Source organism: Janthinobacterium sp. KBS0711, from assembly GCF_000988085.1.
Taxonomy (GTDB): domain Bacteria; phylum Pseudomonadota; class Gammaproteobacteria; order Burkholderiales; family Burkholderiaceae_D; genus Janthinobacterium; species Janthinobacterium lividum_E.
Genome location: NZ_LBCO01000035.1, coordinates 18,316 through 64,232 on the forward strand (window position 1 = coordinate 18,316; position 45,917 = coordinate 64,232).

General features: G+C 62.9%; 43 protein-coding genes. 10 read left to right on the forward strand and 33 right to left on the reverse strand.

From position 1 onward, the window contains the following. Nucleotides 1-123 precede the first annotated feature (123 nt). Nucleotides 124-1,338, reverse strand: coding sequence for an amino acid aminotransferase (locus tag VM94_RS23385; RefSeq protein ID WP_185982127.1), 1,215 nt, complete (start codon nt 1,336-1,338; stop codon nt 124-126). Nucleotides 1,339-1,450: 112 nt separating this feature from the next. Here VM94_RS23385 and uvrB point away from each other — a divergent pair, with 112 nt between their 5' ends. After that, entirely contained in the window at nt 1,451-3,544 is a 2,094-nt protein-coding gene (uvrB, locus tag VM94_RS23390; RefSeq protein WP_046685690.1) for an excinuclease ABC subunit UvrB, read from the forward strand. Nucleotides 3,545-3,685: 141 nt separating this feature from the next. Here the strand turns inward: uvrB and VM94_RS23395 are convergent, their stop codons facing one another. Next, nucleotides 3,686-4,180, reverse strand: coding sequence for a DUF3224 domain-containing protein (locus VM94_RS23395; RefSeq protein ID WP_235433001.1), 495 nt, complete (start codon nt 4,178-4,180; stop codon nt 3,686-3,688). 56 nt (nt 4,181-4,236) lie between these two features. Between VM94_RS23395 and VM94_RS23400 the strand changes: the two genes are divergently transcribed. Further along, on the forward strand, nt 4,237-5,079 hold the full coding sequence (locus tag VM94_RS23400; protein WP_052755912.1) for a helix-turn-helix domain-containing protein: 843 nt from the start codon (nt 4,237-4,239) through the stop codon (nt 5,077-5,079). On the opposite strand, the gene denD is transcribed toward VM94_RS23400, so the two are convergent. Genes denD through VM94_RS23430 form a run of 6 tightly spaced genes read right to left on the reverse strand, consistent with a single transcriptional unit; the run spans nt 5,076 to nt 11,073 of the window. Continuing rightward, nucleotides 5,076-6,053 (reverse strand): D-erythronate dehydrogenase, encoded by a 978-nt coding sequence (gene denD, locus VM94_RS23405; RefSeq protein WP_046685692.1) that lies wholly within the window; start codon nt 6,051-6,053, stop codon nt 5,076-5,078. The two genes, VM94_RS23400 and denD, sit on opposite strands and share 4 nt — an antisense overlap. 2 nt (nt 6,054-6,055) lie before the next feature. After that, nucleotides 6,056-6,847, reverse strand: coding sequence for a 2-oxo-tetronate isomerase (gene otnI, locus VM94_RS23410; protein WP_046685693.1), 792 nt, complete (start codon nt 6,845-6,847; stop codon nt 6,056-6,058). Nucleotides 6,848-6,867: 20 nt separating this feature from the next. Continuing rightward, nucleotides 6,868-7,512 carry a 3-oxo-tetronate 4-phosphate decarboxylase gene (gene otnC / locus VM94_RS23415; protein ID WP_046685694.1) on the reverse strand — a complete coding sequence of 215 codons (645 nt, stop codon included), beginning with the start codon at nt 7,510-7,512 and terminating at the stop codon, nt 6,868-6,870. Next, entirely contained in the window at nt 7,509-8,810 is a 1,302-nt protein-coding gene (gene otnK, locus VM94_RS23420; protein ID WP_082127882.1) for a 3-oxo-tetronate kinase, read from the reverse strand. Before otnK ends, otnC begins: the two co-directional genes overlap by 4 nt. Next, nucleotides 8,807-9,730: an L-threonate dehydrogenase gene (gene ltnD, locus VM94_RS23425; RefSeq protein WP_082127883.1), complete on the reverse strand. Its 924-nt coding sequence runs from the start codon at nt 9,728-9,730 to the stop codon at nt 8,807-8,809. The genes otnK and ltnD overlap by 4 nt, the downstream gene beginning before the upstream one ends. Nucleotides 9,731-9,744: 14 nt before the next feature. Then, a complete protein-coding gene (locus tag VM94_RS23430; protein WP_046685696.1) occupies nt 9,745-11,073 on the reverse strand; it encodes an MFS transporter in 1,329 nt (442 codons plus the stop codon). 158 nt (nt 11,074-11,231) lie between these two features. Here VM94_RS23430 and VM94_RS23435 point away from each other — a divergent pair, with 158 nt between their 5' ends. After that, entirely contained in the window at nt 11,232-12,074 is an 843-nt protein-coding gene (locus tag VM94_RS23435; protein ID WP_235433002.1) for a FadR/GntR family transcriptional regulator, read from the forward strand. A gap of 6 nt (nt 12,075-12,080) precedes the next feature. On the opposite strand, the gene VM94_RS23440 is transcribed toward VM94_RS23435, so the two are convergent. Continuing rightward, the gene (locus VM94_RS23440) at nt 12,081-12,995 is read right to left on the reverse strand and encodes a LysR family transcriptional regulator (RefSeq protein WP_046685698.1); all 915 of its coding nucleotides are present in this window, start codon (nt 12,993-12,995) and stop codon (nt 12,081-12,083) included. 111 nt (nt 12,996-13,106) lie between these two features. Between VM94_RS23440 and VM94_RS23445 the strand changes: the two genes are divergently transcribed. The 3 genes from VM94_RS23445 to VM94_RS23455 are packed head-to-tail and all read left to right on the forward strand — an operon-like array spanning nt 13,107 to nt 16,382. Further along, nucleotides 13,107-14,198, forward strand: a complete 1,092-nt coding sequence (locus VM94_RS23445; protein WP_046685699.1) for a porin — start codon at nt 13,107-13,109, stop codon at nt 14,196-14,198. Nucleotides 14,199-14,215: 17 nt separating this feature from the next. Next, entirely contained in the window at nt 14,216-15,013 is a 798-nt protein-coding gene (locus VM94_RS23450; protein WP_046685700.1) for a substrate-binding domain-containing protein, read from the forward strand. A gap of 34 nt (nt 15,014-15,047) precedes the next feature. Next, complete coding sequence (locus VM94_RS23455; RefSeq protein WP_082127884.1) at nt 15,048-16,382, forward strand: MFS transporter; 1,335 nt, start codon at nt 15,048-15,050, stop codon at nt 16,380-16,382. Nucleotides 16,383-16,384: 2 nt separating this feature from the next. On the opposite strand, the gene VM94_RS23460 is transcribed toward VM94_RS23455, so the two are convergent. Beyond that, nucleotides 16,385-17,011 (reverse strand): flavin reductase family protein, encoded by a 627-nt coding sequence (locus tag VM94_RS23460; protein ID WP_046685701.1) that lies wholly within the window; start codon nt 17,009-17,011, stop codon nt 16,385-16,387. Between the two features lie 197 nt (nt 17,012-17,208). Between VM94_RS23460 and VM94_RS23465 the strand changes: the two genes are divergently transcribed. The 3 genes from VM94_RS23465 (at nt 17,209) to VM94_RS23475 (ending at nt 20,507) form a co-directional block, all read left to right on the forward strand. After that, nucleotides 17,209-18,270, forward strand: coding sequence for an AI-2E family transporter (locus VM94_RS23465; protein WP_046685702.1), 1,062 nt, complete (start codon nt 17,209-17,211; stop codon nt 18,268-18,270). Nucleotides 18,271-18,546: 276 nt separating this feature from the next. Beyond that, on the forward strand, nt 18,547-19,005 hold the full coding sequence (locus VM94_RS27460) for a hypothetical protein (RefSeq protein ID WP_052755913.1): 459 nt from the start codon (nt 18,547-18,549) through the stop codon (nt 19,003-19,005). Between the two features lie 68 nt (nt 19,006-19,073). Further along, on the forward strand, nt 19,074-20,507 hold the full coding sequence (locus VM94_RS23475) for a Dyp-type peroxidase (RefSeq protein WP_046685703.1): 1,434 nt from the start codon (nt 19,074-19,076) through the stop codon (nt 20,505-20,507). A 33-nt stretch (nt 20,508-20,540) separates the two neighbouring features. On the opposite strand, the gene VM94_RS23480 is transcribed toward VM94_RS23475, so the two are convergent. The 19 genes from VM94_RS23480 to ndk form a co-directional block, all read right to left on the reverse strand. Next, nucleotides 20,541-20,846 carry an NIPSNAP family protein gene (locus VM94_RS23480; protein WP_046685704.1) on the reverse strand — a complete coding sequence of 102 codons (306 nt, stop codon included), beginning with the start codon at nt 20,844-20,846 and terminating at the stop codon, nt 20,541-20,543. Then, complete coding sequence (locus tag VM94_RS23485) at nt 20,843-21,769, reverse strand: WD40 repeat domain-containing protein (RefSeq protein WP_046685705.1); 927 nt, start codon at nt 21,767-21,769, stop codon at nt 20,843-20,845. The genes VM94_RS23480 and VM94_RS23485 overlap by 4 nt, the downstream gene beginning before the upstream one ends. Continuing rightward, nucleotides 21,766-22,275: a GNAT family N-acetyltransferase gene (locus tag VM94_RS23490; RefSeq protein ID WP_046685706.1), complete on the reverse strand. Its 510-nt coding sequence runs from the start codon at nt 22,273-22,275 to the stop codon at nt 21,766-21,768. Before VM94_RS23490 ends, VM94_RS23485 begins: the two co-directional genes overlap by 4 nt. 65 nt (nt 22,276-22,340) lie before the next feature. After that, nucleotides 22,341-22,886 (reverse strand): phosphoribosyltransferase, encoded by a 546-nt coding sequence (locus VM94_RS23495; RefSeq protein ID WP_034752020.1) that lies wholly within the window; start codon nt 22,884-22,886, stop codon nt 22,341-22,343. Nucleotides 22,887-22,952: 66 nt separating this feature from the next. Next, complete coding sequence (locus tag VM94_RS23500; protein WP_034752021.1) at nt 22,953-24,266, reverse strand: adenylosuccinate synthase; 1,314 nt, start codon at nt 24,264-24,266, stop codon at nt 22,953-22,955. A 3-nt stretch (nt 24,267-24,269) separates the two neighbouring features. After that, complete coding sequence (locus VM94_RS23505; RefSeq protein ID WP_035820702.1) at nt 24,270-25,430, reverse strand: ATP phosphoribosyltransferase regulatory subunit; 1,161 nt, start codon at nt 25,428-25,430, stop codon at nt 24,270-24,272. Nucleotides 25,431-25,699: 269 nt separating this feature from the next. Next, nucleotides 25,700-26,587 carry a protease modulator HflC gene (gene hflC, locus VM94_RS23510; RefSeq protein ID WP_046685707.1) on the reverse strand — a complete coding sequence of 296 codons (888 nt, stop codon included), beginning with the start codon at nt 26,585-26,587 and terminating at the stop codon, nt 25,700-25,702. Then, nucleotides 26,587-27,882, reverse strand: coding sequence for an FtsH protease activity modulator HflK (hflK, locus tag VM94_RS23515; RefSeq protein WP_035820706.1), 1,296 nt, complete (start codon nt 27,880-27,882; stop codon nt 26,587-26,589). The genes hflC and hflK overlap by 1 nt, the downstream gene beginning before the upstream one ends. 2 nt (nt 27,883-27,884) lie before the next feature. Next, nucleotides 27,885-29,108, reverse strand: coding sequence for a GTPase HflX (hflX, locus tag VM94_RS23520; RefSeq protein WP_046685708.1), 1,224 nt, complete (start codon nt 29,106-29,108; stop codon nt 27,885-27,887). A gap of 114 nt (nt 29,109-29,222) precedes the next feature. Then, nucleotides 29,223-29,459, reverse strand: coding sequence for an RNA chaperone Hfq (gene hfq, locus VM94_RS23525; RefSeq protein WP_008450615.1), 237 nt, complete (start codon nt 29,457-29,459; stop codon nt 29,223-29,225). Between the two features lie 241 nt (nt 29,460-29,700). Then, nucleotides 29,701-31,047 carry a ribosome biogenesis GTPase Der gene (gene der, locus VM94_RS23530; RefSeq protein ID WP_034752028.1) on the reverse strand — a complete coding sequence of 449 codons (1,347 nt, stop codon included), beginning with the start codon at nt 31,045-31,047 and terminating at the stop codon, nt 29,701-29,703. Between the two features lie 4 nt (nt 31,048-31,051). Further along, nucleotides 31,052-32,197 (reverse strand): outer membrane protein assembly factor BamB, encoded by a 1,146-nt coding sequence (gene bamB / locus VM94_RS23535; RefSeq protein WP_046685709.1) that lies wholly within the window; start codon nt 32,195-32,197, stop codon nt 31,052-31,054. Between the two features lie 85 nt (nt 32,198-32,282). Continuing rightward, on the reverse strand, nt 32,283-32,951 hold the full coding sequence (locus VM94_RS23540) for a YfgM family protein (protein ID WP_046685710.1): 669 nt from the start codon (nt 32,949-32,951) through the stop codon (nt 32,283-32,285). Between the two features lie 54 nt (nt 32,952-33,005). Further along, nucleotides 33,006-34,367, reverse strand: coding sequence for a histidine--tRNA ligase (gene hisS / locus VM94_RS23545; RefSeq protein ID WP_046685711.1), 1,362 nt, complete (start codon nt 34,365-34,367; stop codon nt 33,006-33,008). Between the two features lie 66 nt (nt 34,368-34,433). Continuing rightward, the gene (gene ispG, locus VM94_RS23550; protein WP_046685712.1) at nt 34,434-35,708 is read right to left on the reverse strand and encodes a flavodoxin-dependent (E)-4-hydroxy-3-methylbut-2-enyl-diphosphate synthase; all 1,275 of its coding nucleotides are present in this window, start codon (nt 35,706-35,708) and stop codon (nt 34,434-34,436) included. A gap of 38 nt (nt 35,709-35,746) precedes the next feature. Further along, nucleotides 35,747-36,667: a helix-turn-helix domain-containing protein gene (locus VM94_RS23555; protein WP_313902980.1), complete on the reverse strand. Its 921-nt coding sequence runs from the start codon at nt 36,665-36,667 to the stop codon at nt 35,747-35,749. 67 nt (nt 36,668-36,734) lie between these two features. Next, nucleotides 36,735-37,523: a type IV pilus biogenesis/stability protein PilW gene (gene pilW / locus VM94_RS23560; protein WP_235433003.1), complete on the reverse strand. Its 789-nt coding sequence runs from the start codon at nt 37,521-37,523 to the stop codon at nt 36,735-36,737. After that, complete coding sequence (gene rlmN / locus VM94_RS23565) at nt 37,523-38,698, reverse strand: 23S rRNA (adenine(2503)-C(2))-methyltransferase RlmN (protein WP_034752035.1); 1,176 nt, start codon at nt 38,696-38,698, stop codon at nt 37,523-37,525. The genes pilW and rlmN overlap by 1 nt, the downstream gene beginning before the upstream one ends. A gap of 125 nt (nt 38,699-38,823) precedes the next feature. Next, the gene (gene ndk, locus VM94_RS23570; protein ID WP_034752036.1) at nt 38,824-39,240 is read right to left on the reverse strand and encodes a nucleoside-diphosphate kinase; all 417 of its coding nucleotides are present in this window, start codon (nt 39,238-39,240) and stop codon (nt 38,824-38,826) included. A 221-nt stretch (nt 39,241-39,461) separates the two neighbouring features. Here ndk and VM94_RS23575 point away from each other — a divergent pair, with 221 nt between their 5' ends. Next, nucleotides 39,462-40,148, forward strand: a complete 687-nt coding sequence (locus VM94_RS23575; protein WP_034752039.1) for a Bax inhibitor-1/YccA family protein — start codon at nt 39,462-39,464, stop codon at nt 40,146-40,148. Between the two features lie 61 nt (nt 40,149-40,209). Here the strand turns inward: VM94_RS23575 and VM94_RS23580 are convergent, their stop codons facing one another. The 4 genes from VM94_RS23580 to VM94_RS23595 form a co-directional block, all read right to left on the reverse strand. Beyond that, nucleotides 40,210-41,055, reverse strand: a complete 846-nt coding sequence (locus tag VM94_RS23580; protein ID WP_046685715.1) for a LysR family transcriptional regulator — start codon at nt 41,053-41,055, stop codon at nt 40,210-40,212. A 12-nt stretch (nt 41,056-41,067) separates the two neighbouring features. Further along, entirely contained in the window at nt 41,068-42,240 is a 1,173-nt protein-coding gene (gene cfa, locus VM94_RS23585; protein WP_235433004.1) for a cyclopropane fatty acyl phospholipid synthase, read from the reverse strand. Between the two features lie 228 nt (nt 42,241-42,468). Then, entirely contained in the window at nt 42,469-43,515 is a 1,047-nt protein-coding gene (locus VM94_RS23590) for a cupin-like domain-containing protein (RefSeq protein ID WP_082127885.1), read from the reverse strand. A gap of 77 nt (nt 43,516-43,592) precedes the next feature. After that, on the reverse strand, nt 43,593-45,533 hold the full coding sequence (locus VM94_RS23595) for a glycosyl hydrolase family 18 protein (RefSeq protein WP_268762453.1): 1,941 nt from the start codon (nt 45,531-45,533) through the stop codon (nt 43,593-43,595). Between the last annotated feature and the right edge of the window lie 384 nt (nt 45,534-45,917).

Genomic DNA, 45,917 nt, shown 5'->3' on the forward strand with positions numbered 1-45,917 from the left:
AATATTATATGTCGCTTGTTCCATATTTGCAAGACTGATACTGCATCTTCACAAACACGGCCATCGCCGACTTTCTACCGCCATCAGCGCCGCACTTGCATGCAGCGCCGAAGAAGCAAGATATTAAAGCACTTTGGCGATCGCGTCAATAACGATGTCGATATTGCGCGAGTTCAATGCTGCCACGCAGATACGGCCCGTGTCGACGGCGTAGATCGATTGCTCGCGCAGCGACGCCACCTGCTCCTTGGTGAGGCCGGAGTACGAGAACATGCCGATTTGCTGGCGCACGAATTCGAAGTCGTGGCCTGGCGCCTTGGCTTTCAGTTTTTCCACGAAGGCATTGCGCATTTCGCGGATGCGCACGCGCATGCCGGCCAGTTCCTCTTCCCACAACTGGCGCAGTTCCGGCGTGGCCAGGACGGTGGCGACCACCTTGCCGCCATGCGTAGGCGGGTTCGAGTAGTTGGTGCGCACGACGCGCTTCAGCTGCGACAGCAAACGGGCCGCTTCATCGGCGCTCGATGCGACGACGCTCAGGGCGCCCACGCGCTCGCCATACAGCGAGAACGATTTCGAGAACGAGTTCGACACCAGCAGCGGGCCGCCCGCGTCGGCAAAGCGGCGCACCACGGCGCCGTCTTCGGCGATGCCGTTGGCGAAGCCTTGATAGGCCATGTCCAGGAACGGCACCAGGCCGCGCGAAGTCACCACGCTGATGATCTGATCCCACTGGGCCACGCTCAGGTCGGCGCCGGTCGGGTTATGGCAGCAGGCGTGCAGCACGACGATGGAGCCGGCTGGCATGGCGTTCAGGCTGGCCAGCATGCCGTCGAAGTTCACGCCATGGGTGGCGGCATCGTAATACGCGTAGTTGTTCACGACGAAACCGGCGTTTTCGAACAGCGCGCGGTGGTTTTCCCAGCTCGGGTCGCTGATGTAGACTTGCGCGCCCGGCGCGAAGCGCTGCAGGAAGTCGGCACCGATCTTCAGTGCGCCCGTGCCGCCAATGGCTTGCACGGTAACAGCGCGGCGCTCTTGAATTACGGCGCTATCGGCGCCAAATACGAGTTCTTGCACAGCCTTGTCGTAGGCGGCGAGGCCTTCGATCGGCAGATAGGTGCGTGGCGCCGCCTGTTCGATCAGGATCGCTTCTGCCTTGCGTACGCAAGCTAACAGAGGCACTTTGCCGTTGTCGTCATAATAGACGCCAACGCCCAGATTGATTTTGGCGGGATTCTGGTCCGCGTTAAATGCTTCGGTGATGCCCAGGATCGGGTCGCGTGGGGCCATCTCGATGGCGCTAAACAGACTGGCAGAAACAGTTGGGTTCGTCATGATAAGATTGGATTCGATTGGAAGCAGGTTCACAGCGGAGTTGTAGACAGCGCCCCAAAATACAACGCCAGGGCCGCCAGCAGAGCACTATTCTAACAAAGGTCTGATTCACATGCCCGAATTATCTACCGCCAGCGAGGCGGAAAGCGCAATTATCTCTTTCCCGGACTCCCCGTTCAAGCTGCACCAGCCCTTCCCTCCGGCCGGCGATCAGCCCACGGCAATCGACCAGTTGTCAGAGGGGATTGCCGACGGACTGGCCTTCCAGACCCTGCTGGGCGTGACCGGTTCGGGCAAGACCTACACCATGGCCAACGTCATCGCGCGCATGGGCCGGCCCGCCATCGTCTTTGCGCCGAACAAGACGCTGGCGGCGCAGCTGTACAGCGAGTTCCGCGACTTTTTCCCGCAAAACGCGGTCGAATACTTCGTCAGCTACTACGATTACTACCAGCCCGAAGCCTACGTGCCGCAGCGCGACCTGTTCATCGAAAAGGACTCGTCGATCAACGAACATATCGAGCAGATGCGTTTGTCGTGCACCAAGTCGCTGATGGAACGGCGCGACGTCATCATCGTCGCCACCGTCTCGGCCATCTACGGTATCGGTAATCCGAACGAATACCACCAGATGATCCTGACGTTGCGCGTAAAAGACAAGGTCGCCCAGCGCGACGTCATCGCGCGCCTGATCCAGATGCAGTACACGCGCAACGAGGTCGATTTCGGCCGCGGCACCTTCCGCGTGCGCGGCGACACGATCGACATCTTCCCCGCCGAGCATGCGGAGCTGGCCGTGCGCCTGGAAATGTTCGACGACGAGATCGAATCGATCCAGCTGTTCGACCCGCTGACGGGCCGCGTACGCCAGAAAATCCCCCGCTTCACCGTGTACCCGGGCTCGCACTATGTGACACCTCGCTCCACCGTGCTGCGCGCCGTGGAAACCATCAAGGACGAGCTGCGCGAGCGCCTCGAGTTCTTCCGCAAGGAAAATAAGCTGATCGAGGAACAGCGGCTGGAACAGCGCACGCGCTTCGACCTGGAAATGATGGCGGAAATCGGTTTTACCAAAGGCATCGAGAATTACTCGCGCCACCTGTCCGGCGCGCTGCCGGGCGAACCGCCGCCGACCCTGGTCGACTACCTGCCGCCCGACGCACTGATGTTCCTCGACGAGTCGCACGTGCTGACGGGCCAGCTGAGCGCCATGTACAACGGCGACCGCTCGCGCAAGACGAATCTGGTCGACTATGGCTTCCGCCTGCCGTCGGCGCTCGACAACCGCCCCTTGAAATTCGAGGAATTCGAGCAGAAGATGCGCCAGACCGTGTTCGTCTCGGCCACGCCGGCCGAATACGAAAAGAACCATTCCGACCAGGTGGTCGAACAGGTCGTGCGCCCCACGGGCCTGGTCGACCCGCAGATCATCGTGCGCCCGGCCAGCAGCCAGGTGGACGACCTGATGTCGGAAATCGTCGAGCGCATCAAGAAGGACGAACGCGTGCTGGTGACGACGCTTACCAAGCGCATGTCGGAGCAATTGACGGAATACCTGGGTGACCATGGCATCAAGGTGCGCTACCTGCACAGCGATATCGAGACGGTGGAGCGCGTGGAAATCCTGCGCGACCTGCGCCTGGGCACCTTCGACGTGCTGGTGGGGATCAACCTGCTGCGCGAGGGCCTGGACTTGCCGGAAGTGTCGCTGGTCGCCATCCTCGACGCGGACAAGGAAGGCTTCTTGCGTTCCGAACGCAGCCTGATCCAGACCATCGGCCGCGCCGCGCGTAACCTGAACGGCACGGCGATTTTGTACGGCGACCGTATCACGGACTCCATGCGCCGCGCCATCGACGAGACGGAGCGCCGCCGCGCCAAGCAGATCGCCTTCAATACGGCGAACAACATCATCCCGATCGGCGTGAAGAAATCGATCCGCGAAATGATCGATGGCGTCTACAGCCCGCAGGAAGCGCGCGAAACCCTGCAAGTGGCGCAGGAAGCGGCCAAGTTCGAATCGATGAGCGAGAAGCAGGTCAGCAAGGAAATCAAGCGCCTGGAAAAACTGATGGTCGACCACGCCAAGAACCTCGAGTTCGAAAAGGCGGCGCAAGTGCGCGACCAGCTGCATATCCTCAAGCAGCAGCTGTTCGGCGCACCGGGTACGGACAACGTGGCGTCGATACTAGGTAGGTCGGATTAGGCCCTGCGGGCCGTAATCCGACAACATCGTTGGCGCTGGCGGTGTCGGATTACGCGGCCTTGCCGCTAATCCGACCTACCTGAGCCGCTCGCTACCTTGACCATACCAGCGCCTACAGGACCGCTGCCCATGGGCTTTGCTCTACTCCGGCAGCGAATAGTCGATGTCGTAGAAATGCTGGCCGTTTTCAATGCGGATGGCCAGCGTCCCGCTGATGCCCGTCAGCTGCCCCGTGCCGGAATGCGGCACGATGACGATGGACAGCAGCTGCTTGCCATCGGCCATGGTGCCCGCATGCTGCGCCACGAAGCTGCCCTCCCTGCCCTGCAGCACGCCCGTGATGGCTTCCATGGCGACATAGCCGGCCGCGCCCTTGGTGTCGGTGACGGCGTTGAGCATCTCGCCCTTGGCCGTGGCGACCAGGTCGCCGGCATAGACTTTGTCGAGCAGCACCTTGCCCAGGGTCGTGCGCCCCGTGCGCTGGGGAGCCGCGGATGGCGTCATGGTAATGCTGAAACTTCCCGTGGCGTGCGCACGCATGCGATGATCTCCCTCTGCAGACGAAGCGGCGCCGGCTGGCGCCACCGATAGACAACATGCGGCCAGCATCAGGCCGGACAAACTGTGTGATTTCATGATTCCCTTTCAATCGATGCGAGAGAACCAGCTTAAGGCCGCGCAGGAGACAAATATTGGATAAAGCCGACAGCACGCGCAATGTGCTCGCCGCGCGCGGCCAGGCGCCGAAAGGCATCGTCGACCCGCAGGCCGCGGCGCGCCGCATACGGCTGGCGACCTATCCACCGGCTGACCCGCTGGCGCCGTTCGTCGAGTATTTCTGGGTGGTCGAATGGGACAGGCGGGGTTGCGCGCCGGAGACGCAGCGCGTGCTGCCCTATCCAAACGCTCACCTGGTGTTCGACCTTGGGCGCACGGCCATCCATGGCGTCGTGCGCGGCGCCTTTGACAGGCAGTTGACCGGTGCGGGCAAGGTGCTGGGCGTGCGTTTTGCGCCGGGTGGCCTGCGCCCGTTCATCACGCAGCCCCTGTCATCGTTCACCGATACGACCATCGCCGCCGATGCCCTGCTGGACATGCCGGCAGGGCAAGCCGAGGCGCTGGTGCTGCGGCAAGCCGGCGATGCGGCCATGGTGGCGCAGGCACAGGCGTTGCTGCTGGCCAGGCTGCCGCAGGTCGATGACGCGGCCCTGCTGGCCGCCAGGCTGACTGCCGCGGCGGCGGCCCACAACGGCCCGGCGAGCGTGGCGCAGCTGTGCGAAAAAATGGGTATCGGCGAACGCCGGCTGCAGCGCCTGTTCGCCAACTACGTGGGCGTGCCGCCGAAATGGGTGATACAGCGCTACCGTCTGCAGGAAGCGATCTGGCGCCTGGCGCAGCCCGATGCGCCCGACCTGGCCAGCCTGGCGCATGCACTGGGCTTTTTTGACCAGGCCCATTTCAGCCGCAGTTTTGCGGAACTGGTGGGCAGTACGCCGCTAGACTATCGCCGCTCGCAGCGCGAAACAGACGCCTAGCCGGCCGCTTTCACGTCGTCGATATACGCGCGGATGATGGCGGCGAAATCCGCATCGGCCGTCAAGCCCAGCGCTTCGGCGCGTTGGGTATCCCAGGCGCCGGGCCAGCTCTTGACGATGCGCTCGACGGCCGGATCGGGCGCGTAGCTGATGCGGGTTGTCACTGCGCTGCCGGCCACTTCTTCGAGTGCGGCGATCATCTCGCCCACGCTCACGCTCAAACCCGGCAAGTTCACCGTGCGGCTGGCGCCGAACGCCTCGCCCGCCAGTTCATGGCCGGCGATCAGCGAGGCGATGGCGCCGCGCGGCGACAGCAGCCACAGACGCAAATCGGTGGCCACGGGGCAGACGGCCGCCTCGCCATTCAACGGTTCGCGGATGATGCCGCTGGCGAACGAGGACGCGGCCTTGTTCGGTTTGCCGGGACGCACGCTGATGGTCGGCAGGCGCAGCACACGGCCATCGACAAAGCCTCGCCGGCTGTAATCGTTGAGAAGCAATTCGCCGATGGCCTTTTGCGCGCCGTACGACGACTGCGGGTTCAAGGCCGTCGTATCCTGCACCACGTCCGGCAGCTTACCGCCATACACGGCCACGGAACTGGTAAACACGACCTTCGGCTTGTGTCCCAGTTCGCGGCAGATATCGAGCAGCAAACGCGAGGCATCGAGGTTGATGCGCATGCCCAGCTCGAAATCGGCTTCCGCCTGGCCGCTGACGATGGCTGCCAGGTGGAAGATCGAGCTGGTCTGCGCATCGATGGTGGCGCGCATGAGAGCGCCGTCGGCGATGTCGCCCGTGACGACTGTCACGCGCGCATCGTTGAAATCATGCGCGGCCGCCACGTCGACCAGTACCAGCTCGCTGATCGTTTGCAACTGACCGTGGCTGTCCGTCAGCTGGCCTTGCGCCAGCAACTGGCGCGCCAGGCGCTGTCCCAGGAAACCGGCGCCGCCGGTAATGAGTACTTTCATTTTCATGCTCCTTGTTTGTTGTTGTAAGCGGCCAGCCAGCCCAGGCCATCCTGAGTGCGCCCGCGCGGACGGTACTCGCAGCCGATCCAGCCGTCGTAGCCCAGCTCGTCCAACAGCGTGAACAGATACGGGTAATTGACTTCGCCATCGTCCGGTTCATTGCGGGCCGGGACGCTGGCGATCTGCACGTGGCCGATGCCGTCGAAGTGGTTCTTGAACGTCATGGCGATATCGCCCTCGACGATCTGCGTGTGGTAAAAATCCATCTGTACCTTGACGTTGGCCGCGCCCGACTCCAGGCGCAGCGCGTGGCCCTGCGCCTGCGTGACGAGGAAGTAGCCGGGCATGTCGCGCCCGTTGATCGGTTCGATCAACAGCTCGATGCCGTGCTGGCCCACGGCCTGGGCCGCGTACTGCAGGTTGGCCAGGTAGGTGGCGCGGTGCAGGGAGAGGTCGGCGCCCACGGGCAGCAAGCCCGCCATCATGTGCACACGCGGCGTACCCAGCGCCAGCGCATACTCGATGGCGCGCGCCACCCCAAGCCGAAATTCTTCTTCGCGGCCCGGCAGCGAAGCGATGCCCCGCTCACCGGCACCCCAGTCGCCCGGCGGCAGGTTGAACAGCACATTTGTCAAACCGTGCTCGCGCAGCCAGCCGGCCACTTCCTGCGATGCGTGGTCATACGGGAACAGGAATTCGACGCCTTTAAAACCCGCTTGCGCCGCGGCGGCAAAGCGCTGCGGGAATGGGACTTCGTTGAACATCATGGTCAGGTTGGCGGCAAAACGGGGCATGCGGTATCTCCTTGGGAATCTTATATGTCGAGTTTGAACGTGTGCTTCAGGTCCGCGATCTGCGCCGCGTCGAGCGGGCGCGTGGGTACGTCGCGCAGCAGCAGGAACAGCTTGGCCGTCTCTTCCAGTTCCTCGGCCGCATACACGGCCGCTTCCAGGCTGGTGCCCGACACGACGGGACCGTGGTTTGCCAGCAGCACGGCCGAGTGCTTGCGCGCCATGGCGCCAATCGCGCCCGCCAGCGCCGGGTCGCCCGGCCGGTGATACGGCACCAGCGGCAAGCGCCCCACCTTCATTACAAAATATGGCGTGAGCGGCGGGATGCAGTCGTGATGGTTCAAGCCGCACATGCAGGACACGGCGGCCGAATAGGTCGAGTGCAAATGCACGATGGCGCCGGCGCTGCCGCGCTCTTCGTACATGGCGCGGTGCAGGAACGCCTCTTTTGACGGCGGCGCGCCGCTGATCAGATTGCCGTCCCAATCAAGCTTGGACAGCTGCGCCGGATCGAGCCGCCCCAGGCTGGCATTCGTTGGCGTCAGCAGCCAGCCGTCATCCAGCCGCACGCTCAAGTTGCCGCTGCTGCCGGCCGTCAAGCCCCGCTCGAACAGCGACTTGCCGAAGTCGACGATCTGTTCGCGCTGGCGCGATTCGGCGGCGCTCATGCCAGCACCTGCCAAGCCTTGCTGAAGAAATCGGCCGTGCCGAAATTGCCGGACTTCAGCGCCAGCGCCAAGGGCGCCATGCCATCGTCGCCCGGCACCGGCAAGGCTTGCGTCCACGACACGCCAGGATCGATCTCGGGACCGATGCGCAAGCCAGCCACGCCCAGCGCTTTCACCACTGCGCCCGAGGTTTCGCCGCCGGCGACGATCAGCTGGCCCACGCCGAGGCGCACGAGCCCTTGCGCGATGGCGGCCAGGGTTTCCTCGACGAGGGCGCCGGCCCGCTCCACGCCCAGCTGCGCCTGCACGGAGCGCACGGCGTCCGGCGTGGCCGTGGCATAGATCAATACCGGGCCTTGCGCCAGGTGCGCGCCGGCCCAGGCCAAGGCCTGTTCCACCACGGCGTCGACCACTTCGCCGCCTGCGGCCAGCTGCATCGGGTCGACGTGGAACGCCGGCGCCAGTTCACGCATGTGCGCCACCTGCTGCTGCGTGGCCACCGAGCAGCTGCCCGAGATCACGGCGCGCAAACCCGTCGGTGGCGGCAAACGCCCCGCCTGGCCCGCCGGCGATGGCGCCAGTTGGCCCCGCTGGCGGAAATTTTGCGGCAGTCCCAGGGCGATGCCGGAGCCGCCCGTGATCAGTTTCAAGTCGGCGCAGGCGGCGCCGATGGCTTCCAGGTCGCGGTTCGAGACAGCATCGACGACGGCGAAATGGCAGCCCTGGCCGCGCAAATCCGTGAAGCGCTGGGCGATGGCGGCTGCGCCCTTTTCCACCACGGAGAAATCGGCCAGGCCTACCTTGGCTTGCACCTGCTGCTGCAGCACGCGCACCAGGTTCGAATCCGTCATCGGCGTCAGGGGATGCTCGCGCATGCCCGATTCGGCCAGCGGCACGTCGCCGACGAACAGGTTGCCCTTGTAGATGGTGCGGCCGTTGGCGGGGAATGCGGGACAGGCGATGGTGAAGTCCGTGTCGAGCGCGCGCATCAGCGCTTCGGCCACAGGGCCGATATTGCCGCGCGGCGTGGAGTCGAACGTGGAGCAGTATTTGAAGTAGAACTGCTTGCATCCGGCTTGCTGCAGCCAGGCCAGCGCGGCCAGCGATTCGGCCACGGCTTCCTCGGGCGCATTCGTGCGCGACTTGAGGGCGATGACGACGGCGTCGACGTCGGCTGGCGGCGGACCTTGCGGCACGCCGATCAGCTGCACCGTACGCATGCCGGCCTTGACCAGCATGCCGGCCAGGTCGGTGCCACCCGTGAAATCGTCGGCGATACATCCCAGTAGTACGGTCATGATGGTTCCTCTTGATTCAGTGACGCCTTCGCCGGCAAAGTAATTCCCGGGAAAGTCTTGATGACGGCCGAGTCGTCCTCGCCGCCAAAGCCTGCCGCCGACGCCTGCATGAACATCTGGTGCGCCGTGGCCGACAGCGGCAACGGGAACACGCTTTTCTTCGCGTAATCGAGCACGATGCCCAAATCCTTGACGAAGATATTCACGGCCGACAGCGGCGTGTAATCGCCCTTCAAAATGTGCGGCACGCGGTTCTGGAACATCCAGGAACTGCCGGCGCTGTTTGAAATGACTTCGTACAGGGCGTCCGGGTTGCAGCCCGCGCGCAAGCCCAGCGCCATCGCTTCGGCGGCGGCGGCGATGTGCACACCGGCCAGCAACTGGTTGATCATCTTGACTTTCGAACCCTGGCCCGGCTGTTCGCCCAAGCGGTACAGCTTGGCGCAGATGGCGTCGAAAATGCCGGCGCAGGCATCGAATGCATCGGGCGCGCCGGCCGCCATGACCGACATCTCGCCGGCAGCCGCCTTGGCCGCGCCGCCGGAAATGGGCGCATCGATGAAGCGCAGTCCCATGTCTGCCAGGCGCGCGCCGAGGGCCTCGGCAAACTCGGGCGCCACGGTGGCGCAGGCGATCACCACGCTACCTGGCGCCAGCGTGCTGGCCGCACCGTGTTCGCCGAACAGCACGGCTTCCGTCTGCTGCGCATTGACGACGACGATCAGCAAGGCTTGCACCTGCGCCGCCAGCGAAGCGGGAGACTGCGCCGCATGGGCGCCCTGGTCGACCAGCTTTTGCACGGTTTCGGGCCGCACGTCGCAGGCATGTACTTCAAAGCCGGCGCGCAGCAACGATTGCGCGATGCCCATGCCCATGGCCCCCAGGCCGATCACGCCCACTTTTTTCATTTCTACGTTCATCTGCTACTCCAGTTTTATTTGTTCACCAGCTTGGCGGGCACCCGCATGATGATGATGGCGCCGATCACCAGAATGCCGGCCAGCAGGTAGATGGCGATGTCGGTCGATTGCGTCAGGTCCTTGATGGAACCGATCATGTACGGCGCCGCAAAGCCGGCCAGGTTGCCCACCGAATTGATGGCGGCGATGCCGGCGGCGGCCGAGACGCCACCGAGGAAAGCCGTCGGCAAGCTCCAGAACATCGGCGAGGCGGCCAGGATGCCGCCGGCGGCGATCGTCAGGAAGAAGATGGCCCAGCCCGTGTTATGGGCGCCGGCCAGCGCGCTGCAAACGATGGCGGCGGCGCCGACCACCAGCGGGATGGCCATGTGCCAGCGGCGTTCGCGGTATTTGTCCGAACTGCGGCCCAGCAAGATCATCGACGCCACGGCCACCGAGTACGGGATCGCCGTAAAGAGACCGATATTCAGCACGCCCGTCACACCGGCCGCCTTGATCAGGCTGGGCAGCCAGAAGGTCAGCGAATACTGGCCCATCACGCAGCAGAAATAAATCAGGGCCATGACCCAGATGCGCGGGTCGGCGAACATGGCGCGGATCGACGGGTGCGATACCTTGCCTTGCGCTTCCGTGGCGATGCGCTGCTCGAGGATGACTTTTTCATCTTCCGTCAGCCACTTCGCGGCGCGGATGCTGTTGTCGAGATACAGCAGCACGGCCACGCCCATCAGCGCGGCGGGAATCGCTTCGAGCACGAACATCCACTGCCAGCCCGCATAACCGTGCCAGCCGGCGAAGGTTTCCATGATCCAGCCCGACAGGGGGCCGCCGATCAGGCCCGCCACGGGAATGGCGGCCATGAAGGTGCACACCATGCGCGCGCGGCGCTCGGACGGATACCAGTAGGTCAGATAAAGAATGATGCCGGGGAAGAAGCCCGCCTCGGCGATGCCGAGCAGGAAGCGCATGACGTAGAACTGGGTCGGCGTGGTGACGAACATGAATGCGCCCGAGATGACTGCCCACGTGATCATGATGCGGGCGATCCACACGCGCGCGCCGATCTTGTGCAGCATCACGTTGCTGGGTACTTCGAACAGGAAGTAACCGAGGAAGAACACGCCCGCGCCCAAGCCGTACACGGTTTCGGAAAACTGCAGGTCGGCCAGCATTTGCAGCTTGGCGAAGCCCACGTTGACACGGTCGAGATAGGCGACGATGTAGCACAGCATGAGGAAGGGAATGATGCGCCAGGTCACCTTGCGGTAGACGGCGTCGTCGATGGTTTTCTGGCTTGCGGCGGCGTCGGCCGGCTGCCCGGCCAATGCTTGTGATACGTCCATGCTTGTCTCCTGATCGCTGGGGGATCGACCGTGCCGGGTTTTTATGGTCCACCGGAGGTGGCTGGCAACTTGTCTAAAATTTGTATGGATGTATATTATGTGTGTGTTTTGTGTGTGTCAAGCTGTATATTCCATATAATGGCAAGCAGGCAAGCCCCATGAGAACCGCTAGCACAAGGATGCACCCGATGGACCGCACGTTCCGCTTTACCCTTCCCCCGCCGGAGCCCGCCGCGGGCAGTTTCACCACCGGCACCCTGGGTGCGCGGGTAGCGGCACGGCTGCGCCAGCAAATCCACAACGATGGCCTGGCCGGCGGCACGCGCTTGCCGTCGGAACAGGCGATGGCCAGCCACTTTGGCGTGAGCCGCACGGTGCTGCGCGAAGCCATCGCCCTGCTGCAGGCGGACGGCATCGTCGCCACGCGCAAGGGAAGCGGCACGTTCGTGTGCGCGCAGGATGGCGCGAAGACGGGCGAACGGGGCGACGAGCTGACGGAGCAGTCGGTGCAATCGCTGCTGAACCTGATCGAGGTGCGCCAGGGACTGGAAGCGGAAATCGCCGCGCTGGCGGCCGTGCGGCGCACGCCGGGCCAGCTGGCCGACATCGAACACGCGCTGCGGCGCATCGAGGAAGCCGTGGCGGCCGGCGTCGACGGCGTGGAAGAAGACGTGCGCCTGCACCTGTCCATCGCCGAAGCGACGGGCAATCCCTACTGGCCGAAATTCGTTGCCATGTTCGCCGACCCGATCCGCTCGGCCGTCAAGGTGACGCGCGCGAATGAAGCGCGGCGCACGGACTTCTCCATCGAGGTGCGGCGCGAACATGAAAAGATCGTCCAGGCGATCGCCGACGGCGACCCGCAGCGGGCGCGCCAGGCGGCCATGGAACACATGCAGCACGCGGCCGAGCGCGTGCGCCTGGCCGACCGCGAATTCTGGCGCGGCGACGGCGGCGCGCTGGCGCGCACCTTGGGGCGCGATCCCATCATGCAAAAATAAGACCGCTCACACCCGCCGCCCCTGCTTTCCTATGCTCGCGCTCATCATGTCGAACAGGGTGCGCGACGCGGGCGGCATCGCATGCTGATGCCGGCTGATCAAGCCCAATGTCCGTTTCACGGCGGGATTGACGAGCGGTACGCCGACCACAGTGCCTTGCCGCTCCGGCAAAATCGACAGCCCCGGCACGGCCGCCACGCCCAAGCCCGACTCCACCAGCGCCAAGATGCCTGACACGTGGTTGATCTCGCACGAGATCCACGGGTGCTTTTCCACACCGGCCAGCGCCGCATCGAGCACGCTGCGGTTGCCGCTCGACTTGGCCACCGAGATATAGCGTTCGTCGACGGTATCCTTCCAGCTCAGCTTCTTGCGCTTGGCCAGCCGGTGATCGTGCCGCATCGCCAGCACGTAGGTTTCGACATAGATGGGCTGGAAAAGAATCTCCGGATTTTCCGCGCCCGTAAAGCTGATGCCGAAATCCGCCTCGCCTGTCAGCACGAGGTTGAGCACATCCTGCGCGCTTTCGTCATGCACGCGCACGCGGATTTTCGGAAACTGCGCGCTGAAGCGCTTGAGCACGTCCGGCAGGAAGTGCCACACGGCTGACGGCACACAGGCGAACGTCACCGTCCCGGTGCGGTGCGCGGCCAGGTCGGCGACACCGAGCACGGCATCCTCGAGGCCGTTGAGCGCATCGCGCACGTTCACCAGAAACACCTGTCCCACATTCGTCAGCTGCACGCGCCGGGTGGTGCGTTCGAACAGCTTGACCCCCAGCGCATCCTCGAGTTTTTCGATGCGGCGGCTCAGTGCCGGCTGCGACAGGAACAGGTCGGCCGCGGCCTGGCGAAAGCTGTTGCGCTCCGCCACGGCCACGAAGGCCTGCAAATCGTGAAGTTCGTAATTGATGCGCTGCATGCATGAATCTCCGGAAAAATTGCAATTATCAAATTATGCCATTTCAACGATGATGGGGTCTTAATGCTGAGCCTCGCCAAGAAGGCATCACTCAAAAAAGAGGGAGACACCATGCGACATTGTTCCACGTTCGCGCTGTTGTTCGCGGCCAGCGGCACCTGCCTGGCCCAGAGCGGCGCGGTTTTGTATGGCATCGCGGATGCCGGCATCCGCTATGGTAAAGGCTTGAACGCCGCCAATGCGCCCACGCCCGGCGGCACCACGCCCGCCGTCAGCAGCGGCATCAACAACACGAGCCGCTGGGGCCTGCGCGGCCAGGAAGACCTCGGCGACGGCTGGCAGGCGCTGTACCGCCTCGAGGGTGGCCTGAATCTGGACACGGGCAGCGCGGCCAAATCCGACAAGCTGTTCGACCGGCAAGCGTGGGTCGGTCTCAAGTCGCCGCTGGGCTCCGTGACCCTGGGGCGCCAGGCGACCTTGCTGGCCGACGCCATCGCACCGGTGGACCCGCTGGGTATCCGCTATGCCTCCTTCAATCCGAACGTCAACATCACGGGCTTGAGCAACACGGCTTTTGGCCGGCATTCGTTCGGCCAGCAATACGGCAGCAGCGGCTATGCCGACAACTTCTACCGGCTCGACAACATGGTGAAAACCAGCGCCAACCTCGGGCCGGTGGTGGCGCGCGCCGCCTATTCCTTTGGCGAGGTGGCGGGCGCCACGTCGTCATTGTCGACCTGGGGCGGCGCCCTGACATACCAGCAGGCGGGGCTGGCCATGTCGGGGGCAGTGATGCGCTTTCGCAATCGCGACAACCGCAGCCTCGACGCCGCCACCGTGGGCGCCGCCTACAAGATGGACGCCTGGCAGTTCAAGGCCAACCTGGGCGTCAACCGCGCCGACGTGGACGCCGGCAAGTCGGTCCGGCAGAGCGTGATGTCGGCCGGCGTAAGCCGGCAAATGGCGCAGGACGTGCTGCTCACGACCGCCTACTACAAGGTGCGGCGCAGCGCCACAGGCCACGTCGACGACGGCTTCCAGCGTGCTTTCGCCTACCTGGAAAAAACGCTCTCGCCGCGCTCGACCCTGTATCTCGAATCGGACTACACCACGTGGCAAGGCGATGCGGCCGGCGTCACGGGAACGCGGGCCAACGACCGCAAAGGCATGGGCTTGACGCTCGGCCTCATGCACAAATTTTAACGACAGGAGAAACAACCATGCTTCAACAGACCCTCGTGCGGCGCTCCGCCCCCCTACTGGCCGGCTTCACGCTGCTCGCCGCCGGCGCGGCCCATGCCGCCGACATCCGCGTGGTCAGCTCGGGCGGTTTCGCCCAGGCCTACAAAAACCTCGCCCCCGCCTACGAGCGCGCCAGCGGCGACCATCTGGTTTCCGAATGGGGGCCGTCGATGGGCACCACCAAGAATGCGATCCCGGCGCGCCTGGCGCGCGGCGAGCAGATCGACGTCGTCATCATGGTGGGCGACGCACTCGACAAGCTGATGCAGGAAGGCCGCCTGGTCCCCGGCAGCAAGGTGGTCCTGGCCAATTCGCCGATTGCCTGCGCCGTGCGGCGCGGCGCGGCCAAGCCCGACATCAGCACCACCGAGGGCTTGCGCAGCGCCTTTCTGAAGGCGGACAAGGTCGCCTATTCGGACAGCGCCAGCGGCGTCTACATCGAGACGCAGCTGATGAACAAGTTGCAGATTTCGCAGCAGATGCAGGGCAAGGCCGCAAAAATTCCCGCCACCCCCGTCGGCGAAATCATCGCCCATGGCCAGGCCGATTTCGGCTGCCAGCAGCGCAGCGAGCTGCTGCCGGTCGACGGCATCGACATCGTCGGCCTGCTGCCGCCGGAAGTGCAGAAGATGACGCAGTTTTCGGCGGCGCTGGTCCCGGGCGGCAAGGAACCGGAAGCCGGCCGCGCCTTGCTGCGCTTCCTCGCCGCCCCTGCCAACGCGGGCGCGATCGAAGCGACCGGACTGGAACCGGCAGCGGCGACAGCGGCGCACTAGGCGACGTCACTCATCTTTCATCAATAGGTAAATCATGGCCATTCCCTCCACCGCCGCACCCATCGCCAAGGCCGCAACGCCGCGCGCGCAAGTGCCTCCGCCCTCCCGCATCGCCACCGTCATCCGGGTGACGAGCGGGAACTTCATCGAAATGTACGATTTTTTCCTGTTCGGCTTTTACGCCACGTACATTGCCAAGGCCTTCTTCCCCGCCACCAGCGAATACGCGGCCCTGATGATGACGTTCGCCACCTTCGGCGCGGGGTTTTTCATGCGGCCGCTGGGCGCCATCATCCTCGGCAGCTATATCGACCGTATCGGCCGCCGCAAGGGGCTGGTGCTCACCCTGGCCATCATGGCTTCCGGCACGGCGCTGATCGCCTTCGTGCCCGGCTATGCCACCATCGGGCTGCTGGCGCCGTTCCTCGTGCTGATCGGGCGTTTGCTGCAAGGCTTTTCCGCCGGCGTGGAGCTGGGCGGCGTATCCGTCTACCTGTCCGAGATGGCGACACCCGGCAACAAGGGTTATTACGTCAGCTGGCAGTCCGCCAGCCAGCAAGTCGCCATCATCTTTTCCGCCGCGCTGGGCTACTTTCTCAATGAAACCCTGAGCAAGGAATTCATCGCGGACTGGGGCTGGCGCATCCCGTTCTTCATCGGCTGCTCCATCATTCCGGTGGTGTTCTACATCCGCCGTTCGCTGCAGGAGACCGAGGCCTACCTGACGCGCAAATCGCATCCGACGTTCCGGCAAATGCTCAAGACGATCGCCCTCAACTGGCCGCTGGTGGTCGCCGGAACGATGCTGATCGTGCTGACGACGGTCGCGTTCTACCTGATCACCGTCTACACGCCGACCTTCGGCAAGAACGTGCTCAAACTGAGCACCGAGGAAAGCCTGCTCGTCACCCTGTGCATCGGCCTGTCGAACTTCATCTGGCTGCCCGTCATGGGTGCACTGTCCGACCGCATCGGGCGCTGGCCCATCATGGCCGTGTGCTCGGCGCTGACGGTGCTGACGGCGTATCCGGCCTTGTCGTGGCTGGTCGCCCATCCCAGTTTCGACCACATGCTGATGGTGGAGCTGTGGCTGTCCTTCCTGTACAGCAGCTACAACGGGGCCACCATCGTCGCGCTGACGGAAATCATCCCGGCCAGCGTCAGGACGACGGGTTTTTCGCTGGCCTACAGCCTGGCCACGGCGCTGTTCGGCGGAATGACGCCGCTGGTGTCGACCCTGCTGATCGAGAGCACCGGCGACAAGGCGGCGCCAGGCTACTGGATGGCAGGCGCCGGCGCCATCAGCCTGCTGGCGACGTGGCTGATCTATCGCGGCATCGTCAGGGAGCGCCATCCGCTCCCCGCATGATGTTACGGCCAGGCGGGCCGGCGCATGTGGAACAGGCTGTCCGGTCCGATCTCGAAATAATCGGCCGGACCGCCGCCGCGCAAGATCGGCGCGGCGGCGGCCGTGTCGTACACGCCGTCGGTCAACAGGTGGCGCGCGATGTGCACGCCCACCACTTCCCCCAGCACCAGCCAGCTGCCGACACCGTCGCCATTGACGCCTTGCAGTTCAATGATCTGCGTGCGCCGGCATTCGAAGGAGACGGGGCTTTCCGCCACGCGCGGCACATTGACGATGCGCGAGGCGGCAGGCGTCAGGCCGGCCAGCGCAAATTCGTCGACCTCGGGCGGCGCCGGCGCGCAGCTGGTATTCATCGCGTCGGCCAGTGGGCGGGTGGCCAGGTTCCACACGAATTCGCCCGTCTGTTCGATATTGCGCAAGGTATCCTTGCGGCCGATGCTGGAAAAACCGATCAGCGGCGGATGGTAATTGAAGGCGTTGAAAAAGCTGTACGGCGCCAGATTGAGCACGCCCTCGCTGCTGCGCGAAGCAATCCAGCCGATGGGTCGCGGCCCCACGATGGCATTGAAAGGGTCATGCGGCAGGCCATGGCCCTGTGCAGGTTCATAAAAGTGAATATTGTCGGCCACGCGCGTTCCTGAAGTCGAAGTCAAAGGCGCCCGGGATGGAACGCCTGGAGCGACAGCTTACTGGAATTGCCGCCACCGCGCTGTCAGACCGCCGGCGCCAGGTGCGCTCGCGCACGCATCGAGACAATTGTATGGCGCGTCGCGCCATGCCTCGCTTATGATGGGACAACTCAACCCTTATCATTCCGCTACCGCCCATGCCTACCCTCACGCTGCACCAGAAAGTGTTCCTGCTCCTCCTGAGCATCGTCACCATCGGCTTCGGCTGGATACTGGCGCCGTATGCGGGCGCCATCTTCTGGGGCGTCATCCTGGCGATCCTGTTCGCGCCCGTGTACCGCTGGCTGCTGCTGAAAACCAAGGGGCGCGCCGGCCTGGCGTCGCTGCTGACCTTGCTGCTGATCATCGTCATCGTGATCCTGCCGCTGTCGCTCATTTCCGTATCGCTCGTGAACCAGGCGGCCAGCGTCGTGGAAATGGTACGCTCGGGCGAATTCACGGTCGCCATGTTCTTCAATAAAATCATGGCCGTGCTGCCGCAATGGCTGATCAATTTACTCGACCGCTTCAACCTGACCAGCCTGGCCAGCATGCAGGACAAGCTGGCCGAGGGCGCCACGCAGGTGAGCCAGGTGGTGGCGGTGAAAGCCATCAACGTGGGCCTGTACACTTTCGAATTCCTCACCAGCCTGTGCATCATGCTGTACCTGCTGTTTTTCCTCATGCGCGATGGCTCGACCCTGTCGGCCCGCATCAAGGGCGCAGTGCCGCTGAGCCGCAAGTACAAGCAGCGCCTGTTCACCAATTTCACCACGGTGATCCGCGCCACGGTGAAGGGCAACATCCTCGTGGCGATCGCCCAGGGCGCCCTCGGCGGCCTGGCGTTCTGGTTCCTCGACGTGCCGGCGCCCCTGCTGTGGGCCGTGCTGATGGCCTTCCTGTCGCTGCTGCCGGCCGTCGGCGCCGCCCTCGTCTGGGCACCCGTGGCCGTCTACTTCCTGGCCACGGGCGCCATCTGGCAAGGCGCAGGCCTGGCCGCCTTCGGCGTCTTCGTCATCGGCCTGGTCGACAATGTGCTGCGCCCCATCCTGGTGGGCAAGGACACCAAGATGCCCGACTACGTGGTGCTGCTGTCGACCGTGGGCGGCATGGCCCTGTTTGGCCTGAACGGCTTCGTCATCGGCCCCGTGGTCGCGGCCCTGTTCATCGCCTCGTGGGACCTGTTCGTCTCGGCCAGCGAGTTCCAGGCCGAGGATTGAGGCGCCGTCCCATCCTGCAAAAATAAGCCCTTCAAAACCCGGCGCTGCCGACGGCGCCCCTTGCGCATCCCGAAACAGGCTGGAACAGCCGGGCGGCAGAGTGCCCGCCGGCGCCGGCCAGCCTCGGCGACTCTTCACATGAGACCGCATTTCATAGCAACTATCATGTTGCAATAGTATACATTTAACAACAAATACAGAAATATAGTTTTTGACGCAGCAAGAGCCGCGGCGTAGTGTCGGTCGTCCCGACAACCACGTAATGAGGAGCCTCCCATGGCAAATCCACTGTGCTTACTGATGCCGGTACTACCCGGCACCAATCCGATCTCCATCGCCGCCGCGTTGCAGGAATATCAGACGAAGATCAATGCCGCACTCACCGATATCGGTACCGTGCACTTTGCCCGCTTCACCCTGTTTGACCGCTCCCAAGCCAATCTGCTGCCCGACATCAGCAAGACGGGCACTTCCGACACCCTGATCATCGGCGTGATCACCGAGTATGACGGCAGTTTCAATGGCTACATCGAGGATTTCGTGGCGCAGTTGGGCGAGGTATTCGACGCGCTGCTGCAGTTTGTCGTGGGCGGCAAGGCGCTCATGCCCGTTGCCAACCATGTGGCCGCATTCGAAGCCTTCATCACCGCCAACGACGCCGCGCAGCACGTGCCTAACACGGGCCTGTATAGCGCCTATCCGCAGACCGTCCAGCAAATCCTCGCTTCCGTCTGAGCCTGAACTGAACGCCACGCCGGGGCTGCGCAAGCGGCCCCGCCACCCCAGCCCCCCGGAGAGACAGCATGGCCGATCCCACCATCGATTACGACGACGTGCAAGGCACGATCCTGCGCGGCTACCGCGTCAACCTGGCGCGCCATTTCATCTTCAGCATCACGGATGCGGCGCAGGCGCGGCGCACCATCGCGGCCCTGCTCGACGGCAGCGACGGGCTGCCGACCATTACCACCGCGCGCCATATCCATCCCAAGCCGCCCTGCTTTCTGAATATCAGTTTTACCGCTCCCGGCCTGTCCGCGCTGGGGATAACCGCAGCCGACCTGGCCACCTTCGACCAGGCATTTCAACGGGGTGCGGCCGATCCGGCCAGCGTCGCCGCCGTGGGCGACGTGGGCGACAGCGCCCCCGAACACTGGCTCGCCAACCTGGGACCGGCCACCAAAGCCGGCCAGGTGCATGCGATGCTGAGCCTGTGGGTCAGCGAATCGGAGGAAGTGCTGCAGGCAACGTCGGCCAAGCTGCGTGGCGCCTTTGCCGCCGGCTGGCGTGAACTGTATGCGCACGATGGCGTGGCACTGCCAGGCAACCGCGTGCATTTCGGCTACCGCGACAATATCGCCCAGCCGGACGTCGACGGCGCCCCGCCGCGCAAGCACGAGCGCGAATACGACCCGGACCCGCTCAACAGCGTCAAGACGGGCGAATTCCTGCTCGGCTATCCGAATGAAAACGGCGGCACCTATCAGGTGCAGCCGCCGCAACTGTCCACCAATGGCAGCTATGCCGCCTTCCGCATCTTGGAGCAGGACGTGCCCCTGTTCGACAGTATTCTGAGCCAGGGCGCGGCCAGCTCCGGACTCAGTACCGAGATGGTGGCCGCCAAGATGTGCGGACGCTGGCGCAACGGCAATCCGCTCGTGCTCGCGCCGGACGAGCCGGGGCCCGTGCTGCCGGACGCCAGCCTGAACCACTTTCACTATGTCGATGCGCAGCCGGGAAAGGACGACACGCTGGGCCTGAAATGCCCGGTCGGCGCGCATATCCGGCGCAACAATCCGCGCGATGAAGGCGTCGTGGGCACCTCGGCCCGCCACCACCGCATCGTGCGGCGCGCCATGCCCTACGGCAGCGAATACGATCCGGTGACGCCCATCGCAGAGCAGCGGGGACTGGTCGGCTATTTCATCAACGCCAACCTGCGCAATCAGTTCGAATTCCTGATGCAGCAATGGAACGATGACGCTACCTTCGTCAAATCGGCCGTCGGCCCGGCCGGCCCCGAGGCGGGCAATGCCACGCTCAACATCAGCGGCCAGGACGTATTCCTGGGCATCAACGACCCGAGCGCCAGTTCCTTCACCTTGCCGGGCGTGGGCGCCAAGGGCAGCGGCAATAAGAAACTGCAGCATTTCTCGCGCAGCGTCATCACGCGTGGCGGCGTGTATTGCTTCTTCCCCAGCATCACGGGATTGCGCTACTTGGCAAGCCTGAGTTAGGCGGCGGGCGCGCCGCAGCGCGATTGACCCCGTTCAGGCAAACACGGGGCGGAAGAAACTGCGCTCGTAGCTGACGATGCAGCGCGTCTCTTCGGCATAGCGGAAGGCGGCCTGGCATTCGGCGTCCTGCATCGAGTCGCTGCGGTACTGCTCGTACAGGGCCAGGCTGGGAAACGAGAACATGGCCAGGGCCACGTTGCTGGCGCCTTCGGATGGCAAAAAATAGCCGTGGTGCTGGCCGCCGAAGCGTTCGACGAGCGGCATCCACAACTTGCCGTAGGCTTCGAATTCCCGCAATTTGTACGGGTCGATGATGTAACGCAGGTAGCAGGTGATCATGGGGTTTCCTTGTGAACGTTCAGATCCATCAGCATGCCAGATTCCCAGGAACCGATGGCGGCCAATGGCGAGCCAGGCAAAAAGTCCAGCGCGCAGGGATAGCTGAAATCTTCCTGCGCCAGGACGCCAAGGCTGGGCCAGGCGTAGAACAGCAGCTTGCCCTTGCCGATGCGTCCCAGCCCGCTGCCGTCGAGAAGCCAGCGCAAGGCGTCGCCCGTGCCGCCGCCTCCTTCAACCGGCGCGGTGGCCAGACAGCGGCCATCGTCCATCGCATGCACGGATAAGAATTCCTCGCCGCCCGCGTAATGCAGCACGGCCAGGCGCTCGCCATCGGGCGATGGCGCGCACGACGCCAGCTTGGGCAGCGACAGCACCACACGGCCGCCTCCCGCCTGCAGGGGCCAGTCCCACACGCTGCAGTAGTCGGGCGGCTGCACCTGCCCCTCGTCCACCGATTTGACGCCGTGCAGGACCAGCAAACGCCGCCCGCCATCGAGGGCGTAGATTGCGCGCAGCATCTCGCCCGGGTGCTCCTGCGTGAACAACACTTCGCCCGTCTGCGCGTCGCGCACGCGCAGACGGCCATCCCAGCCGCCGTCGGCCAGATAGCGGCCGCACGGCGACCACGCGGGGCCGCAGCCTTCGCCATCCTTTTTATTCTGGAAATTCAGCAGCAGCTGACCCGCCTCGTTATCCACCACGGCCATCTGGCCCGTCGTGCTCTTGATGGCCAGCCGGCTGCCGTCGGGCGAGAACGCCATGCTGGAACAATGGGCGATGAATTTGCCGCGCCACAGTTTCTGGCGCGCCGCCACGTCCCACAGCACCAGGTCGCGCCCCAGCACGGCCAGGCGCGCGCCATCGGGCGAAAACCGCACGCCGTAGGCGCAGCCCAGCTTCAAAGGCTTGCGCGTTACTGTCATGGGCGCGCCAGGCGGTACACGACGCTATCGATATCGTAATGGCGTTCCATGCCCACGTACTGCATGCCCAGGCGCGTCATGACCTTGATCGAGGCCGCGTTATCGGGATGGGCCACGGCCACCACTTCGGGCGCGCCGACGACGTCGAACGCATGCGCGACGATGGCGGCGGCCGCTTCGCTGGCATAGCCCTGGCCCCAGCCCGTGCGTGCCAGGCGCCAGCCGATTTCATGCGGCTTGTTTTTATCGCCATCGAGATGCTGCAGGCAGGCCATGCCCACCATCTCGCCATCATCGAGGCGTATCAGCGCCCACCACGAATAGCCCCACTCGGCCCAGCGTCCCACCAGCCGCGTGACGGCCGCGCGCGTGTCCTCTTCCGCTTCGGGCTGGCCCGCGTTCAGATAGGTCATCACCTCGGGATCGGTGTTGAGCGTGCGCATGCGCTCATAGTGGTTTTCCGTGATCGGTTCCAGGCGCAGGCGCGCCGTCGTCAATATGGTCATGGCATTTCCTTGGACGAAAAAAAAGACGATACACGATCGTCTTTTTTTTGCAAGTGCGCACGCAATTACTTGCCTGCTTCGCCCTTCTTGATCCACGCCGCCAGCTGGTGCGGACGCAGGCCATCGTAGTCTTCGAATGGCTGATGGATCCACGGATTGTGCGGCAGTTCGTCGAGGAAGTAGTCGGGACGCACGACGGAGCAGCCCTTCAGCCAGATCACGGCCGATTTGACTTCGGTCACGTCAGGGAAGTTTTCCTTCAGGTGACGCGTGACCTTGTCCAAGGTGACGCCCGAATCGGCCAGGTCGTCGACCAGCAGGATACGGCCGGCCAGCGGGCCCTTGGTCATGGTCATGTACTTGGCGATATCGAGGTCGCCGCGCACCGTGCCCGCGTCTTCGCGGTAGGAGCTGGTCGACAGGATGGCCAACGGCAAGTCAAAAATGCGCGAGAAGACGTCGCCGGGACGCACGCCTCCGCGCGCCAGGCACAATACCTGGTCGAATTTCCAGCCCGATTCGTAGACCTTGAGCGCCAGGCGCTCGATCAGGCGGTGGTATTCTTCCCAGTTGACCCAGAGGTGTTGATCGTTCGATTGTGGGGTAGTCATGATAGTGGAATCTTATTATTAGCGTGATTAAAAAAATCCGCCTTGCGGCGGATTGTGTCCAGCAGCTTATTCGAATGGGTGACGCAGCACGATCGTTTCTTCACGATCCGGACCGGTCGAAACCATGTCCACCGGCACGCCGACCAGTTCTTCGATGCGCTTGATGTAAGCGCGCGCCGTTGCAGGCAAGGCCGCCAGCGATTTCGCGCCGACCGTGCTTTCCGTCCAGCCTGGCATCTCTTCGTACACCGGCACGCAACGGGCGGCTTCTTCAGCGCCCGACGGGAAGATGTCCGTGGCCACGCCGTCGATGGTGTAGCCGGTGCACAGTTTCAGCGTTTCGATACCGTCCAGCACGTCCAGCTTGGTCAGGCACATGCCCGTCACGCCGTTGATCTGTACGGAGCGGCGCAGCAAGGCGGCGTCGAACCAGCCGCAGCGGCGGGCACGGCCCGTCACGGTGCCGAATTCATGGCCGACCTGCGCCAGGTGGTGGCCGACGCCCGCATCCGTTGGCAGTTCCGAAGGGAACGGGCCGGAGCCGACGCGCGTCGTGTAGGCCTTGGTGATGCCCATGATGTAGTGCAGCATGCCAGGACCCACGCCCGAACCGGCGGCGGCATTACCGGCCACGCAGTTCGACGAGGTGACGAACGGGTAGGTGCCGTGGTCGACGTCGAGCAGGGAACCCTGCGCGCCTTCGAACAGCAGGTTCGCGCCGGCCTTGTGCGCCTTGTACAGCGCGCTCGACACGTCGGTGACCATCGGACGCAGACGCGGCACATAGGCCAGCGCGTCGTCGAGGGTCTTCTGATAGTCGACCTTCGGCGCCTTCAGGTAGTTTTCCAGCACGAAGTTGTGGTAATCGAGGTTTTCGGCCAGCTTTTCGGCAAAGCGCTTCTCGTTCAGCAGGTCGGCGATACGGATCGCGCGGCGCGCCACTTTGTCTTCGTAGGCCGGGCCAATGCCCTTGCCCGTGGTGCCGATCTTCGCATCGCCACGCTTGGCTTCACGCGCCAGGTCGATCGCGGTGTGGTAAGGCAGGATCACGGGCGCCGCGTCCGACACTTTCAGGCGCGAAGCGACTTCGACGCCGACAGCTTCGAGCTTGTCGATTTCGCGCAGCACGTCAGGCACGGAAACGACCACGCCATTACCGATGTAGCAGGCCACGCCTGGACGCATGATGCCCGACGGGATCAGCTGCAGCGCGGTTTTGACGCCGCCGATGACCAGCGTGTGGCCTGCATTGTGGCCGCCCTGGAAGCGCACCACACCTTGGGCGTGATCGGTCAACCAATCGACGATCTTGCCTTTACCTTCATCGCCCCATTGGGTGCCGATGACAACGACGTTCTTTGCCATAATTTTCTTTGACATCACTTAACCTAAGTTTTTAAGAATCCAGCTACTACCATTATCGGCAAGTACCAGCACGCGATCGCACTCGAACTCGTCTTGTTCATTACTGTGACCCGGCATACTCTGGATCACGACCTCGCCCGCCTTGCGCAACTCGGCGATTTTTTCCTTCAATTCTGGCGCGCTGCCCCATGGGGCGCGGATCGAATGCTTCCGTTCCGCCGTTGGCAGCAGGCGCGCCAGTTCGCGCAAATCGAGCGAGAAGCCGGTCGCGGGACGTGCCCGGCCGAACGCTTCGCCGACGTGGTCATAACGGCCGCCGCGCGCAACCGCGTTCGGCAAGCCTGGTACATACAGCGCAAACATCGCGCCACTTTCATATTGGTAGCCGCGCAGGTCGGCCAGGTCGATCGCCACTTCGGCGCGGCCCAGTGCCGATCCTGCCAGCGCGGCCAGTTCGGCCAGCGCCTTCAGCACGCCCGGCAGCGGCGGCAGCACTTCGCGCGCACGCGCCAGCACGTCGATGTCGCCATACAGGTTCGGCAAGGCCAAGAGCGCATCGCGCGTGACGGCATCGTAGGATGCGGTCAGGGCGCGCAGGCCCGGCGCATCTTTCGCGCGCAGCAGGGTGTACAGCGCAGCTTCGTCACGCACGGCGGCGGCGTCTTGCGCAATGATAGCGCGCAACAGGCCGACGTGCGACAAATCCAGGCGGACGCTATCGAAACCGGCCAGTGCCAGCGAAGCGAGCGCCAGTTCCTGGATCTCGGCATCCGCTTCCAGGCCGGCGTGGCCATAGATTTCGGCGCCGATCTGCAGCGGTTCGCGGGTGGCGTGCAAACCCGACGGACGGGTATGCAGCACGCTGCCGGCGTAGCACAGGCGGGTCACGGTGGCACGGTTCAGCAGGTGGGCGTCGATGCGCGCCACTTGCGTCGTCATGTCGGCGCGCAGGCCGAGCATGCGGCCAGACAGCTGGTCGACCAGTTTGAACGTGCGCAGGTCGGTATCCTTGCCAGCGCCGGTCATCAGCGATTCCAGATACTCGAGCAGCGGCGGCATCACCAGTTCATATCCGTACAGACGGAAATTATCCAGCATGAGGCGGCGCAGCTCTTCGATCTTGCGCGCTTCCGACGGCAGAACATCGGCAATATTTTCGGGCAAAAGCCAATTCGGCATGAGGGAGCGAGATACGGAAGAAAGTTGAAAAATGCATCATGCGAGGCAGCGGCGGGCGCGCCAGGCAAGAGGCCGAACCTGATATTTTACGCGAAAACACGGGCCTTTAGGGATAAGTTGTCCGAAACGCTGCCGCGCAGCCCTAAAAACACCGCATTTTACGCCTTCCCGCAACAACCTGACGGACACAAAAAAACGGGGCCGGCAATGACGCCGGCCCCGCTCATGCTGCACCCGGTCTTGCGGCCGGGAGCAGTGTCGATGCTGTTTTACTTCTTGGATGGAGCGGCCGTGCCGTTACCCTTGAAGTACTTGAAGAATTCCGAACTCGGATCCACCACCATCACGTCGCCCTTGTCCTTGAAGGTGGCGCGGTAGGCTTCCAGGCTACGATAGAACTTGTAGAACTCCGGATTCCGGCCAAACGCTTCCGCATACACCTGCGACGCCTTGGCGTCGCCCTCGCCGCGGATCTTCTCGGCTTCGCGGTACGCTTCGGCCAGGATCACCGTGCGCTGCTTGTCGGCATCGGCGCGGATTTTCTCGGAGTCGGCCGAACCGGTCGAACGCAGCTCGTTGGCCACGCGCACGCGCTCGGACTTCATGCGTTCGTACACGGAGTTGTTGATCTGCTCGACGTAATCGACGCGCTTCAGGCGCACATCGACGATGCCCACGCCGATGGCCTCGGCCTCGGCCGCCACCTTGGCCTTGATCGCCTGCATCACCTTGCCACGCTCGCCCGAGATCACTTCGCGCACCGTGCGCTTGGTGATTTCATCATTCAGCGCGGCCTTGACGATTTGCGACATGCGGTTGCGGGCGCGGCTTTCATCACCGCCAAAGCTGCGGAAATAGGTCTTCGGATTGACGATGCGCCACTTCACATAGGCGTCGACGAGGATATTCTTCTTCTCGGCCGTGATGAAGCGCTCCGGCTCCGGCGTGTCGAGCGTCAGGATGCGCTTGTCCAGGTAGATGACGTTCTGGAACGGCGGCGGCAGCTTGAAGTACAAGCCTGGTTTGCTGATCTCGTCCTTGACTTCACCCAGGGCGAAGACGATGGCGTATTTACGCTGATCGACGACAAACACGGTCGAGGAAAGGAGCATGATCGCGATAAAGCCCGCGATCAGGGCGGCGACGATACGGTTCATTAGCGGCTCTCCCGTTCACGCGAAGAGCGGCTGTCGCGACGCGAATTGACTTCTACTGTCTGCATGGCTTCCTGTGGCATTACGGTATTGGCTGCGGGTGCGGCCGCTGTGGCGCGCGCTGCCGCGGCCGAGGCGTCCGACGCCGCCTGCTGGGCGATCAACTTGTCGAGCGGCAGATACAGCAGATTGCTGCCCGTCTTGGCGTCAACCATGACCTTGCTGGCACTGCTGAACACTTGCTGCATCGTTTCCAGGTACATGCGGTCGCGCGTGACGGCCGGCGCCTTCTGGTACTCGACCAGCACCTGCTTGAAGCGCGACGCATTACCTTCGGAGTTCTCGGTCACCATGGCCCGGTAGGCCTCGGCTTCCTGCACCAGGCGGAATGCCGCGCCGCGTGCTTTAGGAATGACGTCATTGGCGTAAGCCTGGCCTTCATTCTTCTGGCGCTCACGGTCCTGGCCTGCCTTGACGGCATCGTCGAAAGCGGCTTGCACCTGCTCCGGCGGCTGCACGGCCTGCATCGTCACGTTGTTGATCAACACGCCAGACTTGTAATCTTCAAGAATCTGCTGCATCAATTTTTGCGTGTCGAAGGCCACTTTTTCACGGCCTTCATACAGCACGAAATCCATCTTGCTGCGGCCGACCACTTCGCGGATCGCCGTCTCGGCGACCTGGCGCAAGGTATCTTCCTGGTCGCGCAGGCTGAACAGCCATTCCACCGGATCTTTCAAGGTGTATTGCACCGCGAACTGGATGTCGATGATGTTTTCATCGTCCGTCAGCATCAGCGACTCGCTGGCCTGCTTGTTGCGCAGCGACGTGCGATAGCCAACTTCCACCGTGCGCACCTGCGACACGTTGACGGTTTCATCGGTCTGGAACGGATACGGCCAGCGCCAGTTGAGACCGGCCGGCGCCGTGCGCGTGTATTGGCCAAACGTCAGCACGACGCCGCTCTGGCCCTCTTGCACGATGAAGGCGCCGCTGGCGAGCCAGATGAAGACGGCGATCACGCCGACCACGCCGGCCGTGATGCCTGCGCCCTTCATGTCGGGACGCGGACCACCGCCACCGCCGTTGTTATTGCCGCCGTTGTCGGGACGGTTCTTCTGTCCGAAAAAGGCGTTCAGGCGCTGATTGAAATCGCGCCACAACTGATCGAGGTCCGGCGGACCTTCACCGGGCTTTTTGCCTTCTTGGGCTTTCTTGCCGTCGTCCTTGCGATTGCCCCAGCGGGGATCGTTCAGGGACAACTTCAAGCCTGTTTTTTTGAGTAGGGAGACAAGCATAACTATCGTGTTCCGACTTGGGAGTGGGTGGAAATCCTATCGTCCTCGCCAGGCTCTTCGTCCTGGTCCGGGGCGGCGCCATCGTGCTGGTCGTACTGACCGTCAAACTGATCTTCCTGCGGTGCTTCATCGTTCTGATACAGGTGGGCCGAACGAGGCGCCTTCCTGGCCATCTCGACAATCGCATCGCGCAGCAGGTCGAGCCCACTGCCCTTCTGCGCACTGACGAACACGCGACTGATCGTAGCATATTCATCGCGCTCCACCGAAGGCTCCAGCCCGGCCGCATCGATCTTGTTCCACACGAGGATTTGCGGAATATGATCGGCGCCGATCTCTTTCAAGACCAGGTTGACCTGCTCGATCTGCTCCATGCGCACCGGCGACGCGGCGTCGACGACGTGCAGCAGCAAATCGGCATGAATGGTTTCTTCGAGCGTGGCGCGGAAGGCGGCCACCAATTGGTGCGGCAATTCGCGCACGAAGCCGACCGTGTCGGAGATCACCACGTTGCCCACTTCCTGCCCCAGGTAAACCCGGCGCGAGGTGGTGTCGAGCGTGGCGAACAACTGGTCGGCGACATACACGCCGGCCTTGGTCACGGCATTGAACAGGGTCGACTTGCCGGCATTGGTATAGCCGACCAGGGACACCGAGAATGTGTGATTGCGGCCGCGCGCGCGGCGCTGCGTTTCGCGCTGCTTGTGCAGCTTTTCCAGACGGGCGCGCAAGGCCTTGACGCGGTCGCCGATCAGCCGGCGGTCGGTCTCGAGCTGCGTCTCGCCGGGACCGCGCAAGCCGATACCGCCCTTTTGCCGCTCAAGGTGGGTCCAGCCGCGGATCAGGCGCGTGGCCAGATGCTGCAGCTGCGCCAGCTCGACTTGCAGCTTGCCCTCGTGGCTCTTGGCGCGCTGCGCAAAGATGTCGAGAATCAGGCTGGTACGGTCGAGCACGCGCACATTCAGGCGCTTTTCCAGATTGCGCTGCTGGGCAGGTGAAAGGGCATGATTGAAGATGACGATTTCCAGGCCATCGTTGACGACGACGTCGCCAATTTCATCGGCCTTGCCGCTGCCGACGAAATATGCGGAATCGGGACTGGAACGCTTGGCCGTGATGGTGGAAATCGGGTCTGCGCCAGCCGAACGCGACAACAGCATGAGTTCCTCCATGCTGGCGGCGAAGTCGCTGTGACCGAAGTCAACTCCGACTAGTGCCGCGCGCATGATGGCATCTGATGAGTTGCGGCGGACGCCGACGCCGATGCAAACGCATCAGCGCCGCTGGCGCGGACGGGGGCGATGGAGGGTGAAAGGCGCTGGGCCGTCAAGCTCAACGCTTTACTCCGCTTCAGATTCAATATTGAGATTGACGGCACGGGCCGGCACCACTGTCGAGATGGCATGCTTGTACACCATCTGTGTCACCGTATTGCGCAGCAATACGACATATTGATCAAACGATTCGATATGGCCCTGCAATTTAATGCCATTGACCAGGTAGATCGAGACAGGAACATGCTCTTTGCGTAATGCATTGAGGAATGGGTCTTGTAACAGTTGCCCTTTGTTGCTCATAACAGCTCCGTTGTTTATGTTGTTGTGTAAGAATTGGAGGCGACTCGCTTGATTTCAAGTGCTCTCACACCTTTCAAAGAAAGAAAGATGCGTCATAGCTACTGTAACCTGTTTTCGCGATCGCTGTCGCGCATGGCGCATTAACACTTTATTATTTTCGTGCAAACAGCCATTAAATGTCTGTCGGCGCCGCATTATCTCCGCGGCGCCTTAATATGCACTTAATTCAGCCGTTAACTATTTACTTGCTAGGCGTGCGTGCAAACGGGTTTTTACCCGTACGCAGTTCGATGCGCAGCGGCGTGCCGACCAGGGCAAACGTATCGCGGAAATGTTTTTCCAGATAGCGTTTGTACGGATCGCCAACGGCGTCGAGCGCATTGCCGTGAATAACGATCACAGGCGGGTTCATGCCGCCCTGGTGCGCATAGCGCAGCTTCGGACGGATCGAGCCCTTGCGGCGCGGTTCCTGCTTCTCCACGGCCTCGATCAGGGCGCGCGTCAGCTTCGGCGTCGACAGGTCGCACATGGCGGCCGCATACGCGGCGTTGAGCGACTTCATCAGTGGACCGATGTTGGTGCCCTTCAGCGCCGAAATGAAATGCATCTGCGCGAACGACAGGAAATCGAGCTTGCGGTCGATATCGATCTTGATCTCGTCGCGCTCGTGCGATTGCAAGCCATCCCATTTATTCACGGCCACGACCAGCGCGCGGCCCGATTCCAGGATAAAGCCGGCGATATGCGCGTCCTGCTCCGAGATATCCTGCTGCGCGTCGAGCATCAGCACGACCACGTTGGCTTCGGAAATCGACTGCAGCGTTTTCACCACCGAGAATTTCTCGATCGCTTCAAACACCTTGCCGCGGCGGCGGATACCGGCCGTGTCGATCAGGGTGTATTGCTGGCCATCGCGCTCGAACGGGATTTCGATCGAATCGCGCGTCGTGCCCGGCATGTCGAAGGCGATCACGCGCTCTTCGCCCAGCAAGGTGTTGATCAAGGTCGACTTGCCCACGTTCGGACGGCCGACGAGGGCGATCTTGATGCCGCGGTCGGTCTTTTCCAGCTCTTCAGGCTCATCCGGACGCTGCGCGAACGCCAGGTCCAGCATCACTTCGACGAGGTCGTTGACGCCGTCGCCGTGCGCCGACGAGATCGCATACGGATCGCCCATGCCCAATTCATAGAATTCGGACACGACGGCCGTGTAGCGCATGCCTTCGCTTTTGTTGACCACCAACAAGACCGGGCGACCGCTCTTGCGCAGGAAGTCGACGATGGTCTTATCATGCGGGGTCAGGCCTTGACGGCCGTCCACGATGAACACCACCACGTCGGCCTCGGCCACGGCCTGCTTGGTCTGCAGTGCCATCTGGTGCATGATGCCTTCCTTGGCGACGGGTTCGAAACCACCCGTATCGATGACGAGGAAGGGACGTTCGCCGACACGGCCTTCGCCATAGTGACGATCGCGCGTCAACCCAGGCAAATCCGCCACCAGCGCATCGCGCGAGCGGGTCAGACGATTGAATAAAGTCGATTTCCCAACATTGGGTCGACCTACTAGTGCAATTACCGGCTTCATTGTATTACTCGACCGCGAGAGCGGTCACTGTCCCTGATTGGGTTTGAAAAATCAAATTCGAACCGGCAACAACGGGAGCCGAAACAATCGGGCTACCATCGGTGCTGACACGACCTATTAATGCGCCATCTTCCCGTGACAGGAAGTGGATGTAACCTTGATAGTCGCCCACAGCCACGCTGCGGCCGTAGGAGGCCGGCGTCGACAGGCGGCGGCGCGCCAGCGCCTCATTCTTCCAAGCGCTCTGGCCGCCTTCGCGGCTGAACGCCACGACGGCGCCCTGGTCATCCGCGACAAACACGAAACGCTGGTCGACGGCCACGCCCACATCGGACGAGATCGGCTTGGTCCAGCGCGGCACGCCCGTGGCGGCGTCGAAGCAGCCCGCCTTGCCCTGGTAGGTGACGGCGCACACTTCGCCTTCGTACACCACCGGCGTGCCGGCGATGTCGGAGACGCGCTCCAGTTCGGTAGCGCCGCGCGGTTCGCTGACGACGATCTCCCAGCGTACCACACCGGTCGCTGCCGTCAGTGCCAGCAGCTTGCCGCCAGGCTGGGCCACGTAGATGTTCGCACCGCCCAGCACCATGCCCGGCGCATTGCGCAGGGTCAATGCCGGCGTGGCGCGCTGCACCGTCCACTTGCGCTCGCCCGTCTTGGCGTCGAAGCCGACGATGCGGTTGTCGACGCTGCGTACCACGACCACGCCCTGCCCCACGACGGGCGCCGTCAATACTTCACTGGATGCCTGCGCCTTCCACAGCTGCTTGCCATCGGCGTCAAACGCCAGCACGGCGCCCTTGGCGGCACCGACGGCCACGACCGTGCCATCGCTGCCGGCACTCGCGGTGATGTCGCTGCCGGCCTTGACGCGCCACGTTTCACGGCCGCTGGCCGCATCGAGGCGCGCCAGTGCGCCATCGGCGCTGACCACGTACAGGCTGTTGCCGGCCAGCGCAGGCGTAAACGCGTACACGCCGGCCTTGCCGATCGAATACTTCCAGGCGTCGCGCACGGCGATGCTCGATTTTAACTCGACCAGCTTGGCCGGTTCGACTTTCGGATCTTTCGAAGCGAACGGGTTCCACGACGAGCAACCGGCCATCAGGGCCAACAGACTTGCAGCTACCAGCTTTTCAGTGACACGCATAAGTGTTATCCAACCTTTTTCTTGTACTTGTAAGGGCAAGGCAGGCGGCGCATAACGCCGCCCGGCCACGCCATCAGTGTTCCTGTCAGGCGGCAGCCTTGTCAGCCTTGGCTTTGTCTTCCGGCACCGTACCGCCGATCGCTTCCAGTTTGACCTGGATCAGTTGACGGCCTGGATTGTTCTTGTCCGTCGCAGCCAGTGCGGCCAGGTAGGCCGTGCGGGCATCGGCCAGCTTGTTTTGCGCCACCAGGATGTCGCCCTTGCGGTCGGCCACGGCGCCGGCGAATTGCGCCACGGAAGCCGTTGCCAGCACTTTCAGCGCTTCATCGTAGGCTTTTTCATCCAGCAGGACGCCTGCCAGGCGCAGCTTGGCGATGGACTTGTACTCTTCCGTGCCATGCTCGGCCACCCATTGCAGCTGGGTCTTGGCCGTTTTCAGGTCGTTCGCGTCAAATGCCACCTTGGCCGCGGCCAGGGCGCTCATCTGCGCATACGCCGTGCCGCTGAAACGCGACTGCATGTCGCCGGCCGCGCGCATCACCTTGGCCGTGTCCTTGGCGGCGATGGCGTTTTGCAGTTCATCGTACAGCTGGCCCGCTTGCGCAGCCTGCGTGCGCTGGTAGTACTGCCAGCCAGCCCAGCCGCTGTAGCCTGCCAGCGCCACGATCAGGACCCAGGAGGTCAGATTGCCATTGCGCTGCCACCAGGCCTTGAGGGTTGCCAGTTGTTCTTGTTCTTCGTGATCGTATGCCATGGGTCGTCAGTTTTAATGAGTAGTTGATCGAGGGTAGAACGGTCTTGCTGCAAATCAGTGGTGGTGATGCACGTGGCCGCCAGGACCGTGGTCATGGCCGCAATCGTGGTCGCCGATGATCTGGTCCACCACATAATCGACGACATCGTCGAACGGCACCGTGTTCTGCTGCGCGCCCGCATCGGCTTCGCGCATGGCTTTCACCGTCGCGACGTTGTTGGCGATTTCATCATCGCCCATGATTACGGCAAACGCCGCACCGCTGGCATCGGCCTTTTTCATTTGCGTCTTGAAGCTGCCGCCACCGTTGCTCGCTGCGCAATGTAGCACAACGTCCAGGCCCGCATCGCGAATCCGCTCTGCCAGCACGAACGCTTGCAAGCCTGCCTGCTCGCCCTGGTGCACCAGGTAGACGTCGCACTGGGCTGGCTGTTCCGGCTCGGCCGCGTCCTTCATCAGCAGCACCAGGCGTTCGACGCCCATGCCGAAGCCGACTGCTGGCGTCGATTTGCCGCCAAACATTTCCACCATGCCGTCATAGCGGCCACCGGCGCAGACCGTGCCTTGCGCGCCCAGCTTGTCGCTGACCCACTCGAACACCGTGCGGTTGTAGTAATCGAGGCCGCGCACCAGGCGTGGATTGATGATGAATGGAATATTGTTGTGGTTCAGAATCTTCTGCACGCCGTGGAAATGGGCCAGCGATTCCTCGCCCAGGTACTCCAGCAGCTTCGGCGCGCCATTGACCAGGTCCTGCATGGCAGGGTTCTTGGTATCCAAAATGCGCAGCGGATTGCTGTGCAGGCGGCGCTTGGCTTCTTCGTCGAGCAGCTCGCTGTGGCCTTCCAGGTAGGCAATCAGGTCGGCGCGGTGGCGCAGGCGCTCGGCCGCGTCGCCGATCGAGTTCAATTCCAGGCGGATGCCTTCCAGGCCCAGGTCATCCCACAGGCGGCGGGTCATCATGATCAGCTCGGCGTCGATGTCCGGGCCCGTAAAGCCGATGGCTTCCGCGCCGAACTGGTGGAACTGGCGGTAGCGGCCTTTCTGTGGACGCTCGTGGCGGAACATCTGGCCCTTGTACCACAGGCGTTTCGGGCCTTCGTAGACGAGGTTATGCTCGACGACGGCGCGCACCACGCCGGCCGTGCCTTCAGGACGCAGGGTCAGGTTGTCGCCGTTCATCGAATCGGTGAACGAATACATTTCCTTTTCCACGATATCGGTCACGGCGCCGATGGCGCGCGCGAACAATTTCGTTTCTTCCACGATCGGCGTGCGGATCTGCTGGAAGCCATAGCTTTGCAGCACGGATTGCGCCGTGTTTTCAAACAATTCCCACAGCGGGGCGTCGGCTGGCAGGATATCGTTCATGCCTTTGACTGCTGTGATCTTGTCGAGCTTTTTATTTTCGGACATAGTGTTCTTCTTTGCTTTAACTTGATTGCCGGATGACGCGCGTAGCGCTAATCCGACCTACCTGACCTACGCCGTTGCCGTGGCGGCGGCGCCGTAATGGCTTTTAACATAATTGAGGACGATGTCCTGGAATTCCTCGACGATGCGTTCGCCGCGCAAGGTGACGACTTTTTCGCCGTCGACAAACACGGGCGCGGCAGGCGACTCGCCCGTACCGGGCAGGCTGATGCCGATGTTCGCATGCTTCGATTCGCCGGGGCCGTTGACGATGCAGCCCATGACGGCCACGTTCATCGCTTCCACGCCCGGATACGATTTCTTCCACTCCGGCATCTGCTCGCGCAGATACGTCTGGATGTTGTCGGCCAGCTCCTGGAAGGTGGTCGACGTCGTGCGGCCGCAACCGGGACAGGCGATGACCATGGGCGCGAACTTGCGCAAGCCCATGGTTTGCAGGATTTCCTGGCCGACAATGACTTCACGCGTACGGTCGCCGCCCGGTTCGGGCGTGAGCGAAATGCGGATGGTGTCGCCGATGCCTTCCTGCAGCAGCACGGCCAGGGCCGCCGTCGAGGCGACGATGCCCTTGCTGCCCATGCCCGCTTCCGTCAAGCCCAGGTGCAGCGGATAGTCGCAGCGCTGCGCCAGTTCGCGGTATACGGCGATCAGGTCCTGCACGCCCGAGACCTTGCACGACAGGATGATCTTGTCGCGGCCCAGGCCCAGCTCTTCGGCGCGCACGGCGTTTTCAATGGCCGACGTTACCAGCGCTTCATACATGACGGCTTGCGCCGGCCACGGTTCGGCGCGGCCCGCGTTTTCATCCATGATGCGCGCCAGCAAGGCTTGATCGAGGCTGCCCCAGTTCACGCCGATGCGCACCGGCTTGTCGTAACGGCAAGCCGCTTCGATCATTTGCGCAAATTGCGTGTCGCGCTTGGCGCCCTTGCCAACGTTGCCCGGATTGATGCGGTACTTCGACAGCGCGCGCGCGCAATCGGGGTAATCGTTGAGCAGGGTATGGCCGTTGTAATGGAAATCGCCCACCAGCGGCACGTCGATGTCCATCTTGTCGAGCTGCTCGCGGATGTAGGGCACGGCCGCAGCCGCTTCCGGACGGTCCACGGTCAGGCGCACCAGTTCCGAACCGGCACGCGCCAGTTCCTTGATCTGGATCGCCGTGCCGATGGCGTCCGCCGTATCCGTGTTCGTCATCGACTGCACCACCACGGGGGCGTCGCCGCCCACCCAGATCTGGCGCTGGCCGTGCGCGATCAGCACCTTGCGGCTGTCGCGGCGGCCGGATGGACCGGAGCCGATCGCTGTTTTCGAGGTAGCCATAATATTATCTTCTGAGTTTGCTTGAACGGTTACTGCAATTATTTGATGCTGACGCGCGAGATCGTGCCGCCGGCAACGGTCGGCAGCTCCAGCTTGGCGCCGCGCAGGGTTGCCTGCACCACACCAGGCTTGCCCACCACCAGGGTGGCCGGACCCGTGATATCGAACGTTTCCGTGCTGCCCGCCTTGACCATGCGCGAAATCAGCGGCGCGCTGCCAGGGCGGCGGATTTCCACCCAGGAATCCTGCTCCACTTTCAACACGAGCGCATTTGCGCCCACGGCAGGGGCGGCAGCAGGCGGCGTGACGGCAGCCGTCGCCGCTGTCGCCGGGGCTGGTACGGCCGCTGGCGGCACGGCGGCGGCCGGCGCCGAAGCGATGGCGGAGGCCGGTGCGCCCGTCTGCGTATCGTTGCCTGGTGGCGGCGGCACGGAAATCAGGGGCACGGACGGCGACTGCACGGGCGTCAAGTCCTGGCCCGGCTTGATCAGGGTCGTTTCCACGGGGCCCACTTCCGCATGCGATGTTTCCTTCCCGGCCTGCGAAGACAGCAGGCTGGCCGGCACGTAGCCGAGTTTATACGCGCCAAAGGCGGCCGCCACGACGACGGCCACGGCGCCGGCGATCCACAGGGGAGTCTGGTTCGACGAACGCTGCGTCATCGAGGGGAAGCGCGATTCGGAAAACGTGGCGGAAATCTCGCGCCGCACGGGCGCGGCCGGGTCTTGCGCCGGCGCCGGGTGGACTTCGATCATGGCCACCAGCGGCGCCGCGTCGAGGCGCACCACCTTGGCGTAGGCGCGCACGAAACCGCGCACCACAGCCAGGTTCGGCAAGGCCGCCATGTCGCCCTCTTCCAGCGCGATCACCTGGCGCGGCGCCAGCTTGAGCTGGTCGGCCACCTGCTCTACAGGCCAGCCCAGCGCTTCGCGCTGCGCCTTCAACTGTGCACCTGCCAACGCAAGATTGCCCTGGGGCTGCTGCTGAGGCGTTTCTGCCCACTCTGAATTCATTGGTATCCCTGTCTCACTCATCAAACGCCCCATTTTGATAAGCAGCATATTCGGGGGAGCCGGAATGGTGGTTGCGCAAATGCGCCCCCAGGCCAGCTTCCGCACCCGCATCCCCGAGCTTATGCTGCACCTTGATCCCGAGCCACAGCACATCGGCCGTCTGGCTCTCCATTGTCGCTACTTTACCGAGCCGCTCAAGGTAATGAGCCGCTTGCCGGTAGTCTTGCTGTTGGTAATACACGCGCACCAGGCCGGCATAGGTGATTGCCGCGCCAGGTGCGATGCGCTCCGCCTTGAGCCAGTAGCTGGCGGCGCGCGGGTAATCTTTCATGACCAGGCTGCACGCGGCCGCATTATGCAGCGCCAGTTCGGGCGTGCCATAGGCGGCATCTTGCAATGCGGCATCAAAATACGCCAGCGACTGCGCCTCGCGCCCGGTCTGGCACAGAAACAGGCCATAATTATTGCTCAACTCGGGATTGTGGGGCGCAAGGCGCAATGCGTAAAGAAAATCTTTTTCAGCAGCGACAGGTTGGCGCAGAGCGGCAAAAATCAGGGCGCGCATGCCGCGCACCTGCGCGTTGCCCGGCACCAGCTGGACCGCCTGCTCCGCTTCGGCCAACGCCACCACAAACTGGTCTTGCATATAATAGGCGCTGGCCAGCTGCAAGCGCAAGGCGGCGCGCTGCTCGACAGATGCGGCTTGCTCCTTGTCCGCGGTGGAAGCACAGCCGGCAAGCAGCACGCCCAGGCTGACAACAGCCGCGGCAAGTATGCCAGGATAAGCCATGCCTCCCCGCATCAGGAGCGGATCTCCACGATCTTGCCGAAATTGGCGCCAAATTTCTGTTGATACTCAGTCATCTTTTCCATGCGTTCCTGCACCCGGGTGCGGTCCTTGACTTCGCCAGCCAGCTGGCCGCAGGCCGCATCGATATCGTCGCCGCGCGTCTTGCGCACGGTGGTGATGATGCCGCCATCCATGAGCACTTGGGCAAAAGCCTTGATGCGCGGGTTTTTCGAGCGGAACAGTCCCGACTCGGGGAAGGGGTTGAACGGGATCAGGTTGAACTTGCAGTTCACGCCGAACTCGCGGTCTTGCACCAGCGCCAGCAGTTCACGCGCGTGCTCGTCGCTGTCGTTGACGCCGTCGAGCATGCAGTATTCGAAGGTAATGAAATCGCGCGGCGCGAATTCCAGGTAGCGCTTGCAGGCCGCCATCAATTCCTTCAGCGGGTATTTCTTGTTCAGTGGAATCAAACCGTCGCGCAGGGCGTCGTTCGAGGCGTGCAGCGAGACGGCCAGGGCCACCGGCACTTCCTGCGACAGCTTGTCCATCATCGGCACGACGCCCGACGTCGACAGGGTCACGCGACGGCGCGACAGGCCGTAGGCGTTGTCGTCGAGCATCAATTTCAGGGCCGTGACGGTCGGCTCAAAGTTCAGCAGGGGCTCGCCCATGCCCATCATGACCACGTTGGTGATCTGGCGCTCGCCTTTCGGGCCCGGCTCGATGCCCTTGGTGCGGCGCAATTCGAATTCCGCCATCCACAGCTGGCCGATGATTTCGCCGACACTGAGGTTGCGGTTGAAGCCTTGCTTGCCCGTCGAGCAGAAACGGCAGTTCACGGCGCAGCCGGCCTGGGTCGAGATGCACAGGGTGCCGCGGTTTTCTTCCGGAATGAACACGGTTTCCACAGCATTGCCATTGCCCACGTCGACCAGCCACTTGCGCGTGCCGTCCGTCGACGTGTGGTCGCTGATGATGGCCGGGGCGCGCACTTCGGCGCGCGTGGCCAGCTTGTCGCGCAGCGACTTGGCCAAGTCCGTCATGGCGTCGAAATCGGAAGCGCCGAACTGATGTATCCAACGTTGCAATTGTTTCGCACGAAACGGTTTCTCTCCCAACTCGGCGCAGTAGGCGATGAGTTGCGCGGGATCGAGGTCCAGCAAGTTGGTGAGGGTCGTCGTATTCATGATCTTGTCTATTCTAAAAATCCGTCCCCGCGCGCATTCGGAGCGAAAACTCCACAGCGCAGCGGGAACAGGGGGTGATAAGTTATTTCACAGATAACGCCAGGAAATAACGTTATCTAAGGCAATTAAGCCTTCAGTTCTGGGAAGAAGTAAGCGATTTCCACTTTAGCAGCTTCGACAGCGTCGGAACCGTGTACGGCGTTAGCGTCGATCGAATCGGCGAAATCGGCGCGGATCGTGCCTTTTTCTGCTTTCTTCGGATCGGTCGCGCCCATCAGGTCACGGTGGGCCAGAACGGCGTTTTCGCCTTCCAGGGCCTGGATCATGACTGGACCGGAAACCATGAAGTCGACCAGATCCTTGAAGAAGCCGCGTTCTTTGTGCGCTGCGTAGAAGCCTTCAGCTTGTTCGCGCGACAGTTGGGTCATGCGTGCTGCAACGATTTTCAGGCCAGCGTTTTCAAAACGCGAGTAGATTTGACCGATTACGTTTTTTGCAACTGCGTCTGGTTTGATGATCGACAGGGTGCGTTCGATTGCCATGTGTGAAAACTCCAATAAAAAGTAAGGTTTAAAACGGTAAATTGAGAACTCAATCAACCTTTGATTTTACCATACTCCACCCCATATCACCCAGACAGGCAGGGGGCATCTTGCCGCCCTGCCCCTGTTTAATGAAATCTTAAGCTGCTTTTTTGGCAAATTCCGCCCCCCATGCTATCCTTGGGTAAAGCAGTAATTTGAATTGACAACACGGAGGCACTATGAATCAGAACATGCAACGCACCTTTGACCTGTCGGGGGGCATGCAGCAAGTCCGCCACCAGGTCTTGCGCAACACTTACTGGCTGCTGGCGCTGTCCATGATCCCGACCGTGCTGGGCGCCTTCATCGGCGTGCAAATGCATTTGCCGATGCTGACCGGCGGCATGGGCTTCATCATCTTCATGGCCGTCGCATTCGGCTTCATGTACGCGATTGAAAAGACCAAGAACTCGGGCCTCGGCGTCGCCGTCCTGCTGGGCTTTACCTTCTTCATGGGCCTGATGCTCACGCCTATCCTGACGCGCACGCTCGGCTACTCGAACGGCGGCATGCTGATCATGACGGCGTTCGGCGGCACGGCCACCATCCTGGCCGTAATGGCGACGATCGCGACGGTCTCGAAGCGCGACTTCTCGGCCATGGGCAAATGGCTGTTCGCCGGCGTGATCGTGCTGATCCTGGCATCGGTGGCGAACATCTTCCTGGGCCTGTCGGCGCTGTCGATCGTGATCTCCATGGTTGCCATCGCCATCTTCTCGGCCTACATCCTGTATGACGTGCAGCAAATCATCAACGGCGGCGAGACCAACTACATCTCCGCCACCCTGCGCATCTACCTGGACGTGTACAACATCTTCACCAGCCTGCTCTCGTTGCTGGGTTTCGCTGGCGGCAGCCGCGACTAAGCGCTGCGATTGAAACAGCAAAAAGCCGACCCTCAGGTCGGCTTTTTTACGTCTGTCGAAGCTACTTGATTCTCTCCGCCACCTCGAGCAGGCAGGCACGGGCCCGGTCCAGGGTCGGATTGTCGCGCTGGGCAGCGTAGACGGCGTAGGCGGAATGCGAGAATTCGGGCGCGTCGCGCACGCGGTGCAAGAGACCCGCATCGAGATAGGGTTGCGCACTGCCGATGCGAAAATAACTGGCGCCGCCCACTTCCAGCAGGTAGACGAGGGCCAGCGGCCCCAGCGAGATCGACACGGGCGGGCTGCTCAGCTCCGGATACGCGGCCTGGTGATTGGCCGCGAAGCTGGGCCCCCAGTCCACATACACATAGGTGTCCGCATGCATCTGGCCGTCGGCGCGCGTGGTCACCATCACCAGCTTTTCCTCGGCCAGCAATTCGCTGGCCAGGCCCGGACGCTGGGGCGGGTTGTACAGTACGGCAAGGTCGAGCGAACCGTCATGCACGGCGTCGAGCAGGCGCGCGGGGCTGTCGACCTCGGCACGCAGGGCGATCTCGGGACAGTCGCGGCTCATGCGTATCAGCCAGTCGCCCAGCAGCGGCGGCCACAAGCTCAGTTCGCAGCCGATGCTGACGGCGTCGTCGCGCCCCGGCGGCAAGGCCACCTGGTGGCGCGCCCGCTCCCACACCTGCACCATGGTGGCCGCGTGGCGCATGAAGCGCTCGCCAGCCGACGTCAGGCGCGCCCCCGCCTTGTTGCGCACGAACAGCTGGCGCCCCAGCTGCTGCTCCAGGGTGCGGATGCGGGCGCTGACGGCCGTCTGCGTCACGTGCATGCGCTCGGCGGCCATGATGAAGCTGCCGCAGGACGCCACTTCGAGGAAGGTACGCGCTTGATTGATATCCATCAGTCCATGATATCAGCTGACACGAGCATACCCTCCCAGCACACCCTGCTTCGACAGCACCCACTGCCACAGCTGCAGGTCGCGCGCGCGGAAGGCGCCGGCGCAGGACAGCAGATAGTAGGACCACATTCGGTGGAAGCGCTCGCCCAGCCGGGCGGCAAAGCGCGGCCACGCCAGCTCAAAATTGGTGTGCCAGGCCATCAGGGTCTTGTCGTAGTCGGCGCCGAAATTGTGCAAGTCTTCGGCCACGAACAGATCGTCCATGGCGTCGCCGATCTGGCCGATCGACGGCAAGTCGCCATTCGGGAAAATGTATTTGTCGATCCACGGGTCGCACGTGGAATGGCGCTTGTTCTTGCCGATCGTGTGCAGCAGGAACAGGCCGTCGTCTTCCAGGCAGCGGTGCGCCACTTCCATGAAGGCGCGGTGGTTCTTGTGCCCCACGTGTTCGAACATGCCGATGCTGACGATGCGGTCGAATTTTTCATTCGTGTCGCGGTAGTCCTGCAGGCGGAAGTCCAGGCGCTCGCCGCCCGGCATGGCGCGCGCATACGCGGCCTGCTCTTGCGAGATCGTCACGCCCACGCATTGCACCTGGTATTTTTCCGCCGCATAGCGCATGAAACTGCCCCAGCCGCAGCCGATGTCGAGCACGCGCATGCCCGGCTCCAGGCACAGTTTGCGGCAAACCAGATCGAGCTTGGCTTCCTGCGCCTCGGCCAGGTTGCCCGCATCCTTCCAGTAGCCGCAGGTATAGGTCATGCGCGGGTCGAGCATGGCCGCATAGAAGGCGTTGCCCAGGTCGTAATGCTCCTTGCCCACCATCCAGGCGCGGCGTTCCGTCTGCAGGTTGAACAGACGCGCGGTCAGGGCGTGGAAGGCCAGGCGCATGGGGCGCACGTCGTCGGCCACCCGGGCGCGCAGCAGATGGCAAAAGAATTCGTCAAGCTGCTGCGCATCCCAGTCGCCGTCCATATAGGCTTCGCCGAGACCCAGGTTGCCGCTGGCGAAGGCGCGCTCCGGCACGCCCGGTTTGCGCAGCTGCATGTCCCAAGCGGCGCGGCCATTCAGATGGATGTCGGCCCTGGCCAGCAGCTCGGCCGCTTCGCGGGTCAGCCTTGTGTCGAGCCGAAGTTCGGCACTACCTGCTGCTTGCTGTAACTGTGTCATTTGCTGCGTGTTCATGCCCTGCCGCCTCCAGATGTTGTCGGTGCTGGCGCCGCGCCAGCCATCAAATTATCCGCCCGCCATGAGCATATGGATAATGAAACATCGTGGCTATTCATATCAAAATAATTGCTGCAAAATGATTTGAATCAATTATTTTATGGAAATATCTGATACAAGAAGCGCACCGCAGCATGAAAAAAGCCGCCCATAAGGCGGCTGTTCGCGGCCATCTTGGCCCCGCCATCAGAAGTCGTGATTCGATGGATACTTGCTGTAAAAATCGTTATCCCATTTGAAGTTGGTAAACGCCACCGTCATCGATACGTCGAGCGCTTCGACGAAATGCCAGCAGCCGACGGGCAAAAACAGGATCTCGCCCGGCGCCAGCACGCATTCGCGCACCTGCACGTCGGCCATCAGCGGGTAGCGCCGCACGTCGATGTCGCGCCCGTCGACTGGCGTAAAACAGTGGCGCTGGTTGTACACGCGCGCCACCTCGCAGGCGGCCATGATGCGCAGCCGCTTGCGCCCTTTGACCTGGGCCATGAAGTTGTTCGTCAGGTCGTGGTGGAATGGCGTCACGGTGCCGGCCGGGCCGAACCATAAAAATCCCGTGGGGCCGCCATCCTGCTTCAGGTATTCGGGCAGCTGGCCGATATCGTCCCACAGCTCGCGCAGGGCTTGCCGGTTTTGCGAATCGTTATTCGCCGTCATGTAGAAATCGTTGGTCGCATCGCTGCCCTCGACCAGGCTCGCGTACTCGCCAAACGCCATCTTGCGCTTGTGGGCCACGCTGTTCATTTCGTACTGATCGTCCGCCTCGCGGCCGAACTGCACTTCCACTTCGCGCTGCGCGTAATGCGCGCGGAAATAGGCGGGGCTCCACTTGGCCATGGCGGGCCAGTCGTCCATCATGCCGGTGATGATGACGGGCTGGTTGGTGGAGTAATACTCGTCCAGGAATTCCTGCGCCGTCAATTTGTCGCGGCGGGGAATCTCGGGGTCGCGCAGCTGGTTCAGCCTGCGCTGGATGTCGATCACCCAGTCGCGCTTGGCCAGCCGGTTCGACAGGCGCACGGCGCCGGCAAGATACGGGCTTTGCAGCGCCAGCTCGATTTCGCGGCGCGCCAGAGGCTCCGCGATGCCGGCCTTTTGCAGCACCGGCATCAGCGCCGACGGATGGCTGCCCAGCATGAGGTTTTCCGCGATCCAGCTGCGCCACTCGCGGCTCAGCTCCTGTTCCGGCTGCTGCTCTTTCTGCTTGACTCCGAATGTCGATACCGCCGCCATCGCCCGTCTCCTGTTTTTTATGTGAACAAGCGGCCAGGCAGCAATGCCGCCCGGCCGCCTCCTACTCTAGCGCAGTATTACCGCACTTTCCACACCTCGGTCGCCAGCACGCCATTCGCGTCGCCATCGAGTTCCCACGAGAACGCGCCGCGCAAGCCCTGGTCCTTCACGTATTTCACCTTGGTGCCGATGACGGTCGGGTCATCGTAGCTCCACCACTGGCCGCCCGCGCCCGTGTACAGGTACAGCTGCTTGGTCACGGGATGGTAGTAGCGCGTGCCGGACTTGGCGACGAGGATTTTATAGTCCTCGATGCCCGACTCGTACGTGCCCGGCGCCATGCCCGTGGCTGCCTGGTACAGGCCATCGCCATTCGGCCCCGGCGCCACGCCAGTCCAGCCGCGGCCATAGAACGGTATGCCCAGCAGCAGCTTGTCGCGCGGCACGCCGGCGGCAATCATGTACTGCACCGCCTTGTCGCCCACGTATTCGCGCGCCATGCCCGTCGACGGATCGGCGGGGTCGGCAAACAGCTGGGCGTTGAAGTTGGTGCTGTTTTCCCAGCCGCCGTGGAAGTCGTAGGTCATCAGATTGATCCAGTCCATGTACTGCGAGTACAGGGCCGGCTCCGTGTTGTCGATCTTGTCCTTGCCGGCGCCGACCGCCGCCGTCAACAGGTAGCGCTTGCCGTTGGCGGCACCGAGCGCATCGAGCTGGCTGCGGAATTCCGCCATCAGCAAGGTGAAGTTGCGCTTGTCGTTGGGGCTGACCGTGTTGTACGGCTGGCCGCCGCCGACCGGATATTCCCAGTCGATGTCGATGCCGTCAAAGATGTTGGCCGCCGCACCCACGCCGCCGCGACCGCCCTGTACCGGCAGGTTGCCCTTGATGTAGATATCGATGCACGAGCGCACCATCTGCTTGCGCAGCGCATCGGTGGCCGAACCGACGGAGAAGTTCTTCGACCAGCTCCAGCCGCCCAGCGAAATGAACAGCTTCAGGTTCGGGTGCGCCGCCTTCAGCTTTTTCAGCTGCAGGAAGTTGCCCGACAGTGGAGCGTCCCATGGAATGACCTGGCCATCGACGGTGCGCTTCGGCGTGCGGATGTAGTCGGCCTCGGCATCGCCGCCCGTGCCCGCGTCCGGCGCGTTCGGATTCGTCGCGCCCGGCTCGGCCTTGGTGATCATGCCGCATTCATAGCCGCCGTTTTTCGGATAGATATTGCCGAAAGCGTAGTTGATGAAGGTCAGCTTGTCGGCCACGCCGCTCGTGTGCACGTTTGCCACTTCATAGTCGCGGCCATACACGCCCCACTGCGCGAAATAGGAACCGACTTCGCGGCCCGTTGGAGTTGGCGTTGGAGTTGGCGTTGGAGTTGGCGTTGGAGTAGGTGTCGGTGTCGGTGTCGGTGTCGGTGTCGGTGTCGGTGTCGGTGTCGGTGTCGGCGTAGGGGTCGGCGTGGTGCTGCAGATCTCCTGGCTGGTCCATGGCTTGCCCGTGCCGGCGGCGCCGCTGCTGGTCGACGGGTTGTCGCCCTGCGTCCAGTAATTGGCGCGGTAATTCGTGCCCGCATAGCTGACGGTGGCGCCCGCGCTGTAGGCCGTACCGGCCACCCAGGCCAGTGCGCACGTGCCGCCGGTTGGCGTCGGTGTCGGGGTGGGCGTCGGGGTCGGGGTCGGAGTTGGATTCGGCGTCGGGGTTGGTGTCGGCGTTGGGGTGGGAGTAGGTGTCGGGGTCGGCGTGGTGCCGCCGTCGCAGGTGCCGCCGGCGCTCCACAGGCTCGGTGTGGAAACGGGATTCCAGCCGGAGCCCACGTGATCGGTCTGCGTTACCAGGGCCGTGTAGTTGGCGCCCAGATAAGTGACCACGGTGCCCGCGTTATACGTGCCGCCCTCTTGCCACGGCACGCAAGCGACCACCGTGCTGGCCGCCAGCAATTGCGAGCCGCCGGGTGCGCTGGCGTCGCCGCCACCGCCGCATGCCGCCAGCACGCCACCGCTGGCCAGACATACCATCATGTTCCTGATTGTTTTTTTGAGTATTAAATTTTCCACGTTGTCTCCTGTTCAGGTTTGCAGAAATGCCACTCTGCTTCGTAAATAACTACCCTGTGATCTTGTTTTTTTGCAGTTGCAAGAACAGCATGCTGCTGAAAAAATAGGCGGTCAAGTGGTTTTGAAGTGGCATCAAAGTGAGCAATACCACTTCGAGCAAAAAGCGCAGCGGCAGGTGCAAACGGCGTGTTGTCCTACTGGACAATGAAAAAACGGCAGAGGGAGAATGGAAAAAGACGCTGGATCGGGAAAAGTCAGACCAGTTTTATAACACGGCGTAAGTGGTATTGAGGTAGCTTGTTGCACCGCTGAACGCGGAAGCGGCGGGTGCCAGCCTGGCCACCCGCC

Excerpts from the sequence above, each read along its gene's own strand:
- VM94_RS23385 (WP_185982127.1), bottom strand. The coding sequence starts at position 1,338 with ATGACGAACCCAACTGTTTCTGCCAGTCTGTTTAGCGCCATCGAGATG.
- uvrB (WP_046685690.1), top strand. The coding sequence starts at position 1,451 with ATGCCCGAATTATCTACCGCCAGCGAGGCGGAAAGCGCAATTATCTCT.
- VM94_RS23395 (WP_235433001.1), bottom strand. The coding sequence starts at position 4,180 with ATGAAATCACACAGTTTGTCCGGCCTGATGCTGGCCGCATGTTGTCTA.
- denD (WP_046685692.1), bottom strand. The coding sequence starts at position 6,053 with ATGAAAGTACTCATTACCGGCGGCGCCGGTTTCCTGGGACAGCGCCTG.
- otnI (WP_046685693.1), bottom strand. The coding sequence starts at position 6,847 with ATGCCCCGTTTTGCCGCCAACCTGACCATGATGTTCAACGAAGTCCCA.
- otnC (WP_046685694.1), bottom strand. The coding sequence starts at position 7,512 with ATGAGCGCCGCCGAATCGCGCCAGCGCGAACAGATCGTCGACTTCGGC.
- otnK (WP_082127882.1), bottom strand. The coding sequence starts at position 8,810 with ATGACCGTACTACTGGGATGTATCGCCGACGATTTCACGGGTGGCACC.
- ltnD (WP_082127883.1), bottom strand. The coding sequence starts at position 9,730 with ATGAACGTAGAAATGAAAAAAGTGGGCGTGATCGGCCTGGGGGCCATG.
- VM94_RS23430 (WP_046685696.1), bottom strand. The coding sequence starts at position 11,073 with ATGGACGTATCACAAGCATTGGCCGGGCAGCCGGCCGACGCCGCCGCA.
- VM94_RS23435 (WP_235433002.1), top strand. The coding sequence starts at position 11,232 with ATGAGAACCGCTAGCACAAGGATGCACCCGATGGACCGCACGTTCCGC.
- VM94_RS23440 (WP_046685698.1), bottom strand. The coding sequence starts at position 12,995 with ATGCAGCGCATCAATTACGAACTTCACGATTTGCAGGCCTTCGTGGCC.
- VM94_RS23445 (WP_046685699.1), top strand. The coding sequence starts at position 13,107 with ATGCGACATTGTTCCACGTTCGCGCTGTTGTTCGCGGCCAGCGGCACC.
- VM94_RS23450 (WP_046685700.1), top strand. The coding sequence starts at position 14,216 with ATGCTTCAACAGACCCTCGTGCGGCGCTCCGCCCCCCTACTGGCCGGC.
- VM94_RS23455 (WP_082127884.1), top strand. The coding sequence starts at position 15,048 with ATGGCCATTCCCTCCACCGCCGCACCCATCGCCAAGGCCGCAACGCCG.
- VM94_RS23465 (WP_046685702.1), top strand. The coding sequence starts at position 17,209 with ATGCCTACCCTCACGCTGCACCAGAAAGTGTTCCTGCTCCTCCTGAGC.
- VM94_RS27460 (WP_052755913.1), top strand. The coding sequence starts at position 18,547 with ATGGCAAATCCACTGTGCTTACTGATGCCGGTACTACCCGGCACCAAT.
- VM94_RS23475 (WP_046685703.1), top strand. The coding sequence starts at position 19,074 with ATGGCCGATCCCACCATCGATTACGACGACGTGCAAGGCACGATCCTG.
- VM94_RS23480 (WP_046685704.1), bottom strand. The coding sequence starts at position 20,846 with ATGATCACCTGCTACCTGCGTTACATCATCGACCCGTACAAATTGCGG.
- VM94_RS23485 (WP_046685705.1), bottom strand. The coding sequence starts at position 21,769 with ATGACAGTAACGCGCAAGCCTTTGAAGCTGGGCTGCGCCTACGGCGTG.
- VM94_RS23490 (WP_046685706.1), bottom strand. The coding sequence starts at position 22,275 with ATGACCATATTGACGACGGCGCGCCTGCGCCTGGAACCGATCACGGAA.
- VM94_RS23495 (WP_034752020.1), bottom strand. The coding sequence starts at position 22,886 with ATGACTACCCCACAATCGAACGATCAACACCTCTGGGTCAACTGGGAA.
- VM94_RS23500 (WP_034752021.1), bottom strand. The coding sequence starts at position 24,266 with ATGTCAAAGAAAATTATGGCAAAGAACGTCGTTGTCATCGGCACCCAA.
- VM94_RS23505 (WP_035820702.1), bottom strand. The coding sequence starts at position 25,430 with ATGCCGAATTGGCTTTTGCCCGAAAATATTGCCGATGTTCTGCCGTCG.
- hflC (WP_046685707.1), bottom strand. The coding sequence starts at position 26,587 with ATGAACCGTATCGTCGCCGCCCTGATCGCGGGCTTTATCGCGATCATG.
- hflK (WP_035820706.1), bottom strand. The coding sequence starts at position 27,882 with ATGCTTGTCTCCCTACTCAAAAAAACAGGCTTGAAGTTGTCCCTGAAC.
- hflX (WP_046685708.1), bottom strand. The coding sequence starts at position 29,108 with ATGCGCGCGGCACTAGTCGGAGTTGACTTCGGTCACAGCGACTTCGCC.
- hfq (WP_008450615.1), bottom strand. The coding sequence starts at position 29,459 with ATGAGCAACAAAGGGCAACTGTTACAAGACCCATTCCTCAATGCATTA.
- der (WP_034752028.1), bottom strand. The coding sequence starts at position 31,047 with ATGAAGCCGGTAATTGCACTAGTAGGTCGACCCAATGTTGGGAAATCG.
- bamB (WP_046685709.1), bottom strand. The coding sequence starts at position 32,197 with ATGCGTGTCACTGAAAAGCTGGTAGCTGCAAGTCTGTTGGCCCTGATG.
- VM94_RS23540 (WP_046685710.1), bottom strand. The coding sequence starts at position 32,951 with ATGGCATACGATCACGAAGAACAAGAACAACTGGCAACCCTCAAGGCC.
- hisS (WP_046685711.1), bottom strand. The coding sequence starts at position 34,367 with ATGTCCGAAAATAAAAAGCTCGACAAGATCACAGCAGTCAAAGGCATG.
- ispG (WP_046685712.1), bottom strand. The coding sequence starts at position 35,708 with ATGGCTACCTCGAAAACAGCGATCGGCTCCGGTCCATCCGGCCGCCGC.
- pilW (WP_235433003.1), bottom strand. The coding sequence starts at position 37,523 with ATGCGGGGAGGCATGGCTTATCCTGGCATACTTGCCGCGGCTGTTGTC.
- rlmN (WP_034752035.1), bottom strand. The coding sequence starts at position 38,698 with ATGAATACGACGACCCTCACCAACTTGCTGGACCTCGATCCCGCGCAA.
- ndk (WP_034752036.1), bottom strand. The coding sequence starts at position 39,240 with ATGGCAATCGAACGCACCCTGTCGATCATCAAACCAGACGCAGTTGCA.
- VM94_RS23575 (WP_034752039.1), top strand. The coding sequence starts at position 39,462 with ATGAATCAGAACATGCAACGCACCTTTGACCTGTCGGGGGGCATGCAG.
- VM94_RS23580 (WP_046685715.1), bottom strand. The coding sequence starts at position 41,055 with ATGGATATCAATCAAGCGCGTACCTTCCTCGAAGTGGCGTCCTGCGGC.
- cfa (WP_235433004.1), bottom strand. The coding sequence starts at position 42,240 with ATGAACACGCAGCAAATGACACAGTTACAGCAAGCAGCAGGTAGTGCC.
- VM94_RS23590 (WP_082127885.1), bottom strand. The coding sequence starts at position 43,515 with ATGGCGGCGGTATCGACATTCGGAGTCAAGCAGAAAGAGCAGCAGCCG.
- VM94_RS23595 (WP_268762453.1), bottom strand. The coding sequence starts at position 45,533 with ATGATGGTATGTCTGGCCAGCGGTGGCGTGCTGGCGGCATGCGGCGGT.